Origin of the sequence: Streptomyces sp. NPDC085866, assembly GCF_044541035.1 — a bacterium.
Classification (GTDB): domain Bacteria; phylum Actinomycetota; class Actinomycetes; order Streptomycetales; family Streptomycetaceae; genus Streptomyces.
In genome coordinates, this window is sequence record NZ_JBITSQ010000028.1 from 1 (window position 1) to 55089 (window position 55089).

Below are 55089 nucleotides of genomic sequence, written 5' to 3' on the forward strand. Positions count from 1 at the left end.
GCGGTGAAGATTCGACACCTCCACCACACACGGGGGCCTTCGCCACGATCAAGACCGGCCAGCGTTAACAACGCTCGTGATCAATACACCTAGGGCCTGCCCGGCGGATCGGGTCGACCCCAGGCCGCGGATCGGGCCGGCTCCGGGCAACCGCGCCTCGACGACCTGCCCGACCCCGCGATTCCGGCATGATCCGGTCGGCAGGCTGCCCCGGGCTCAGCCGGCCGGCTCCGTCACCTTGATCGCGCCCACCGGGCAGGAGCGGGCCGCCTCGCGGACCATCGGGTCGCCCGCGCCGTCCTCGTGGCCGGGGATCAGCATGCTGAAGCCGTCGTCGTCCTGGGTGAACACGCGCGGCGCGGTCAGCGCGCACTGGCCCGCACCGATGCAGACGTCCTTGTCGATCTCAATGTGCATGGACTGAGCCTCTTACCAGGTCACGGGGAGTTCCAGCATCCCCTGGATCGTGTCGCCGGGTTTGAAGGGAATCTCCTCGGCGGGCGCGGCCAGCCGCAGGCCGGGCAGACGCCGGAGAAGGGCGCCGAGGGCGATCTCCAGCTCCGCACGGGCCAGGTTCTGACCCAGACACTGGTGGATGCCGAAGCCGAAGGCCACGTGGTGTCGGGCGGGGCGGTGGAAGTCCAGGGCGTCGGGGTCGTCGTACAGGGACGCGTCGCGGTTGATGACCGAGGTCGCGAAGAGCACGCCCTCGCCGGCCCGGATCGTGGTGCCGGCGACCTCGATGTCCTCCAGGGCCACCCGCAGCATGCCCTCCGCGATGGACAGCATCCGCATCAGCTCCTCGACGGCGGCGGGCAGCAGCGCCGGGTCGGCGCGCAGCTCGGCCAGCCGGTCGGGGTGCTGGAGCAGTGTGTAGGTGCCGAGGGAGATCATGTTGGCGGTCGTCTCATGGCCGGCGACCAGCAGGATGACGGCCAGCGAGAGCAGTTCGGTCCGGTCCAGCGTGCCCTCGCTCAGCTGCTGGTGGACGAGGTCGTCCAGGACCCCGTCACCGGGCTCGGCCTGCTGCGCCTTGCGATCGATCAGGTCGCCGAGATACGTCTCGAGCCGCTCGCGCGCGGCCTGGGTGTCGGCGGCCGACGGGCCGCGCAGCAGCCGGCGGGACTGCTCCTCGAAGAACTCGTGGTCGGCGTACGGCACCCCGAGCAGACCGCAGATCACCATGGACGGCACGGGCAGGGCGAAGGCGGAGACCAGTTCGGCCGGCGGGCCCTTCTCGATCATCGCGTCCAGGAGCCCGTCGACGATCCGCTGGATGGTGGGCCGCAGCTCGGTCGCGCGTTTGAGGGTGAACGACGGGATCATCATCCGCCGCTGCCGCTGGTGCACGGGGTCGTCGACACCGAGCAGCGCGACCCGGCGGTCGCGGACGGCCGCGAAGCGGGCCGTGGGCATCGGGAAGTCGGGGCGGCTGCGGTCGGTGGACAGGCGGCCGTCGGCGAGCAGCGCGCGGGCGGTGGCATGGCCGGTGACCAGCCAGACCTCGCGACCGTCGAAGAGGGTGGCTCGGGACAGGGCTCGCCCGTCGCGCAGCGGCCGGTATCCGGCGGGCGGGTGGTAGGGGCAGGTGCGGTCCTGGGGGAAGGCGACGGGTTCGGCCGGGGTCGCCGGGCCGGTGATGTCCGTCAGTTCCGTCATGGAAAGACCTCGCAGACGAAGGAAGTGCGTCGTGCCGATCTTCATTAGATGCCCCAGGCATCTATGGGACGACGACAAGTTCGGCCAGATCGGTGATCGGTGCGATCTGGCCGAAGAGTGTGGTCACCGGGGGCGGGAACGCGCCGAAATTCGCTTGCCGCCGCGGAGCCGGCGGCCCGAGGATCTGCCCATGTTGCTTATGGACACCATTCTGCCGCCGACCGCCGCCACCGTCCTTCCGGTGCGGGGCCAGCAGCAGCCCGGCCGCCGTCGGAGGCCCGAGCCCGCGCGCCCGTGACGGCCGCGCTCCTCGCCGGCCTGCTGGCCGGCTACGGCATCGCGATTCCCGTCGGCGCGGTCGGGACCTACCTGGTCTCCCTCACCGCCCGCACCTCGCTGCGCACCGGCGCCTGCGCCGCTCTCGGCGTCGCCACGGCCGACGGCCTGTACGCGCTGGTGGCCGCGGCGGGCGGCTCGGCCCTGGCGGCAGCGCTGCGTCCGGTGCTGATCCCGCTGCGCTGGACCTCGGCCCTGGTCCTCGTCGCCCTCGCGGCCTGGGGCGCGGCCCTGGCCCTGCGCCAGTACCGCGCCCATCGCCTGGCGACCCGTCCCGAGCGGCCGGTTCCCGGCGCCGGACGCGCGTATCTCGGCCTTCTCGGGATCACCCTCCTCAACCCCGTCACGGTGATCTACTTCGTCGCGCTGGTGCTCGGCAGCAGTACCACGGACGCCGTACGACCACTGGAGCGGGCCTTGTTCGTCGTGGCGGCCTTCGCCGCCTCAGCGAGCTGGCAGCTGCTGCTGGCGGGCGGCGGCGCCCTGCTCGGCCGCGTCCTCACCGGCCGCCGGGGACGGTTGCTCACGGCGCTGGTCTCCAGCGGGGTGATCCTGGTGCTGGCGGTGCGGATGACGGTGACACCCGGGTGACCGCCGTCGGTCAGGGCACGCGGGTGCGCGCCGGGTCGGGTGCGAAGGCGCGGGCGACGGCGAGGCTGTCCTCGTAGACGTGGTGCCGCACGACCAGGCCGTCCCGGACGGTGAGGTGCAGGGCGAACCGGGCGGTGTAGGAACGGCCGGTCCGTTCGGCCGTCTGCCGGATGGCGCCGAGCACGACCGCGTCGTCACCGTCGACCAGGATGCGTTCGATCCGGGTGTCCGCCTTCTCCGGGATGTGGTGGGCGGCCAGCTCGCGGTAGTGGGCGACGGCGTCGGCGCGGGTGGAACGGTGCCGGATCCACGGGGTGTCGGCGCGGCCGTGCTCGTCCTTTGGCCAGCTCAGCTTCCAGTCGCCGTCCTCCGCGTACAGCTCGCCGATCCGTTCGGGGTCGCCCTGGCCGATCCGGCGGAGCAGTTCCTCCACGACGGAGCGGGTCGGGGTGGTGCAGCCGGGAAGCATGAGCGCCGTGCCCCCTTTCTGTCTTCTCGTCTCCGGCTCGTCCTCTCGTCTCCGGGCCGGCCGACGCGGGTGCGTGGTGATCACCCGGGATCACTGTGCCCGAGGCGTCCGGAGCGGCGCGATGACCCGCGAGGTAATCACCCGCCCGGGCGAAGTGGCCTGCGGTACGGATGATTCGGACGGCCCCGGGTGTTGTACGTGGCCGCACGTCAGTCGTTGGACCGACCAAGGAGACGGTTGCCATGCCGCTTGAGGGCGAGTACGAACCCAGCCCGACGCAGTGGGTGCGCGAGCAGGTCGAGCTGTACGAGAGTTCGGGCGGGACGAAGGGGACGACACTGCTGGACACCGGGATGCCGGTCATCATCCTGACCACCCGGGGCGGCAGGAGCGGGAAGATCCGCAAGACGCCGCTGATGCGGGTGGAGCACGAGGGACGCTACGCAGCGGTCGCCTCCCTCGGCGGCGCGCCCAAGCACCCCGTCTGGTACTTCAACGTGAAGGCCGACCCCCATGTGGAACTGCAGGACGGTGCGGCCAAGCAGGACATGAGGGCCCGTGAGGTCACCGGCCCGGAGAAGGCGAAGTGGTGGGAGCGGGCCGTTGCCGCCTACCCGCCGTACGCCGACTACCAGAAGAAGACCTCGCGGGAGATCCCCGTGTTCGTCCTGGAGCGGTTCGACGGGAGCTGATTCGGACCGGGAACGGCTCGTTCTAGAAAAATCTGTTCCGGGAGGCATGAACGGGCTTTCGGGCGGGCAGTCGTGCGTCAGGGCCCCGCCGCGTTCCCCCGTCGCGGCGGGGCCCTTCTGTGCTCTGCCCGGCGGCCGTCCGGTGTGCCCGGGCGAACGGGTGGCGTCGCGCGGGCCTCCCGCTCGAGGGGCGCGGGGCGAGGAAGGAGTGACCCATGGCGAAGTACAAGAAGAAGAAACTCCCCCTCGTCTACGCACCGCTCGGCTTCGCGCTCAGCTGGGCGGGCGGGGCGCTCGCGGGGCTGGCCTTTCGCAGGGCCTGGCTGGCGCTCCGGCACGAGGAGGTCCCGCCCGACGCGCTGGATCCGGACCGCGGCTGGGGCGAGGTCCTGCTCGCCGCGGCGGTCCAGGGTGCCGTCTTCGCGGTGGTGCGCAGTGCCGTCGACCGTGCCGGCGCCAAGGCCATCGCGCGTTCGACGGGTTCGTGGCCGGTCGCCGAGAAGGCCGACCGGAACCACGACTGACCCGCGGGGCCTGCCCGCGGGTCGGTCACGGGTGTCAGTCGGCGACCAGCCACACCCCGTCGCGCATCAGCTCCCGCCCCTGCAGCTCGTTCTCCTCGCGCCAGGCCTGGACGCGCTGCGGGAGGACGTTGAAGTACAGGTACCGGGTGGTGAGTCGGCGCGGGTCGAAGCCGGTCTTGCCGGCGAAGATCTCGGCGTCCTCCTCGGGCAGGTCCTCCGGGGGCACGGCCCGGACGACGCCCTCGATCATGACGACGTCCCGGGTCGGTCCGATGCCGATGCGGGCCTTGCCGGTGGCCAGGAGGTTACGGCCGGTCGGGCTCGCGGCCGGGGTCGCGATCAGCAGGGTGGCGCCGTCCCAGACGAACGACAGGGGGACGAGATACGGCGCGCCGCCGTCCTCGCCCGCGGTGGCGACCCAGGCGTCCTCGTCGTGCTCCAGCCGGTGGAGGGTGTCCTTCTTGCGCTGTTCGGCAGTGCGGGCGGGGGGCGGGGTCATGTCGTACGGCCTCCTCGGGACGGGCTTGTACTCGTATGACGTGTGAACGCCGTCCAGTGTGACCGTCAGCCTTCCGTCTGTGCACGGATGTGATCAAGGCGTGTCTGGGCCGCCGTCAGCAGCAGATCGAGTGCGGCCGGGTAGGAGCTGGTCCGCATGGAGGCCACGAGATGGCGGGCGGTGGCAGCGATGTTCGGGTGGGTGTCGGCCGGCAGCCGGGCGTAGGTGTCCCGCCACACCTCGGCCTCGGCCTGCTGGGCGGCCCGGGGCAGGGCGGCGACGGCGGAGTCCAGGGCGCCGAAGGCTAGGGCCTGGTCGACGAAGGCGTGGTAGATCCGTACCGCCTCCGGATCCGGGAACCCGGCCCGGCGCAGCACGCCGATCATGCTCTCGACCGCCTGGATCTCGTGCACCCGGCCGGTGACCCGGTGGGCGCTGAGCATCGCGGCCCGGGGGTGGGCCAGGGCGCCCGCGTGCATGCGCAGGCCGAGGTCGCGCAGGTCGGCGCGCCAGTCTCCGGTGGGCCGCCAGACCCGCAGGGTACGGCCGATCAGCTCGTCCGCGATGGCGAGCATCAGGTCGTCGGTGTGCCGGAAGTACCGGTACAGGGAGCTGGGGTCGGCGCCCAGCGCGCGGCCCAGGCGGCGGACGGAGAGGGCGTCGGCGCCGTGCTCCTCGATCAGCCGGAGCGCGGTCTCGACGATCAGCTCCGCGGAGAGCACGACGCCCTGTTTGGTGGGGCGCCTGCGCTGACGGTCGGCGGCCGGGACGACACGGTCGGTCATGAGAGCCCTCCCTGGTGTGTGCCCGGCACCTTATGACAACACCGTTGACCTGTGAAGTGCACGGGCGGTTTCATCTGCGGTCACCGGGGCCGACCAGGCCCCCCGGTGCGAGCGGAGAGCCGGCGATGAGCGAGACCCCCTTCGGTGTGGATCGACCCGCGCAGCCCGAGCTGCGCAAGTCCCTGAGCGTGCTGGACGGCGTCGCCGTCGCCGCGTCCAGTACGGCCGCGACCACCAGCATCGGCATCGGCCTCGGTGTGACGGCCGGTGTGGTCGGCCTGCATCTGCCGGCCATCATGCTGCTGGCCTTCCTGCCGATCCTCGGCATCGCCGGTTCCTACTCCCGGCTGAACCGGGTGGAGCCCAACGCGGGCAACGGCTATGTGTGGGTGGGCCGTTCGCTCAACCCCTGGCTCGGTTTCATGGTGGGCTGGGTGAACTTCGTGGCGAGCGTGGCGTTCCTCGCGTACACCACGGCGGTCACCGGTTCCGCGATGCTGCAACTGGCCGGGGACGCGGGCCTGCACCGGATCGGCTCGCTCGCCCTGGATCCGAACTCGACCGCGCAGACCACGGCGGTGGGCATCCTGGTCCTCGTCGCGGTGACCCTCACCGCCGTGACCGGCGTCCGCACCGCGGCCCGGCTGCAGACCTGGCTGCTGGTCTTCGAGTACACCGTGCTGCTGGGCTTCTGCGGATACGGCATCGTGGCCGGCCCGCACCCCTTCCGGCTGTCCTGGTTCAACCCGTTCGAGATCCCCTCGGCGACCGGGCTGGCGCAGGGGCTGCTGCTGTCGGTGTTCTGCTACTGGGGCTTCGATGCCGCGTTCACCGTCAACGAGGAGGTGCGCGACCCTCGGGACGCCTCCAAGGCCGGGACGATCACCCTGGTGACCATGCTCGGGCTGTTCCTGCTCGGCTCGATCGCCTTCCAACGGGTGCTGTCCGAGGGCGAGCTGGCCGGACACGGGGCACAGGGGCTGGCGTACTTCGGTGACCGGCTGGCCTCTCAGCCGCTGGCCGCACTGCCTCTGGTGGCGCTGATGTTCTCGGCGGTGGCCTCGCTGCAGGCCGGGGTCATCCCAACGGCCCGCGGCATGTTCGCGATGAGCCGGGACCGTACCCTCGGACCGGTGTGGTCCAAGGTCAGCCCCCGGTACGGGACGCCGGCGGTCGGAACCCTGCTGATCGGGGCCCTGGCCACGACGGTGGCGGTGCTCGCGCTGGTGATACCGCGCCTCTCCGACATGATCAATGCGACGGTGAACGCCGTCGGGATCGTCGTCGCGCTGTCCTACGCGCTCACCGCGCTCGCCGCCGCCGTGCGCTTCCGGTCCCTGTTGCGCGAGGACTGGCGGCAGGGGGTACGAGCGGTGGTGCTGCCCACGCTGAGCGCCGTCGCCCTGCTGGGTCTCGGCGGCTACCTCGGCTGGTCCTTCTACAGCTCCGCCGACCACTTCGAGGTCAGCGCGGACAACGGCTGGTTCCTGCTGCTCATGCCGCTGGCGATGATCGTGTCCGGGTTCGTCGTGGCCGCGTGGGCGAAGTGGGCGCGCCGATCACCGTACTTCCGCACCGGCGTCGGCACCGACGCCGACTCCCAGCAGCTTCTGACCACGGCCAACTGACCTACCAGGAAAGGCATCATGCACGCTGATCTGCTCTTCACCGGCGGCCCCGTCCTCACTCCGGACGGCCGTACCGCGACCGCCGTCGCGGTCACCGGGGGCCGCATCACCGCCGTCGGGCACGACGAGGTGCGCGAGCTGGCCGGGCCGCGCACGGAGGTGGTCGACCTGGCCGGGCGGCTGCTGCTGCCGGGCTTCCAGGACGCGCACGTCCATCCGGTGCCGGCCGGCCTCGAGCTGACCCAGTGCGACCTGAGCCGCAGGACGACCGCCGAGGACACCGTGGCCGCCGTGCGCGCGTACGCCGAGGCCCACCCCGAGCGGGAGTGGATCCTCGGCGGCGGCTGGTCGATGGAGGCGTTCGAGGGCGGCACGCCGACGAAGGAGCTGCTGGACGCGATCGTCCCGGACCGGCCGGTGTACCTGCCCAACCGGGACCACCACGGCGCCTGGGTGAACAGCCGCGCGCTGGAGCTGGCCGGCATCGACCGGAACACGCCCGACCCGGCCGACGGACGGATCGAACGGGACGCCTCGGGCGAGCCGAGCGGCACGCTGCAGGAGGGTGCGATGCAGCTGGTCGGCCGGCTGACCCCGCCCGCCACCGCGGCGGACCGGCTGGCCGCGCTGCTGCACGCCCAGCGGCATCTGCACGCGCTCGGCATCACCGCCTGGCAGGACGCGTTGGTCGGGGATTTCCTCGGCATGGACGACCCGGCCGGGGCGTATCTGACGGCGGCCCGGGACGGCTCGCTGACGGCACGGGTGACCGGCGCGCTGTGGTGGGACCGGGAGCGCGGGGCCGAGCAGATCCCCGAACTCGTCGAGAAGCGGGCCGCGTCGAGCCACGGCCGGTTCCGCGCGGGCACCGTGAAGCTGATGCTGGACGGGGTCGCCGAGAACCACACGGCCGCGCTGCTCGACCCCTACCTCGACCGGTGCGGCTGCGCCACCGCCAACCGCGGCAAGAGCTTCATCGATCCGGCCCGACTGCCCGAGTACGTGACCGATCTGGACGCGCTCGGCTTCCAGTGCCACTTCCACGCGCTGGGCGACCGGGCCGTACGGGACGCGCTGGACGCCGTCGAGGCGGCGCGCGCCGCCAACGGGCCGAGCGACACCCGCCCGCACCTGGCGCATCTGCAGGTGGTGCACCCGGACGACGTGCCGCGCTTCGCCCGGCTCGGCGCCACCGCCAACATCCAGCCGCTGTGGGCCGCCCACGAACCGCAGATGGACGAGCTGACCATCCCGTTCCTCGGGCCCGAACGGGCCGCGTGGCAGTACCCGTTCGGAGCACTGCTGCGCTCCGGGGCGCGGTTGGCGGCGGGCAGCGACTGGCCGGTGAGCAGTCCCGATCCGCTGCAGGGCATCCATGTCGCGGTCAACCGCGTGGAACCGGGCGGCACCGGGCCGGTGTTCCTGCCGGACGAGCGGCTGAGCCTGACGGACGCGCTCACGGCGTACACGGCCGGGTCGGCGTACGTGAACCACCTGGACGACACCGGCCGGGTGGCCGTCGGGGCGCTCGCCGATCTGGTGGTGCTGGACCGGGATCCGCTCGCCGGGCCGCCGGAGGCGATCGCGGAGACGAGCGTGGCGCTCACCTACGTGGAGGGCGAGCGGGTGTACGTGGCCGCCGGGGCGTGAGGCGCTTCGTTTGTCACCGGTGCGCAATCAGCGCACGGACAACTGTCGCCGAGTGATGAGCCCGCGGGAGTTACCCGCGGGTATCGTCACCAGGGTGCCGAAGAGAGCCGCAGCGGTGGGCGTGGACACGGGCGGCCCGTTCAAGGCGTTGCCCCCGGGTCTGCCGGACCGCCTCAGACCGTATGTCCCCGAGATCACCGAGGAGGTCGTCCGCGCGATCGGGACCGGGATCCCCGAGTACGCGCGCCCCATGGACGACACGTACATGCAGGCCGTGAACCGGGGCGTGGACCACGCGCTGCGCGGGCTGCTGGAGCGGATGGCCCAGCCGGACACCGACTGGGAGCCGGTGCGGGAGACGTACGAGCGCATCGGCCGCGGGGAGGCCGAGGAGGGCCGCAGCCTCGACTCGTTCCAGTCGGCGCTGCGGCTCGGCGCCCGGGTGACCTGGCGCCGGGTCAACGCCCTGGTGGACGGCGGGCTGCTGCCCCGCCATGTGCTGGGCGCCTTCGGTGAGGCGCTGTTCCTGCACCTGGACGAGATGGCGGCCGCGGCGACCGCCGCCTACACCGAGGCCCGGCTGCACGCGGCCGGTGAACTCCAGCAGCGGCGGGCCCGGTTGGTGGACCTGCTGACCGCCGATCCCCCGGCCTCGGCCGGGGCGATCGCCGATCTCGCGCATGCCGCGCGCTGGACGGTGCCGCGGGCGGTGTCGGTGGTGGCCGTGGACCCCGGGCCCGGCGCGGGGCCGATCGTGCCGCCGGAGTTCCTCACCCGGTTCGACGTCCAGCCCGCGCTGCTGGTGGTGCCCGATCCGGAGGGGCCGGGCCGGGCGCGGGCGGTGGCCGGGGCGCTGCAGGGGCTGCGCGCCGCGATGGGGCCCACGGTGGCGCTGCACGAGGGTGCGCGCTCGCTGCGCTGGGCCACCGAGGCGCTGGACCTCGTACGGCACGGTGTGCTGTCCGGCACGGACCCGGCCGGCGGTGTGGTGCGCTGTCAGGACCACCTGTCGACGCTGCTGCTCCTGCGGGACGACGCGCTGCTCGACGCGATGGCCGAACGCCGGCTGCGCCCGCTGGAACAGGTGCGTCCGCCGCAGCGGGAGCGGCTCGCGGAGACCCTGCTGGGCTGGCTGCAGTCCGGCCGCGGAGTCGCGGAGGTGGCCGCGCGTCTGGCGGTGCACCCGCAGACGGTCCGCTACCGGATGCGCCAGCTGGACGAGCTGTTCGGTGAGCTGCTGCACGACCCGGTGGCCCGCTTCGAGATCCAGCTGGCGTTGAGGGCCCGGGAGCTGCGCAGGGGTGCCGCGGCCGGGGCGTGGACCCCCGGGTGACTTCTTGGACAGGTGTCCAGCTATTCTGGACACCTGTCCAAGTAGATGAGGGGGCCGCTGGTCGTGGAGATCGTGGCGAACGTTCTGGTCGGCCTGGTGGCCGCGCTGCACGCGTACATCCTGGTGCTGGAGATGTTCCTGTGGCAGAAGAAGCCGGGGCGGGGGCTGCACGGGTTCGATCCGGAGATGGCCCGGGCGACCGCGCCGATGGCCGCCAACCAGGGCCTCTACAACGGCTTTCTGGCCGCCGGCCTGGTGTGGGGGCTGATCGCGGCCGACCCGACCGGGTTCCGGGTGCAGGTCTTCTTCCTGTCGTGTGTCGTCGTGGCGGGCGTGTTCGGCGCCGCCACGGCCAACCGCCGCATCCTGTTCGCCCAGGCACTGCCCGGCGCGCTGGCCCTGGCGGCCGTCCTCGCCGCGCGATGACCCCGGCACCCCAGGAGGACCCGCGGGCCTCGCGCACCCGCGCCCGGCTGCGCGAGGCGCTGCTCGCCGAGTGCGCCGAGCGCCCGCTGGAGGAGGTCGGCGTGGCCGCGCTGGTGCGCCGGGCCGGGGTGGGCCGGGCCACGTTCTACGTCCACTACGACGGGCTGGAGGCGCTGGCGGTCGACACGTGCGCGGACGTCGTACGGCAGGCGGTGGACGCACTGCACGCCTGGCGGGGACGGCCCGACCCGGTCAACTCACCGCCCGCGCTGCGGGAGTTCTTCGCGGGCCTCGCCCCGCACGCGACCCTGTACCGGTCGCTGCTCGCGCCGGGCGGCGGCGGCCCGCTCGGCCGGGTGCTGCACCGGGATCTGCGGGCCCGCAGCCTCGCCGAGCGCGAACTGGCGGGTGCGGCGGACGCCCCGCTGGTCGCCTCGGCGGTCGCGGCGACCTTCGCGGGGGTCCTCGCGGACTGGCTGCACGGGCTGTTGGAGGCCGGGCCGGAGGAAGTCGCGGACCAGGTGTGGCAGTTGCTGGTCGCGCTGCACCGCAGCCGGTGACGGGTCACTTGCAGGCGGGACCGTTCTTCGTCTTCGGCCAGGCCTCCACCGCGCCGGAGGTGCGGACGTAGGCCGTGTTCTTGTCGTCGGTGAGCCACAGGCGCCAGGAGCGGTAGTGGTACCCGGTGTCACGAGCACCCGCAGGCATGCTCACGCGGTCGCGGTACGGCGTCGCGAGCAGGCCGTCGCGGCGAAGGACCCCCTCGGGATCGCGGGCATAGTGGCGGCCGTCCAGGTCGAGGAAGTGGGCCGACTGCCAGTCGCAGTGGTCCGGGCCGCCGGAACTGCTGAGCCGGCTCACCGGTACCCGCCGGCCGTTCCGGTCCGTCCAGACCTCCCAGCCCTGGGCGGCCGAGAACTTCGCGGGGAGTTCGGCGGGGTCGCAGGAGGCGTTCGTCTCCGAGCCCCAACCTGGCCGGCCCTTCTGGTCCTTGGCCACCACGACGGCCACCTTGGTACGGCCCTTCACGTCGAAGGAGTACAGCACCCGGCCGGGCTCCTGGCGCTCCACGCGGTAGCCGTGGTCGGGCTGCACCGGCTGGAACATGTCGAAGTAGAGCTTGAGCCCCTCCTCCGGTGTGCCACCTCCGTCCGACCTGTCCCATCCGTCGGGGCCGCCGCCCTCGAAGATCTCCCCGTCGCACTGAAGCGCCCGGCCCGCGGCTCCGGAGGCCAGCCGCAGGGACCGGGGACTGTCGTCGTCCACGGCCTTGGTCGGGACGTCGAGCGGACCGCTGTACGGGGTTGCCGGAGGCGTGCCGTTGACCACCACCCGCACTCCGGTGCCGTCGTCGCACCCCACCGCGGTCACGGCTGCCAGTACCGCCACGGCCACAAGTCCCCTGCGCATGCCCGCCCCTGTCCCTGGATGTCGTTACGCTCCTCCGACGCGGGGACGGGCCGGAACGTTCGGGAAGGCGTGACGCGCTGTCGTAGCCACCCCTGGAACCCTGCCGTCCACATCACGGAACGACACGCGACGCCAAACTCGAAGACATATGTCAATCGAACATGCTCAAATTCCTTCTATCGAGGGTAACTTGACGGTCGAGAGACGGTTTTCCAGGCGTGCGTGGGAGGTGATGCCGTCGTGCAGGAGGGGCCCACGCCGCTCACTCGGCTTCTGCGCATACGCGAGGACCGCGGACACACGGTGGTGGAGTTCCGCGGCGAGATCGACATCGCGGCGGCGACGGAGATCGCACCCGCCCTGGACCGGATCACCGACCGGCCCGGGGGCCGGATCGTGATCGACCTGCGGTCCGTGGAGTTCTTCGACTGCTCGGGGCTGCGCCTGCTCTACCGGGCCCGCAGCCGGGTACTGGAGCGGGGCGGGCGGCTGCACCTGGTGTGCACCCACCCGCTGACCCTGCGCGTCTTCCGGGTCACCGGACTGTCCCGGCTGCTGCCGCCGCAGGCGACCCTGGAGGCGGCACTGGAGCAGCCCGAGGCCGCCTCCGGCTCGCTGTGACGACGGTCGCTTCCCGGCTAGGCGCCTCTCGACTCCTCGAAGAGGGCGCTCACGGACTCACCGTTGTGAATGCGGCGTACGGCCTCGGCAAGGGCCGGACCGATGGACAGAATGCGCAGCTTGTCGGTGTGCTCGTCCAGGGGCACCGGGACGGTGTTGGTGCACACGATCTCCAGCACGTCGGGCTGCTCGCTCAGCCGCTTGAGCGCACCGGCCGCGAACAGCCCGTGCGTGCAGGCCACCCGGATCGAGCGCGGCCCCAGCTCCCGTAGCTTCTCGAGCAGTTCGATGACCGTGCTGCCCTTGGCGATCTCGTCGTCCAGGACGATCACGTCCCGGTCGGCCACGTCCCCGATCACGGAACTGATGCTCACCCGGTCGTCCGCGAACCGCTGCTTCGCCCCGGCCGCCACCTGTGCGCCGATCAGCCGGGCGAAGGCGGCGGCCTCCTTGGCGTTGCCGAGGTCCGGGGAGACGACCGTGGTGCGCGAGAGGTCGTACTGCCGAAAGTGCGCGGCCAGTTCGCGCAGCGCGTGCAAGTGGTCCACCGGCACCGAGAAGAAGCCGTGCACCTGCGGTGCGTGCAGGGTCATGGCGAGGACGCGGCCGGCGCCCGCCGCCACCAGCAGGTCGGCGACCAGCCGCCCGCCGAGGGAGATGCGGGGCGCGTCCTTCTTGTCGGAGCGGGCGTAGGAGTAGTGGGGCATGACGACGGTGATCCGGCCGGCCGAGGCACCCCGGGCCGCGTCGCACATCAGCAGCAGCTCCACCAGGTGCTCCTGGACGGGTCTGACCAGCGGCTGGATCAGGAAGACGTCCCGTTCCCGGCAGTTGGCCTGAAGCTGCACCTCCAGACAGTCGTTGGCGAACCGACTGACCTGGGTCGGGCTGAGCGGCACGCCCAGATGGGCGCAGACCTCCTGAGCCAGTTCGGGATGGGCACTGCCACTGAAGACGGCGATGTCTCGCACGATCCGCTCCTCGCATGATCAGCACGGGCTGCGTCGATCATGTTACTGGCGGCCGGGGAAGCGAGGCACCCGACGGTCAGCCGCCCAGTACCCCGGGCAGGGTCAGCGCGCCCAGCACGGTGGCGCCGACCAGGAGCCAGGCCACGTAGTCGCCGACGTGGCCCGACTGCAGGCGGCGCAGCGGCAGCGCCCAGTCCGGGGTGGCCGCCCAGCGCGGGCGGGTCACGGCGAGTGCGGCGAGACCCACGGCGAGCAGGGTGGAGACCAGACCCAGCACGACGCCGTGCGCTGTCCAGTGGACGGAGGCGTGGGCACCGCCCGACCCGGCCTCGTTGACCGAGCGGGCCACCGGCGCGGCGAGGCCCGGGGCCACGCCGACGGCGAAGGCGGCGGCGAGCAGCACGGCGGGCACCGCGGTCATGGAGTCCGGGATGCGGCCGAGTCTCCTGCCGGTCTCGGGTCGCTCACCGGACCCGCTGGTCTCGTACTCGGTGTCCTTCGGGCGCGGCCCCAGCCCCAGGAACACCCGGGCGGTGACCCGCAGCACCGCGCCCGCGGTCACCGCGGAGGCGAGCACGTACACCACGGTGAGCGGGCCACCGGCCGTCTCCTCGGTGATCGCCTTGCCAAGGGCCGTCCCGAACGGGGGAAGGCCCGCGAGGGCGAGCCCGCCGATCGCGAACATCACCGCGAACGCGCGCATCCCCCGCGCCCTGCCGTGCAGGGCATGCTCGTCGACACTGCCGAACCGGTTCAGGAGGGCTCCGGCGCAGGCGAACAGCGCGGCCTTCACCCCGGCGTGCCCGACGAGGTACAGGGCGACCCCGTCGTCCCCTTCGGGGGTGAGCACGCCGAGGCCGACGAGGAACAGGCCGGTGTGCGCGACTGTGGAGTAGGCGAGCAGCCGTTTGATGTGCCGCTGGTACCAGCACATGACGGCGCCGATCGCCGCGGTCAGGACACCCAGGGTCACCAGCGCCCGGGTCAGGTCGGCGGCGGGGATGCCACCGGGTCCGGCGAAGACGGTGCCGTACACACGCCAGACGCCGTAGGCGCCGAGTTCCACCATGACGCCGGACAGCATCATGCACACCGGAGTGGGGGCGACCGCGTGCGCGTCAGGGAGCCAGAAGTGGAACGGCACGGCGGCCGCCTTCACCAGCAGCCCGGTCATGACCAGCACGAACGCGGCGAGGACGAGGGCGTCCGGGCCGCCCTGCGTGGCCGTGCCGTCCACACCGCGTCCGATCTTCACCATGGCCAGTTCGCCCGTACGGGCGTACAACAGGCCGATGCCCGACAGCATCGCGTACGCGCCGAGGGAGTTGACGACTCCGAAGGTCAGCGCGCCCTGCACAGCCTTCGCCTCGTCGATCCGGTAGCCGGTCAGCGCGTAGGCGACGACGCTCATCAGCTCGAAGAACACGAACGCGTTGAACAGGTCCCCCGCGAGCGCGAAGCCGCACATCGCGCCCTGGAAGACCAGCATCAGCGCGGGGAACGAACCGGCGTGGCCGCGCGGCGGCTCGTCGAAGTAGCGCCAGGAGTACACGAGCGCCGACAGGGTGAGCAGCGAGGCCAGTGCGGCCATGCCCAGGGCCGGGCCGTCCCCGACCAGCACGATGCCGACGCTCTCCCCGTCGACGGGCCGCCAGCCGCCGACCCATTCCACCAGCGGCGGCGAGGAGTTGAGGAGCAGCACGAGCGCGAGGGCGGCCGTGGCGCCGGAGACGACGCACCCGGTGGTCTCGGCGACGGCCCGGGGCAGCCCGCGGCCCGTGGCCACCAGGAGGGCGGCCCCGAGCAGCGGCACCGCGAAGAGCAGCGGGAGCAGGTGGTGCATCAGCCGCGCAGCTCTCTCAGCTCGTCCGGGTCGAGGGTGCCGTGCCGCTTGGCGACCTGCAGGACGAGGGCGAGCAGCAGCGCGGTGACGGTGGCGCCGACGACGATGTCGGTGAGGGTGAGCGCCTGCACCACCGGGTCGACGACGGGCCGGGACCCCGGCTCGATGTCGGAGAAGACCGGCGCGGTCGCCCCGTCGCGGTAGCCGACGGCCAGCAGCAGGACGTACGTGGACGACTGGCACACGGCCAGGCAGCCCACGGTGTGGATCAGATTGCGGCTGGTGGCGAGGCCGTAGCAGCCGGCCAGGAAGACGTAGGCGGCGACCAGGTAGGGCAGGACGTGCATCACGGCGTTCTCAACTCCCGCGTTTCTCCTCGATCTCGACGGCCTGGTCCAGGAACTCCGCGAGCAGCAGGACGACCGCACTGGCCACCTCCATGCCGACGGCAGCGTTCAGCAGCGGGACGCTGCCGCCGGAGGACAGCGTGTTGAAGGTGCCGTACGGCAGCAGCGTGTTGGCCAGGAATGCGGTGCCCGCGAGGAGGCCGGCGAGGCCCAGGACGACGTAGGCGGAGACGGCGAGCGCGTCACAGACGTCGAACACGCCCAGGGGGCGGACGCGTTCCAGGGCGCGGTAGTCGGCGCCGAGGTACAGCAGGTGCAGGGCGGTCGCGGCCACGACCCCGCCCTGGAAGCCGCCGCCGGGGCTGAGCTGGCCGTGGGCGATGACGTAGAGGCCGGTGAGGAGAGCGACGGGCAGCACGACCAGTGCGTAGCGGCGGACGGGTCGGGCCACTTCGGCGGGCCGTGGCCGCGCCCGGTGCTCGTCGCGGGCCTCCCGCAGGAGCACCAGGCAGCCCAGGACGGCGGCGAACAGGATGCTCGTCTCGCCGAGGGTGTCGTAGGCGCGCTGATCGAAGTTGACCGAGGCGATCGTGTTCGCGGTCTGCCGGGCGAGGGCGGCTCGGACGGCCCGCTCACCGTACGGGTGCCATCGGCCACCGAAGGCGGGCAGGTCGAGGCCGGCGGCGACCAGCAGGGCGGCCACCCCCGCGCCGCCTACCGCGAGCAGCCACAGCCGCAGCCGCCGGGTCATCGCGCGCGGTCCTTCGTGCGGCCCCGCCGTCTGACCTTGCGCACCGACAGCATGATCAGCAGCGGGGTGAGCGCGGAGCCCACGGCGAGCTGCGACAGGGCGACGTCCGGGGCCTGGAGCACGGTGAACAGGACGGCCAGGACGACGCCGAGCACGGACAGCACCAGGGCCTGCCGGGCCGGTTCGCGCTGGGCCACGGCGGCGGTGGCGGAGGCGGCCACGAGCAGCAGGGCCGCGACGAGGACGGCATCAGCCATGCCGCTCCTCCTCGCTCCCACCCCGCACCGCGACCGCGTCAGGCACCCCGCACCGCCCGGAAGCCACCCGCCAGGGCCCGGGACGCAATGACGTTGCCACCGATCAGCAGGGCCCCGATCACCAGCAGTTTCAGCATCGCCCGGCTCGGGCCGGTGGCCACGCACACCGCCACCACGACCGTCGTGGCCAGGCCGACGGCGGCCCAGGTCAGGCCCCAGGCCCGCGGCGGCTCGTCCGCCAGGTCGTCGGCGAGCAGACGGGCGAAGACGAGGGTGCCGACCGGGCCCAGCAAGGCCATCAACAGGGCGAGGTCGACGTAGGAAGGTCGGCCGTAGCCCTGGGCGAGCAGCAGCAGGGCCGGGCAGACCGCGGAGGTGGCCAGGTTCTGGGCCATGACCCGGCGGGGCAGCGGGCCGGTGGCCGTCCCCCACAGGGCGGCCGCCCCGGCCCCCCCGAGTTCGACGGTCGCCGCGAGGAGCCAGCCGTTCACCGCCAGGTCACCGCCCGCCGTCCGGCCCGCGCCAGCAGCGCCCCCACGGCGGCGGCGCTCGCGCCGACGATCCGCTCCAGGGTGTCGACCGAGCTGATGAACACCAGCCACAGCAGGGCCAGTCCGGCCCACCAGGCCAGGAGTTCACCCACGACGAGGAGGGCCGTACGCCCGGTCATCCGCCACCTCCTCGGTCCGTTCTGCACTGGCATACAAAGCTTTGTCCCGATGCGCCGCTTGGGGCATCCAAGCACCACCGGGCCTGTCATCGGCGGCGGCACGCGGACCCGGGAGCGGGTGCCCCGGGAGCGCGAGCCGAAACGGCGGGCAGACGTCCGTCGTGGTCCGGGTGGCCTCATCCCGAGCAGCCTCCCTCCAGTGCCGCGAAGTTGACCGGACCCGATCGACCGAGCGATCGCCGGCATACAGGTCCGTACCAAGGTATTGACGCCTCCTTACTTCACTCCTTAAATCAAGAGTCATCTCACCCCCCACGTGAACGGAGAGTCATGGCCTCCCCACGCCTGCTCCGCAGATGCCTGTTCGCCGCTCTGTCCGCCGCGCTGGTCGGCTCGGCCGCCGTCGGTCCGGCCCGGGCGCAGACCGAGGCCCCGGCGGCCGCGGCCGTGACCACCTTCTCCGACAGCTTCGACGGGCCCGCGGGCGCCGCGGTCGACTCCTCGAAGTGGACGCTGGAGACCGGCGACAACGTCAACAACCACGAGCGGCAGTACTACACGTCCGGGACCAAGAACGCGGCCCTGGACGGCCAGGGGCATCTGGTGATCACGGCCCGCAAGGAGAACCCGGCGGGCTACCAGTGCTGGTACGGCAGCTGCCAGTACACCTCGGCGCGGATGAACACCGCCGGGAAGTTCAACGCGCAGTACGGCCATGTCGAGGCCCGGATGAAGATCCCGCGCGGGCAGGGCATGTGGCCCGCGTTCTGGATGCTCGGCACTCCGGTGAACTGGCCGGACTCGGGTGAGATCGACGTGATGGAGAACGTCGGGTTCGAGCCCTCGACCGTGCACGGCACCATCCACGGCCCGGGCTACTCCGGCTCGGGCGGCATCGGCGCCGGCTACACCCTGCGGAACGGGCAGGCCTTCGCGGACGCGTTCCACACCTTCGCCGTCGACTGGGCGCCCGACTCGATCACCTGGTCCGTGGACGGGAACGTCTACCAGCGGCGCACGCCCGCCGACCTCGGCGGGAAGACCTGGGTGTTCGACAAGCCGTTCTTCCTGATCCTGAACCTGGCGGTCGGCGGCTACTGGCCGGGCGACCCGGACGGCTCCACGCAGTTCCCGCAGCAGCTGGTGGTCGACTCGGTGTCGGTGACGACGAGCGACAGCGCGGCCGGTGTCCCGATCCGGGGTCTGGCGGGCAAGTGCGTGGACGTGGCCGGCGCGAACTCCGCCAACGGCACTCCGGTCCAGCTCTACGACTGCAACGGCACGGGCGCCCAGCAGTGGACGGTCGGCTCGGACGGCACCATCCGGGCGCTCGGGAAGTGCCTGGACGTCACCGGCAACGGTACGGCGGACGGCTCGACCGTCCAGCTGTGGGACTGCACGGGCGGCCCCAACCAGAAGTGGGCCGTCTCGACGGCGCACGACATCGTCAATCCGCAGGCGAACAAGTGCCTCGACGTGACCGGGAACAACTCGGCCAACGGCACCCGGCTGCAGATATGGACGTGCACCGGCGGCGGCAACCAGAAGTGGACGGTCGGCTGAGCCGCCTGCGGATCAGAGGGGTGTCCAGTGGTATTGGCCGCCGCCCACCCAGCGGACCGCGTCCGGGTCGTTCAGGTCGTGGATCGTGATGCCGTGGGTGGCGGCGACCTCCAGCACGTCGGTCGCGGTCCTGGCCCGGCCGACCACCTGACCGTCGATCTCCACCACCCGGAAGGGCGGCTCCCCCGGCTTGCCCGGGCACACACCGTGCACCAGGACCCGCGGATGGGAGATGTAGGGCACTGCTTGTTCGGTCATGCAATAGAGCGTAGAACGCAACCGGGGCCGACGACTCGTCCGCGGAGCCGTCCAGGCCCGGCGGCCCTCCGGGGCGCGTGCCGGCGGGCGTGCGGAGCGGGTCAGGCTGGGGAACCCTGGAGGGGCATCGCGCGCTGGAGGTGACCATGGATCCCGTCGCGGCCCTCGACCGGATCGCCTTCCTGCTGGAGCGGTCACTGGCGCCCACCTACCGGGTGCGGGCCTTCCGGACCGCCGCCCGGGTCCTGTCCGCGCTGCCCGAGGACGAGGTCGCCGCGCGGGCGGCGGCCGGGACGCTGGAGTCGCTGAAGGGGGTCGGGCCGAAGACCGCGCAGGTGGTGCGGGAGGCCCTGGCCGGGGAGGTGCCCGGCTATCTGCGCACGGTGGAGGAGGAGAGCGGCGGGCCGCTGACCGTTGAGGGCGGCACCGAGCTGCGGGCGCTGCTGCGCGGGGACTGCCACACCCACTCGGACTGGTCGGACGGCGGCAGCCCGATCGAGGAGATGGGGCGTGCGGCGGCCCGGCTGGGCCACGAGTGGACGGCCCTGACCGACCACTCCCCCCGGCTGACCGTGGCCCGGGGCCTCAGTGCGGAGCGGCTGCGCGAGCAGTTGGAGGTGGTGGCCGGGCTGAACGCGCAGTGGGCGCCGTTCCGGCTGCTCACCGGCATCGAGTGCGACATCCTGGAGGACGGCTCGCTGGACCAGGAGCCCGGGCTGCTGGAGCGGCTGGACGTCGTGGTGGTGTCCGTGCACTCCAAGCTGCGGATGGACGCCCGCTCGATGACCCGCCGCATGGTGACCGCCGTACGCGATCCGCACGCGGACATCCTCGGCCACTGCACGGGACGTCTGGTCACGGGCCGTGGCAGGCCGGAGTCGGAGTTCGACGCGGACGAGGTGTTCGCCGCCTGCGCCGAGTCGGGTACGGCCGTGGAGATCAACAGCCGTCCCGAGCGGCTGGACCCGCCGCGGCGGCTGCTGCGTCGGGCCGTGGCGGCCGGGGTGCTGTTCTCGATCGACACCGACGCGCACGCACCCGGCCAGCTGGACTGGCAGATCCTCGGCTGCGCCCGGGCCGAGGAGTGCGGGGTGCCCGCCGAACGGGTGGTGACGACCTGGCCGGCCGAGGAGCTGCTGGCCTGGACGCGGGAGGGCCTCACGCCCGCCCGGGCGTCATGAGAAAGCCCCGACCGTGACGGGGGAATCACGGCCGGGGCGGCCAGGTGGTGGGCACGGACGGCGGTCGCCGCTCGGCGAAGGGCACCACAGGGCTTCAGCCGAACGATCGTCCCTGTGGGCGGATGGTGAGGCCCGGGGACACTGTCCCGTCCGCACCCACGACTGGTTCAACGGACAACTATCTTGTGGTGTTCCAGCCGGGGTCCGTGAGGTGTGTCACGCCGGTCAGCGCGGGGTCCGTTCCTCCAGCGCGGCCCGCCAGGCGGGGTACCGGTCCTCGGTCGTCCGTTCGGCACGGTGGCCACCGCGCGCGAAGAAGTCGGCCAGGGGCAGGATCGCCGCGCCGACGGTGACCGCGTCGGGTCCGAGCCTGCCGAGGTCGATGCTGACCTTGTCGGCCGGGTACCGCAGGGCGTACGTCGACGCGTGGCGGCGTACGGCGGGCAGGAACCGCGTGCCGAGCTGGAGTCCGGCCCAGCCGCCGATGAGGATCCGCTCGGGCTGGAAGAGGTTGATCAGGTCGGACAGGCCGGCACCCAGGTACTCGGCGGTCTCCTCCAGGACCGCGAGCGCGACCGGGTCGGGGTCCCTGCCCTCCGTGGGGTAGGCGGCGGCGAGCATCGCGGTGAGCGCGGTCTCCTCGTCGGCGCCCTCGGGCGGCCGTCCGCCCTCCTCACGCCAGCGGGCGAGCAGCGACTCGGCACCGGCGTAGGCCTCCAGGCAGCCCGGCGCACCGCACCGGCAGCGGCGCCCCCGGACCCGTACGGTCAGATGGCCCCATTCGACGGCCCGCCCGTGCTCCACCTCGGGGGTGACCAGGCAGGCACCGACACCGGAGCCGAAGAGCACGACCACCGCGTTGCGGGCGCCGCGCCCGCCGCCGAACCACATCTCGGCCTGCCCCAGGGTCTTGGCGCCGTTGTCGATGAAGTACCGCACGGCGTCCGGCAGTCGGGAGGTCGAGCGGAGCAGCCGCTCCAGCGGGACCGCGTCCCAGCCGATGGTCTGTCCGTGCACGACGGCACCCTGGTCCGCCGTGTGCTCGACGATGCCCGGGACGCCGACGCCGACCCCGAGCAGCCGCTCGGGCGAGGCCCCCTCGGCCTCGAGGACCTCGGCGATGCCGTCACGGATGTGGCCGACGATCACGTCGACGTCGTAGCCCTGCTGGGTGAGCGGGCGTTCGGTGCGGGCGAGTTCGGTGAGGGCCAGGTCGAACAGCTCGACTCGGACACGAGTCTCGCCGACGTCGACGCCGATCATCTGGCCGCTGTGCGGGGAGACCCGCAGCAGGGTGCGCGGGCGGCCGCCGTCGGAGTCGACGCTGCCCGCCTCCTCGACCAGCCCGTCGGCGACCAGGTCCGCGACCACGTTGCTGACCGAGCCGGAGCTCAGTCCGGTGACCGGGCCCAGTTCGAAACGGCTGAGCGGGCCGTCGAAGTACAGCCGTTGCAGCACGGCCGTGCGGTTGCCCCGTCTGAGGTCGCGTACCGTTCGCCCGTTGCGCCCCGCCATGTGGCTCCCTTCGAACCATGTCCCGACCTGCAACATACCCCTCGGAACAGGCTGCACGCGACTTTCGGCCAACCCTTATTTCATGTGATGAGCTAAGCGTCGGCCGCCTTGATCCCACCCAGCGCGGCGACGAGCTCCGGGGCGACGGCCTCCTGGGCCCAGCGGGCGTGGCCCTCGTCGACCGCCCGCGGCACCGTCTCGACCAGCATGATCAGGTAGAGGTAGGCGCGGTAGAGGGCGAGCCGGACGCGGTCCGCGCGCCCGAGCGCGGCGCGGCCGCCGCCCTGTCGGTAGCCCGCGAGGAAGGCCTCGTCCTTCTCGATGTCGTCCAGCAGGGCGAGGGAGACGAAGTCGGCGAGGGGATCGCCCCAGAACATGCGCTCGCCGTCGATCAGGCCGCCGATGCGGGGGCCGTCGGGCGTGCGGTCGACGAGGATGTTGCCCGGCCACAGGTCGAAGTGGACCGGGCGCGCGACGGTGACCTCGTCCAGGGCGTCGTACGCGGCCCGGGCGGTACGGGCCACCTCGTCGGCGGGGCGGGGCAGCCGGGCCCGGTAGCGGCGGGCGTCGTCCAGGACCGCGTCGAACATCGTGGTGAACGCCGTCCGCCAGTCGGGGGCGAGCGGGCCGAGGGCACCGGACGGGTAGCCGAAGGCAGGCCCGGTCACCTGGTGCAGGCGAGCGACCTGACGTCCCAACTCACCGCGCAGTTCGGCCTGTTCGGTATCGGTGAGGGAGTCGTCCCAGGGGGTGCCGGGGCAGGCGGTCTGCAGCAGGTGCCGTACCTCGGGGCCGTCGTCGGCGTGGAGTGTGCGGGGTGCGGGGACGCCGGCCTCTTCGGCGGCGCGGCTTAACACCGCCTCGGAGTGCAGCAGCCGGGCCTCGTAACGCAGGCCCGGTGCCGTCGGCGCGGCCTTCAGGACGCAGCGGGTGCCGTCGGTGAGCCGCAGTTCCTCGACGGTGTTGTAGGTGCCGCCGCCCAGCGGGCGCACTCCGGCCAGGCGGCCGGGGCCGACGCCCGCCGCGGTCAGGACCCGCCGGGCCCGCTCCTCCGGCTCCCCCATCGTGCACCCCCTTCCCACGGCGGTCAGCCCGCCGCGTACACGTCCTCGACGTAACGCCCGTCCGCCATCAGCGAGTCCAGCCACCGCCCGGCGGCCGCCTCGTCGGCGCCGGGAGTCCGTTCCCGGTACAGGGTACGGAACACCTCGCGAACTCCGGGTGCCATGCGGGAGCCATCGCCGCAGACATGGACCCGGGCTCCCGCGGTGAGCAGTTCCCAGACCTCGTCGGCCTCGGCGGCGATGCGGTGCTGGACGAACAGGGCGCCGTTCTCCGGGGCGGCGCTGAAGGCCGGGCGCAGGCGGACGGCTCCGGCGGCCTCGGCGGCGCGGAGTTCACCGGCGTGCAGGAAGTCGGCGTCGGGCGCGTCGCAGCCGAAGTAGAGCAATGCCGGCGGGAGTTCGGTGCCGCCGGCACGGGCCGCGGTGCGGTCGGCGACGGCTCCGCGGAACGGGGCGAGGCCCGTGCCCGCGGCGATCATCACCACCGGTGCGCTGCCGTCGGTCCGGAAGACCTCCCGGCAGGGCTGGACGCGGGCGTACACGGTGTCGCCGGGCCGCAGGGCGGCGAGGTACCCGGAGCAGGTGCCCCGGTAGCGGCCCTTGCCCATGGGGGTCCCCCCGCTCGAGCGCAGCCGAGAGTGGGGGAGGGCGGGGGCGTCCAGTACGGAGACCATGAGGTCCGCGTGGCGCGGGTCGGCCGCCGGGGAGGAGGAGATGGAGTAGTGGCGCGGGCGCAGTGGGGTCAGCAGGTCGAGGAGGTGCGGCCAGTCCAGGGCGCCGCGCAGGGCGGGGTGGTCCTCGGCGATCTCCACCAGGGTGCGCGGGTCATCGCCGGTCAGGGCCGCGAGGGCGGCGCGCTCGGGCGGGCAGGGGTTGGCCTCGGCGAGCAGGGCCAGCTGACGTGCGGTCGGCCGCTCCTGCAACTCGACGTGGTGTGTGAACAGTTGGCGTGCGGTGAGCGGGCGGTCCACGGCGAGGCCGTCGCGGCGCTGGCGGGTGGCCCGGATGTCCAGGACGACGTCGAGGTCGACACCGAGCGCGGCTGCGGCGCGCTCCACGAGGCCGGGGGCGTTCGCGGGGAGCACGGTCAGGTGGTCGGCGGTGCGGTAGGCGACGCCGTCGGGCAGGGCGACGCGCAGGAACCGCTTGGTGCGCGGGTGTCCCGGCGCGGTGAGGTCGTACGCCTCGGTGACGGTCATGGGGACCAGCCCGTGCCGCTCGGCCACGGCGTCCAGCGGGCCGCCGGTGACGGTGCGGACCTCGTACGCCGTGGCGGGCTCCTCCTCGGTGCCGGTGACGGCGTCCGGGTCGCCGTACTCCTGGAGCAGGGCGGTGCGCAGCCGGGCGGTGAAGTCGCGGACGGTGCCGCTCAGGTCGCCGGAGGCGTCGGCGGCGGCGCGGCCGGTCAGCCGGGTGGCGCCGAGTTCGGCGAGGCGGGCGTCGATGCGGGTGGGGACGTGCTGGTAGGTGGCTGCCCAGTTGCGGTCGCCGACGCCGAGGACGGCGTAGGTCACGCCGGTGAGGTCGGGGGTGCCGTCGAGCCAGGCGGTGAAGGCGGTGGCGTCGTCGGTGGGGTGGCCGTTGTAGGAGGCGGCGGTGATGACGACGGGCCGGTCGGTGGGCAGGCCGTCCGCGTACCCGTCCAGGGCGGCGACCTCGGTGGCGCAGCCGACGGCGGCGGCCTCGTCGGCGAGCTGGGCGGCGAAGGCGCGGCAGGTGCCGTAGTTGCTGCCGTGCAGGAAGAGGGCGCCCGTGCCGGGGCGGACCCGGACCGGGAGGGTGTCCGGGGCCGGGGTCGGTGCGCCGGCAGCGGCCGCGGCACCGGGCAGCGGAGCGTGGACGCGGTCGGCGGCGGTGCGCGGGGTCAGGGTGAGGGTGAAGCCCTCGGGCTTGAGGGTCAGGGTCTCCTTCACCGTGAGCGCGTAGTCGGCGTGGTCGTGCAGCCGGTATCGGTGGACCAGCATGGCCAGCAGCATGGTCGCCTCGTGCAGCGCGAACTGCCGTCCGATGCAGGCGCGTTCACCAGTGCCGAAGGGCTTGAAGGCGTGCAACGGCCGGGCCGCCTCGGCCTCGGGGGCGAACCGCTCCGGGTCGAACAGCTCCGGGTTGTCGCCCCACACGGGCTGCCGGTGCAGCATCGGGGCGAGCACGGTGACGGCCTGCCCGGCCCGCATCGGGATCCGGCCGCCGAGCAGGGTGTCCTCGCGGGCGTGCCGGCTGAAGGCGGCGGCCGTCGGCCACAGCCGCAGCGCCTCGTTGAGGACCTGACGGGTGTAGGTGAGGCGGCCGATGTCGTCGTACGTCGGCTCGGGGTCCGGGGTGTCGCCCCACAGCGCGTCGGCCTCGCGCTGGACCAGCCGGAGCGCGGTCGGGTGCTTGGCCAGGTAGTACAGGGCGAAGGACATCGCGCCGGAGGTGGTCTCGTGCCCGGCGATCAGGAAGGTGATGACCTGGTTGCGGATGTTGGCCGGGTCGAGGGTGGTGCCGTCGGCCGGGTGCGGGGCGCTGAGCATCAGCCCGAGGAGGTCGTCGGCCGTGCTCTGATCGGTGCCGGTACGGGAGGCGATGACGTCGTCCACGACGTGGGCGAGGTGGTCGGCGTCGGCGCGGAAGGCCGCGTCGGCGGCCGTGTGGTCCTGGCCCGGGGAACGGGCGAGGCGGGTCATGGCCCACTCCAGGCAGCGCACCATCGACTCCACGAAGGGGTGCGGCTCGGCCCGCTCGAAGGAGCCGAAGTCGTAGCCGAATCCGGCCAGTCCGATGGTGTCGAGGGTCATGCGGGTCATGTCGTCGGGAACGTTCACCGGCTGCCCGCCGTGCGCGGCCCGGTCCCAGGAGTCGATGAGCCGGCGGGCCACCTTCAGCATCACCGGGTGGTAGGTCCGCATCGAGCCGAGCGCGAAGGCGGGCATGAGGATGTCGTGCGCCTTGGCCCAGTTGGGCTCGTCGTTGTAGGCGGTGAACAGGCCGTCGGCGGCGAAGGCGCGCACGTTCTCCAGAGCGGGCCCGACGTGCTTGGCGAACCGCTCCTCGTCGGCCAGGTCCGCGACCAGAGCGGCGTCGGCGACGAACAGCACGTCACGCCCGTGCAGCCGGCGCACCAGCGCCGGACCGTGGGCGCGCATCAGCTCCATGACCTGCTGGATGGGGGTACGGCCGGGCCCGGTGGCGGTGACGTCCACGACGGGGACGCCGGGCAGGGTACCGGCGGTCTCGGGGTGCAGTGCGGTGGGGCGCATGGCGCGACAACTGCCTTTCGCGGTACGGGGAGTACTGCGTTCCAGCGTGCGCGAGCCGACACAGTGGCCGGGACCGCGGGACTACACGATCGTGCAGTGGAAAGTGACGGCGGGGGCTTGCGCACGGGCCGCGGCCCTGGATGCCTCACCGCCCGCGCCGGCGGCACAGGGCCGCGAGGAGCTGGGTGAGCACCTTCAGCGCCGCATTGCGGCGGGCCGGCTTCCGGGACCACACGGCGGGCAGGACGACGCCCGCGTAGAGCGCGGCGAAGGCCAGGGCCGCGAGCAGGGCGGGTACGGCGGTCAGGGGGAACGGCTGGAGCGGCATGGTGGATCCTTCGTGGCGGGCGGTCGGCTGGGTGCCGTACGAGCTTGGCCGCGCGTGGCGTCGGCGTGGCCGGGCTCCGAGGCACGCCGAACTCCCGGCGAAAGGCGCAGGTCGGGCCGTACGCTTCGGGGAGTCCGCCGAACCACACCGAAGGAGTGGGGAGTTGACCGCACCACCGGCGGGTCCCGTCGCGGACTTCTGGGCAGAGCTGCACCGACTCGTGCGGGCGTGCCGGGTGCCGCAGACGGAGATCGCCTCCGTGCTCGACCTGAGCGGCGCCTCGGTCTCGGAGCTGCTCAACGGGCGACGGCGGAGGGTTCCGGAGTGGGAGGTGGTCCGGCGGATCCTCGCACTGTGCGCGAAGCGGCGGGGCCCCGGCGCGGCCGTACCGCCGGGCAGTACAGCCCGGCCGGGTCGGTCGACGTCTACGACACCTGCCTGGACCTGATCGGCAAGCTGTCGCGGAACGACGTGCCGGCTTTCCCTGAGGCGTTGAGCCGTCAACTGGTGCACGAAATACCCTCGTTGCCGGACGAGGCCGTGGCCTCCGTGATGAGGCGCCTGTGCCGTCATCTCGAGGAGCGGGGCCCGGTCGGCCCGGCGGCACGGCACATCCTCATGGACTGTGTGCACGAGACCGTCGGGCGGCACGACCCGGAACTGACCCCGCTGCTGGCCCGGATCACGGAGCTGCTCGCCCGGCAGCAGGACTCCCCGCTGACGGCCCTGCTGGGCCTCGCCCGGGCCGCGCGCTCCAGCAGCGCCTGGGTGTGGTGCGGCATGCCACAGGGCACGTCGGCCCGGGAGCATCTCGATGACCTCCTCGACGCCCTTGACGTCCCCCAGGCCGGCGCCCGCCACCCCGACGCCCTCGTCGCCCTCCTGCGTGCCGCTGCCGACCTCGGCCTGTGCGACTGGCTGGCCGCCCGCGCACCCGAGGTGCTCCGGGCGCTTCCCCCAAGCGCTTTCGACCTCCTGCGTCCCTGCGACCTGCCACCCCTGCGCGAGGCGCTGCCACCGGGCGCGTACGCCGACGAGTTCATGGAGGTGGAACGCGCCTGGCGCTGACTTCAGGTTGCCTCTGACCTGCGTCTTCCTCTTTGATGGCAGGCGGCGGTGCAGGTGACGGATCCGGGAGGTGCGGATGGACCTGGGCCGGATCGAGGCCGTGGTGTGGCGCAACCGTGCGCTGACCCTCTTCGACCGGGTCTCCGTACCGGTCGCGGTCTGCGACGTGCACGGCCGGGTCGGACTTGCCAACCCGGCGATGGCCGCCGAGTGCGGTACGACACCGGGGCGGCTGCGGGGCCGGGCCGTGCTGGAGCTTTTCCGGCCGCAGGAGGCCACGCAGGTCGACCGGATCGCCGAGGCGCTGCGACTGCGGCACCGGTCGCGCTATCAGGTGTCGGTGTGCTGGCGCTCCCCCGGCGGGGCCGAGCGGTACGGCGAGCTGACGGCGGACCCGGTGAGCGACAGCGTGGACGAGACGCCGGCCCTGCTCGTGATGCTGCGGGTCCGGGGCGAGCGCGAGGCGCACCGCGAGCCGGAGCCGCCGCCGGTCACCCCGGTGGAAGGCCAGGTACTGGCGCTCCTGGCCGGGGGTGCCACCACGACCCGGGCGGCGCGCGAGCTGGGCCTGAGCAAGGACGGCGTCACCTACCACCTGCGCCGTCTGTCGGCCCGTTGGGGCGCGTCCAACCGCACCGAACTGGTCGCCCGCGCCTACGCCTTGGGTGTGCTCCCGTCGGGGGTGTGGCCGCCGGAGGCGAGGGTCGCCGAGGCGGATTAGGGGGTGACACCGGCCGCCCGGAAAACCATTCGCCCACCCTCCCTCCGGCTGCCTAGGCTAGCCATGAACCTAGACCCTCTAGGTTCATGGCATCGAACCCGGAAGGCCTCCCATGAAGTCCCTCACCGAGCAGGACATCCGCAACTCGTTCATCAACTGCTCCAAGGGCGACGCCAAGCGCCTGGCGGTCCCACGCGACCTCGGTGAACAGCCCTGGGACGACCTGGACTTCCTCGGCTGGCGGGATCCCGGGGCGCCCGACCGCAGTTATCTGGTCACCGAGCGGGAGGGCAGGCCCGTGGGTGTCGCGCTGCGCTTCCCGGCCTCGCGGCGCGGGTTCCTGCACCGCAGCATGTGTTCGGTGTGCCTGACCACGCATCCCGGCGGCGGGGTGTCGCTGATGACCGCCCGGAAGGCGGGGGCGGCGGGACGCGAGGGCAACTCGGTCGGGGTGTACATGTGCACGGACCTGGCGTGCTCGCTGTACGTGCGCGGGAAGAAGGCGCCGGAGTCGGGGAGCCGGTTCGAGGAGAGCCTGACCCTGGAGGAGCAGATCGCCCGCACGACGGGCAACCTGTCCGCCTTCGTCGACAAGCTCTACGCCTGACGCCCCCAGGGCCCTCTACGCCTGACGTCGGCGAGCTCCGCGCCCGACGCCCCCGGGGCCCGGTCAGCCACCCGGGGTGAGCACGATCTTGCCCCGGTTGCCGCGGCTCTCCAGCCGCTCGTGCGCGGCGCGCGCCTCGGCCAGGGGCAGTACGGTCTCGACCGGCACCCGGTAGGTGCCCGCGGCCACCCGCTCGGCCAGCTCGCGCAGGTCGGGGCGCGGATCCCAGCCGTGGATCTGCAGGTTGGTGAGCTGGAAGCCCAGGATCGCGATGTTCTTCGGGTAGAAGTCGCGAGTGTCGACGGTGCTGGGCTCCAGGGCGACGTTGGCGAGGGAGACGACCCGGCCGCCGTGCGCCGTCTCGCGCAGGCTCCGCCCGAAGGCCCGGCCGCCCACGGTGTCGAGGACGACGTCGCCGCCGCGCCCGCCGGTGAGCCGCAGCACTTCCTCGACCTCGGCCTCGTCGGCGTGCCGGGAGGTGTCGACGACCTCGGCCGCCCCGAACTCCCCCGCCCACGCGGCCTTTTCGGCCGATCCGGCGAGGGCGACCACCCGGGCGCCGGCCTCGGCGGCGATCTGCACCGCCGCGGTACCGACGCCGCTCGCGGCGGCCTTGACCACGACCGTCTCCCCCTTGGCGACCCGGGCCAGACGGCGCAGGCAGTACCAGGCGGAGAGCCACGCGACGGGCAGGGCCGCCGCCTCGGTCGGGTCCACGCCGTCGGGCAGCACCGTGACCCGCGTGGCGGCCACGGCAGCCGACTCCGCGTAGAAGCCGGGTGAGTCGATGCCGTCGAGTGCCATCACCCGCTGTCCGACCTCGAACCCGCTCACCCCCTCGCCGACCGCCGCCACCGTCCCGGCCGCCTCCACGCCGGGGATCAGCGGGGGCCGCCCGGCCCGGTGGTAGGCACCGGCCCGGACCAGCGCGTCCGCGCGGTTCACCCCCGCGGCCTCGATCCGCACCAGCACCTGCCCGGGCCCGGCCACCGGGTCGGGAACCTCCACCGGCACCAGTACCTCGGGCCCGCCGAACTCCTCGATCCGCACCGCACGCATCCCGCACCGTCCTCATTCGCACAACATCTGCCTGACACCGCATGAACTGGTGTCACGATGCGACACCTGTTCATCCAGTGTCAAGTCACCTCCTGAAGCAGTGTCGCGAGGTAGGCTGCCCACATGACCCAGCCATCCGACCCGGCCCTCGCCTTCCCCTTCCTCGGCGGCCGCCCCTGCCTGGACTTCGTCGCGACGCTCGGCAGACGGCACGCGACGCCCCTGGAGCGGATCCCCGATCCCGGCGCCCTGAGCCGCTGGATCACGGAGGCGGGGCTGGCCACGGAGGACGGCCCGCTCCCGGTCGCGTCGCGCGACCTGACCGAGGCCCGCGCCCTGCGCGAGGCGGTGTACCGCGTCGTACGGTCGGCGATGGCCGGGCAGGAGCCGGACGCGGGCGATGTGCAGCTGGTCAACGAGGCGGCGGCCCGGCCGGATCTCGCGCCCCAGCTGGGCCCTCGGCCCTGGACGGCGCGCCACCCGGTGCGCGCCGCCCTGGCGACCGTGGCCCGGGACGCCGTCCTGCTGGTCGGCGGCCCACTGCTGGAGCGCGTCAAGGAGTGCGGGAACCCGGACTGCTCGCTGCTGTTCCTCGACGACTCCCAGGCCCGGCGGCGGCGCTGGTGCTCGATGGAACGGTGCGGCAACCTCGCGAAGGTCGCCGGCTACCGTTCGCGCAACCGGGCCGCCTCGACGCGGTGAGGGTGGATCAGCACGTCATGGCCGCGGGCCGGCGCGATGCCGTGGGGGCCTTCGTCCGGGTGGTCGGTGCCGATGCTGCGGGTCGGCCGGGCCCGCTCCAGCCAGGCGCGGGCAGGTGAGGCGAGCCGGCGTCGTGGGCGGACAGCGGCACCATGGTGCCGCTGCTCGCGGACGTGGTCTGCGGTACGGCGGGGAGGGAGACGAGCGGGGCCAGGGCCGATCCGATGGGGTTTTCCCGCACGTCTTCCCTTGGCCGGAGGGATCAATGTAGAAGTCGTTGCGGACAGATCCGGTCCTCTACCGATCACGTTCGACCCACCTCCGGAATGGGAACAGGCCAAGGGATGCACGACGTACGCAAGTGGAGCGAGCCACTCCTGCGCCTGGTGGGACGCCGCGGAGAACCGGTGGTCGTCCAGACGCTGCGGTCGGCCGCCGCGGCCACGATCGCCTACGTCATCGCGCTGCGCCTGAGCCCCGAGCCGGCCCCGCTGACCGCACCCCTGACCGCCCTGCTGGTCGTCCAGGTCACCTTCTACGCCACGCTCACCAACGGCATCCGCCGGGTGAACTCGGTGGTGGCCGGGGTGCTGGTCGCGATCGCGTTCAGCCTGCTGGTGGGGCTGACCTGGTGGAGCCTCGCGCTGCTGATCGTGGCCTCGCTGACCGTCGGGCACCTGGTGCGCGTCGACGAGTACGTGGCCGAGGTGGCGATCAGCGCCATGCTGGTGCTCGGGGTCACCACCGTCGGCTTCACCGCCTGGGCCCGGATCGTGGAGACGCTGATCGGCGCGGTCGTCGGCATGGCCTGCAACCTGCTGCTCCCGCCCCCGGTCTGGGTGGACGAGGCGGGCCAGTCGATCGAGGGTCTGGCGCGCCGGCTACGGCAGTTGATGCTCCGGATGGGCGAGGAGGCCGCGGGCCGCACCCCCTGGGAGCAGGCGGCCGAGCGGCTGCACGAAGCCCGCCGGCTGGACCACGACATCGTCCGGGTGGACGCGGCGCTGCGGCAGGCCGAGGACAGCCTGCGGCTCAATCCGCGCGTCAAGGAGGGCCTGCTGCACCGGGTGGTGCTGCGCACCGGACTGGACACGCTGGAGATCTCCACGGTCGTGCTGCGGGTACTGGCCCGTACCTTCACGGACCTGGCGAAGACCCGCGGCTCCGAGGAGCTGTTCCCGTCCCGGGTCGGGGCGACCGTGGAACAACTGCTGTCCGAGATCGCCGACGCCGTGGTCAGCTTCGCGGTGCTGGTGACCACCCACCTGAGCGAGAACGCCGAGTCGGCGGAGGCGCGCCTGGCGGCCGAGCTGACCACCGCGGCCGCCACCCGCGACCGGCTCGCCGAGCTGCTCCGGGAGGAGATCGGCGAGGACTCGACGAACTGGCACCTGATGGGCGCCGTACTGACCGAGGTGAACCGGATCATCGACGAACTCGACACCGAGCACCGCACCCGGCGTCTGCTGGAGGAGCTGGACCGGGTGTCCCGGGAGCACCGGGCCAAGCTGCCGAGGATGAACCGGCTGCGCGAGCGCCTCGGCGTCCAGGAGGAGCTGTGGCGGAACCGAACGGGAGTCAGCGGGCGTTCTCGGTGAGGGAACGCCGGGGCGGGGCCGGCACCGAAGGGCGAAGGAGCAGGCCTGTGGCCGACACCGGGGTACGGATCGACGGGAACACGCTTCGACTGCCCGGCGGGGTGGCTGTGCGGTTCATCCGCACGCTGCGACTGCCGGAGACGGGCACGCACCCACTGCCGCCGGGGCTCGGCGAGTTCCCGGTCAGGCGGGTGTCCGACTACGCCGACCGGGTCCCCGGGGAGTGGCGGGCGCGCGGCGGCGTGATGCTGCCGGTGTATCTGCGCGAGGCGATGTGGCTGAGTTTCGCCGGCACGAAGGAGCCGGCCGCCCTTCAGGTCGGCGTGGGCAAGGTGTGCGCCGTCTCCGGTAAACCGTGGCGCGACCGGCTCTCCCGTGACCCGCAGAACTACCTGGTGCTGCCCCGCCAGCCCTGGCTGGACGGCATCAACTCGGGCAAGGGGACGGTCCGCCAGTTCGTCGCCGTGCCGCTCGGTCTCGGCGCGACCGTGGAGGGGCAGGTCACCGGCGAGGAGGTGTGGGGTGGCGTCCAGCTGCAGTCGTTCGCGCTGACGGACGAGGCCCTGGGTGAGTGGCGACGACTGGAGCGGGAGCGGAAGGCGCGGGCGTCCGGGAAGATCCGCGGCTACGGCCCGCCGCTCCCCATGGCCGCCGCCGCACCCGGCGGCCCCCTGCCGCCGCCCTCCGCCCCGGCCGCGCCCGGCGGGCCGGCCGCCGCGCCCCCGCGGCGCGCGGCGGCCATGGGCCTGGGTGTCGGCGGCTCGATGCGCCAAGAGGTCTACGAGGACGACCGGCCGCTCACGGACTGGGCCGGGACTCCCTCCGGACGGGTGTTCGTCCACCTGGTCACGCCCCCGGAGTGGCGCCGCATCACGGGCGAGGCGCCGCCGCCGTCACCGGTGGACCGGGCGGCCTACACGAGCGCGGGGCTGCCCTGGTTCGACTACTACGACGAGGACGCCGAGGACCTCGCTCCCACGGAGGCCCTGGAGGGCGTCAAGCCGGTCGGCGACTGGCTCGGGGACGACCTGGACCCCTGGCAGGAGCCGCACCCGGGCCAGGTGACACCGCTGAAGGACGCGCCGGGCAAGCCGGTCGAGGACGGGGAGTGGTAGCCGGGGCAGGCATTGCATTCTGCGCAACACCTGTTGCCGTTCTTGCCTTCGACGATGGATCCACGCCAAGGTGACTGTCACGAGCGGGGCAACCGATGACCTGAGGTGCGGGATGGACAGGGACGCGCGGGCGACGCGACGGGGGTCCCCCCTGCTCGAGCGAAGCCGAGAGCTCGGGGGGAGCTGGACCAGGCGCCGGTTCGTCGGAGCGGTGGCGGGCACGGCCGCCGTGGTGGCGTTGCCCTCTCCGGCGGCCCCGCCGGCGGACGGCACACCGGCGGCAGCCGAGGTACCGGCGACGCGGCCGGCCGCTCGTCCGCCCCGGAAGGACCCCCGCCCCCACCCGCTCCACCTGGGCACCTACACCTCCGTCGCGGGCGGCGGCACCGGGATCGGACTGGCCACCTACGACCCGGTGTCGGGCCGGATCACCGGCTCGGGGACGATCACCGGAGTACCCGACCCGTCGTATCTGGCGCTGCATCCGGACGGCCGCACGCTGTACGCGGTCGACGAGCGCGAGGACGGCGCGGTCACCGCCGTACGCGTCGCCGACCGGCGGAATCTCGGCAGCCGGAGCACGGGCGGGGCGGGCCCCTGCCACCTGTCGGTCCACCCGGGCGGCCGCTGGCTGCTGAGCGCCAACTACGGGTCGGGCAGCGTCGCCGTGCACCCCATCGACGCCTCGGGCACTCTCGGCGAGCGCACCGACCTGGTCACGCACACCGCCCCGGCACCCGGCCCGGGCCAACAGGGCCCGCACGCACACCAGTTCATCACCAGCCCCGACGGCGGTCATGTCCTCGCCGTCGATCTCGGCACCGACACCGTCTACTCCTACCGCCTCGACCAGACCAAGGGCACGCTCACCGAGGCGGCCCGGGCGCGCACCCGGCCGGGCGCGGGCCCGCGCCATCTGACCTTCCATCCCGGCGGCCGGTACGCCTACCTGGCCAACGAGGTGGACGACACCGTCGCCGTCTGCGCCTACGACCCGGCCACCGGGCTCCTGACCATCGGCGACCCGCAGCCCACGGGCTCGGACTCCGGCACCAACTACCCGGCACAGATCCTGGTGACCGCGAACGGCTCGTACGCCTTCCTCGCCAACCGCGGCCACAACAGCATCGCGCGGTATGCCGTCGAGGCGGACGGCGCCCGGCTGCGGCTGCTCGGCACGGTGCCGGTGGCCGGGGACTTCCCCCGCCAGATCGCCTTCTCACCGGACGGCCGGTTGCTGTTCGCGGCGAACCAGCGCTCCGGCACGGTCAGCGTCTTCCATGTGGACGCGAAGAGCGGCGAACTACGCCTGACGGGCGAGCCGTTCGCGTCACCGGTCGCCGTCTGCGCGTTGCCGCTGTAGCGGCGCACCGAGGCGGGCCGTGGCTGCCCGAAGGCGTGAGCCGCGCCTGACGGACGAGCCGTTCGCGTCACCGGCCGGCGCCTTTCGCGTGGCCGCCGAACGGGGCGAACCGCCCCTCACGCGCCGATCGTTCGCCTCACCTGTCGCCCTCCGCACGCTGCCGCTGCAGCGCACGCGGGCAGGCCGCGGCGCCCGCCTGGGCCAGTAGTGCGTGCATGCGTTCGGTGAGCTGCGTGACGTCGTCGGCGGGTGTGTGGAACGTCAGGCGTACGTCGCCCTGGGCGCGGGTGCGTTCGATACGCAGAGTGAGGCCGTGCCGGTCGACGGCGAGGGGCGTCACCCGGGTCGCGGCGTGCAGGCTCTCGGGCCGCACGAGCCGGGTGAGCCGTTCGACGGCGTCCGGGTGGGCGTCGGCGAGGTGGGTCAGCAGCCGGGCCTCGGCGAGGGCCAGTGGGTCGGGCCGGGCGGCGGCGAACTCGTCGAGGTCGACGAGCACGGCACCGGACGGCTGCCGCAGCACCACCCGCGTGGGCCGGAAGAGCAGCGAGCCGTCGTCGGCAGGGGCGAACCAGCCGGCCAGCCACAGCCTGGAGCGGATGCGCTGCCGTACCGGGACGGGGGCCACGTCGGCGAACTCCAGCACGGCCGACGGCCCCCCGCGCGGGGCGCAGAGCGCGGCCGCGAGCAGGGAGCTGTCCTCGGGCACGTCGAGCAGCACCCCGCCGCCCTCGGTCACGGAGTGCGCGCCGACGTACTCCTCGCGGGCACCGTCCGCGGTCACCCCGCACGACCACGCGGCGGCGAGCACCGACCGCGCCCGCTCCGCCGCACCGGGTCCGGCCGCCCAGTCCTGCGTGTCACCCATCCCGAGACCTCCTTAGGTAAGCCTTGCCTAACTTATCGAAGATCCGGGCGCACGCCAACCACGTGCGGCACAGACGGGGAGTTACGCGAGGACACCCAGCAGGGCGCGCGCACACAGGTCGCGCACCTGGTCCCGGGTCAGCCCGCCGTCGCGCAGCCATTCCAGGCACACGGCCGTGGTGAAGGCGAGCCAGCCGCGTACGGCCAGACGCACGTGCGGGGCGCCGTCGAGGACGGGACCGAACTCGGGGTCCACCGCCAGCGCGGCGAGGATCTGCTGCTCCTGGGCGGCGAGGGCCCGCTGGTAGACGCGGCGCACGGCCTGGTCACCGGCCGCGTCGGCACGGTGGAAGGCACGGAAGCCGTGGGCGTGGGCCTCGACGTAGCCGAGATAGGCGTCGAGGCCGGCGCCCAGCTGCTCGCGCACCGGCACCCCTGGGACCGCCGCCGTCATGCGCAGCATCCGCTCGCTCTCGCGCTCCACGACCGCGGCGAAGAAGTCCCGCTTGGTCGGGAAGTAGTGGTACAGCAGCCCGCGGGAGACTCCGGCGATCTCGGCGACCTGCTCGATCCACACGTCGTCGTAGGGACTCTCCGAGAACAGCCTCGCCCCGACCGACAACAGCTGCTCACGGCGTTCCTCGGTGCTGAGTCTGCGCCGGGCTCGCTCCCCCTGGTTCGCGGCCATGGCGTCACTTTACTTGACGCGAGTTCAACAAGCGGACCACACTGAAAGCTGTTATTGAACTCACGTACAACACGCGCGCGTCACAGGTTCGACCATCCGCTGGATCAAGGGAGATCGCGTCATGGCGGGGACGAGGGAGACCGGGCTGCCCAAGGGGTTCCGGGGTGCCGAGCAGGGCTGGCCGGAGCTGCACCGCATCCCGCATCCGCCGCGCCGGGTGCCGCTGGCCGGCGATGTGCTGGGTGTCGACCGGCGCCGGCCCGTGCAGGACTCGATGCGCTTCGGGCGCGAACTGGGCCCGATCTTCCGGCGCCGGGCGTTCGGGAACGAGTTCGTGTTCCTGTGGGGCTCACGCCTGGTGGCCGATCTCGCCGACGAGTCCCGGTTCGCCAAGCATGTGGGCCTCGGGATCGCCAATCTGCGTCCGGTCGCCGGCGACGGCCTGTTCACGGCGTACAACCACGAGCCGAACTGGCAGCTGGCCCACGACGTCCTCGCGCCGGGCTTCACCCGGGAGGCCATGGAGGGCTACCACGGCATGATGCTGGCCGTCGCCGAGCGGCTGACCGGCCACTGGGACCGGGAGCTGGCGGCCGGGCGGGCGGTGGACGTGCCCGGCGACATGACCAAGCTGACCCTGGAGACGATCTCGCGCACCGGGTTCGGGCACGACTTCGGCTCCTTCGAACGGGACCGGCCGCACCCCTTCGTGTCGGCGATGGTGGGCACGCTCAGTTACGCCCAACGGCTCAACAGCGTGCCCGCGCCGCTGGCGCCGCTGCTGCTGCGCGGTGCCTCCCGGCGCAACGCGGCCGACATCGCCCACCTCGACCGCACGGTCGACGAACTGGTGGCGGCCCGGCGCCGCTCGGGCGGCGGGGACGGGGACCTGCTGGACCGCATGCTGGCGACGGCCCACCCCGAGACCGGGGAGCGGCTGTCGGCGGAGAACGTCCGCAAGCAGGTGATCACGTTCCTGGTGGCGGGCCACGAGACCACCTCGGGCGCACTCTCCTTCGCCCTGTACTACCTGGCCCGGCACCCGGAGGTCGCCGCCCGGGCCCGCGCCGAGGTGGACCGCGTCTGGGGCGACACCCCGGAGCCCGGCTACGACCAGGTCGCCAAGCTGCGCTACGTCCGCCGGGTGCTGGACGAGTCGCTGCGGCTGTGGCCGACCGCGCCCGGCTACGCCCGGGAGGCCCGGCAGGACACGGTGCTGGCCGGGGAGCATCCGATGCGGCGCGGCGCCTGGGCGCTGGTGCTGCTGCCGATGCTGCACCGCGACCCGGAGGTGTGGGGCGAGGACCCCGAGCGGTTCGACCCGGACCGGTTCGACGCCGCCGCCGTACGCGCCCGTCCCCCGCACACCTTCAAGCCGTTCGGGACCGGCGCCCGGGCCTGTATCGGCCGCCAGTTCGCCCTGCACGAGGCGACCCTCGTCCTCGGCCTGCTGCTGCGCCGCTACGAACTCCGGCCGGACCCGGACTACCGGCTCCGGGTCACCGAGCGTCTGACGCTGATGCCGGAGGGCCTGCGGATGCACCTGGAGCGCCGCACCGCCCCCGTGCCCGCCGCGGCCACAGCGGTCACGGTCCCGGACGACGGCTCGGGGTCAGCCGGCCGCTGCCCAGTGCACGGGGCGGGTGAGTGACTCCGGCAGCCTGGTGCCGGCGCTGCCCCGGGCCGCGTTCAGCTGCGGCTGGGTGAGGAAGAAGGCGCCGGTGAGGTCCGCGTCGGTCAGGTCGGCGTCGCGCAGGTCGGCGCCGATCATGTCGGCTCCGCGCAGGTCGGCGCCCGTGAGGTCGGCGGCGATGAGGTAGGCACCGCGCAGGCTGGCACCGCGCAGGTCCGCGCCGCTGAGCCGGGCCCCGATGAGGTCGGCGCCCCGCCGGTCCTTCCCCTTGCCCTTCTTGCCCTTGCTCCCCTTGTCGCCCTTGCCACCCTTGCCGTCGGTGACGCTCGCCCGGACCAGTTCGCTGGTGCGGAGCAGGAGCACGTTGACCTCCTGCCGGTGGGCGGCCACGTCCAGCGCGGCCAGCTCCTCGGGGGTATGCCGGGTGAGCCGCTCGGTCTCCGCCAGCGCCCGGCGCAGATCGGCGTCGACCGGCCGGGCGGCGTCGAGGCCCAGTGCCTCGGTCAGGTACCAGAGCAGTTCGTGCAGCTGGCGCACGACCGGGAACACGTCGAACATCCGGCGGGCGTGCTCCTTCGAGCCCGTACGCCAGTCCTGCCCGCCGAAGGTGATCTGCGAGACCTTCTGCCCCGCGCCGAAGCAGTCGTAGACCGTGCAGCCGGTGAAGCCCTTGTTCCGCAGGTCCGCGTGGATACCGCAGCGGTGGTCGCCCTGGAGGTTGGGGCAGGGCTTGCCCGCGGGCTTGTCGAGGGCGAAGTCCGCGGAGGCCGCGAAGGGCAGGGCGACGCAGCACAGCCCGAAGCACTGGGCGCAGTCGCCGCGCAGGGCGGAGCGGTCGTTGGTCTGATCCGGCATACCGTCCAGCCTACTGACCTGCGGAACTGTCCTGACCACGGCGGTGGGGTCACCCCTCCAGCGCGGGCAGGCCCAGCCCGGCGATGCGCTCGGGGTCGGCGAGAATGTACAGGCCGGTGATCCGTCCGTCGACGATCGTGAACGCCGTGACCGACACGGGCCGTCCCTCGGGCGCGGTGACCAGGCCCACCGCGCCGTTGACCAGCGCCGGGCGGGCGTACACCGCCAACCGGGAGAACATCGCGGCCTGTTCGGCGACCGTCCGCGCCCCGTGCACGGCCTTGGACGCGGCCGCTCCGCGCACCAGGGCGCCTGCGTCGGCGCGCAGCGTCGCGTCCGGGTGGAGCAGGGCGAGGAGCGCGTCGAAGTCGCCGCCGCGCGAGGCGGCCAGCCAGGCATCGACCACCTGCCGCTGGCGGCCGAGATCCGGGTCGACCGCGGGGGTCGCGCCCTGCACCCGGCGGCGGGCCCGGCTGGCCAGCTGCCGGGTGGCGGCCGGGGTGCGCTCCACGATCGCGGCGATGTCGTCGAAGGGCACGGCGAACATGTCGTGCAGGACGAACGCCAGCCGCTCGGCCGGGTCCAGGGTCTCCAGGACGACGAGCAGGGCGAGCCCGACCGAGTCCGCCTCCAGCACCTCCGCCTCCGGATCCACCTGGGACAGCGGGCGGACCACCGGGTCGGGGACGAACGTGTCGTCCATCGGCTCCTCGCGGCGGGCGGTGCGCGAGCGCAGCATGTCCAGGCAGACCCGGCCGACGACCGTGGTCAGCCAGCCGCCCAGGTTCCTGATCTCGTCCGCGTCGCTGCGGCCGAGCCGCAGCCACGCCTCCTGGACCGCGTCCTCCGCCTCGGCCAGCGAGCCGAGCATCCGGTAGGCCACCGCGCGCAGTTGCCCGCGGTGCTCCTCGAAGCGGTCGGCGAGGAGGTCGGTGCCGTTCATGGGGTCCCCGTTCGGTGGTGGTTCGTCGGCTCGGCTGTCGGTGGAACAGTTCGAAGGCCACCGCCCGCTTCCCGCCGAAGCGCTCCCGGGTGGCGGTGGTCACCTCGGTCAGGACGTCACGGACGTATCTCTCCGGGTCCTGCTCGGTCAACGACTCTGTGCAGGTGCGGTGTTCCAGCAGGGAGCCAACCGCGCGCCTCGGACCGACCGTCGCGTCCACGGCGTGCGCGGGGCTGCTGGAACCGGCGGCTCGATGACGCCGTCCCGGTGGCCGAGACCTCCACGGTGGTGACGCCGACGACGACCGCGCTCGCCCGCTGCCCGCGCTCGCGCAACGGACCGCAGACGGCGAGGTCGAGCGTGTCGAAGCCCGCCTCGCCGCGGCCGGCCAGGACATGGGCGACCTCGCGGCCGGCGTCGGTCCGGGCGGCGACCGCGGACGAGCATCCGTACTCCCGGTCGTCGGGGTGCGCGACCACCGCGAGGGCACGCTGCCGGTCGTCGGGCAGGGGCCGGAGCTGGGTGATCTTCGGCTCGCTCATGGCCGCAGACTATGCGGCCGGGCCGGTGTCGCAACTCCTTTTTCAGCGTGGGCTTCTCGCGGAGGGCACGGCGGCGGTGTGCGGGTTGGCGGACGCGCCCTCGGTGCACAGCAGGACGGCCACGGAGGCCGGGCCGAGGCCCAGTGCGGTACGGCGTCCTTCGGCGCCCTCCCCGGTGAGCGCCGCCCGGACACCGGCCAGGGCGGCGGCCCCGCAGGGGCCCGAGGAGACACCGAGTTCGGCGAGATCGGCCGCCGCGCGGGCACTGTCGGCGTCGGTGACGGCGACGGCGGCGTCCAGGCCGGCTTCCAGGAAGGGCCAGGCGATGCTGGACGGTGTGCCACAGTTCAGCCCTGCCATGGTGGTCTCACCGGTGGTGACGCCGACGGGTGCGCCCCGGGTGAGACTCTCCAGGACGCAGGACGCAGGCCGCGGCCTCCGGCTCGACGGACAGCAGGGCCGGAGCCGGCCGGGCCGGACGGCTGCGGTAGTGCGTGACGACGGCCTGGGCCAGGGAGCCCACGCCCACCGGGACGGCGACGAGCCCGGGCGTCGGCGCTCCGGCGGCGGCCAACTGCTCGTCGATCTCAAGGCAGAGGGTGGAGTAGCCCTCGACGATCCAGCCGGGTATCCGCTCGTAGCCCGGCCAGGCGGTGTCCTGGACCAGGACCGCGTCCGCGGCGACGGCCACCTCGGCCGCCCGGCGCACGGCCTCGTCGTAGGGGCCCTGCACCTGGGTGGTCTCCGCGCCCTCGGCGGCGATGGCCGCCACGGCGTCCGGATGGACACCCCGGGGGACGACGATGTGCGCACGCTGCTCGAGCAGCCGCGCCATCCGGGCCACGGCACGCCCGTGGTTGCCGTCCGTGGCGCTGACCAGCGTGACCGGCCCCGCGCCCGGATCCTCGGCCGCCCGCTGCGCCAGCACGCGGTGCACCGCCCAGGACGCGCCCAGCGCCTTGAAGGCGGGCAGGCCCAGGCGGCACGACTCGTCCTTCACGAAGACCCGCCCGACCCCCAACTCGGCAGCCAGGGAGGGGAGTTCGGTCAGCGGCGTGGGGGCGTAGGCGGGCAGCGAGGCATGGAAGTCGCGCACCCCAACGGGGGCCGGCGGGCAGGTCCAGGACCGGGCGGCCGGCCGCGCGGACCACGGCAGAGCCCTCGGGGAGGACGCGTTGTGCCGCACCCCGCCTCACACCTCGTCGCGGGTCAGTGCGAGCAGCCGGTCCAGGACCCGGGGTGCTCCGGCGCGCAGGCCGTCGTGCTCGAACTCGTCGGTGACCCAGGTGCGCAGGCCGCGGATGCCCCGGGCGGTCTGCAGGGAGTGGGCGGTGTCCACGTACATGTCGTCGTGGTAGATCGCCGCGGCGACCGGGACCTCGTTGGCGGCGAGGCGGGCGGGGTCGTACAGCGGCTGCCAGTCGGTGCGGGCGGCGAGCAGTTCGGCGGTCTCGCGCAGCGGGCGCAGGGCCGGGTCGGTGTCGAACATCCAGGGGTGGACCGTCTCGCCCGTGAACAGCACCGGGGCGTCGCCGGCGATCGCCTTGGCCGCGTCGAACTGCGGGAACTCCGCGCGGACCCGCTCGGCGGCCCAGGCGGTGGGTCGGCTGTCCTGGCCGTAGATCGCCTCGTGGACGAGGGCGTACAGCGGGTGCCCCGCATACGACAGCAGACCCTGGACTGCTTCCTGGAAGGCGTCGGACAGGTCGAAGCCGCCGGGAGTGCGGACGAAGGCGTCCTCCAGGAGGTAGTGCAGCCGGTGGCTGCCGTCGCTCGCGCCGAGCATCAGGCCCAGGGACTGGAACGCCTCCACGGTGAGGCGGTAGCCGCCCGGCAGCACGACGTCATGAGTGAGGAGGTGGTCGGCGATGCGGCGGGCCCGCTCCACGTCCTGGGGGTAACGGGCGTAGTGCGCGGCGACCTTGCGTTCGATGCGCGGGTAGGCGGCCCGGTAGACGTCGTCGGCGTGGGCGTCGAGGGACGGCAGTCCGCCGGTGACGACGGCGGTGCTGAGCCCCTCGGGGGCCAGCGAGAGGTACGACACCGTGCAGAAGCCGCCGAAGCTCTGGCCGAGCACGGTCCAGGGGGCGCCGCCCGCCACCTCGGCGCGAATGGCCTCGCAGTCGCGGACGATCGAGTCGGCGCGGAAGCGGGTGAGGTAGCCGGCCTGCTCGGCGGGGCCGCCGCGCAGCGGAAGCGTCTGCCGGGTGGCGGGTGTGGATCGGCCGGTGCCGCGCTGGTCGAGCAGGAGGACGCGGTGGTCCTTGAGCGCGCGGTCGAGCCAGGCCTGCCGTCCGATGAAACGGTTCGCCCCGAAGCCGGGCCCGCCCTGCAGATACAGCAGCCAGGGCAGGTCCTGGCCCGCCTTGTCACTGGCGACGGCCTCCCGGGCGTACAGCTCGATGGTCTCGCCGTCGGGGTCGCCGTGGTCGAGGGGCACGGTGAAGTGACGGTCGGTGAGGACGACGCCGGGCTGGCGGTAACTGATGCTCAACGGGTCTCCCGGGACGGATGGGTCGGACGCGTCCCAGTTCAGCACATGGACGGCGCTGAGCCGAGCCCCGGGATCATGGATCGTTACTGAACTTCCGGTCAGCGGGCGGCCAGGCTCGAGCGGCGCACCACCAGCTCCGGCTGGAGCACCACGCGCCGGTGTTCATGCGCGCCGGCTCCGCCCTCGGTCTCGGTCTCCTCCAGCAGCAGCTCGGCGGCGAGGGTGCCCATGGTGACGGCGGGCTGCCGTACGGAGGTCAGCGGTACGGCGGCCGCGGCGGCGAACTCGATGTCGTCGTAGCCGACGATCGCGAGGTCGTCCGGCACGGTGACGCCCGCCGCGTACATGGCCTGCAGGACACCGAGCGCGAGCAGGTCGTTGGCGCAGAAGACGGCCGTGGGCCGGTCGGCGAGGCCGAGCAGGCGGGCGCCCGCGTCCCGGCCCGCGGCCACGTCGAGCCGCTCGGTGGGCAGCTCGCGCAGTGCGTCCGGGCCGAGCCCGGCCTCGGCGAGGGCGTTCAGCGCGCCGGTGCGGCGGTCGCGGACCTGGTTGAGTCCGGGCGGCCCGCTGACGTAGGCGATGGAGCGGTGCCCGGCGTCGACCAGGTGGCGGACGGCGAGGGCGCCGCCCGCCACGTCGTCCACGGAGACCGAGCACTCGGTGGTGCCCTCGGCGACCCGGTCGACCAGCACGAACGGAATGCCGTGCCGGCGGAAGGCCTCGATGTTGCGGCCGGTGGCGTCGGCCGGGGTGAGCAGGACACCGCGCACCCGCTGCTCGGCGAAGAGGGAGAGGTACTCGGCCTCCTCGGCCGCGTTCTGCGCGCTGTTGCAGACCATCACGCCGACCCCGGCCTCACGTGCGGCCCGCTCGGCCCCACGTGCGACGTCCACGAAGAAGGGGTTGCCCATGTCGAGGACGAGCAGGCCCATGATCCGGCTGCGGCCCGCGCGCAGCTGGCGCGCGGACTCACTGCGGACGTAGCCGAGCCGGTCGATCGCGGACAGCACCCGGGCCCGGGTCTCGCTGGCGACGGTGTCCGGGCGGTTGATGACGTTCGACACCGTGCCCACCGACACTCCGGCGGCGCGGGCGACGTCCTTGATACCCACCGACTGGGCCATCGGGCAGGGACCTCCAGGGAAACGAGGGGCGGCGGGGAGGCCTTCACATTACCGTCATCGCCGCCCAGAACAGACCGGTCATGCGGGGAGTGCGAAGTCCACGACATGCAGGGGCGAGGGGGTGGTGCCGCTCGACTTCTCCTGGTACATGAAGGACAGCACGTTGTCCGCCCGCACGCGCATCTCGTCGATCACGACCTCCCCGAACGCTTTCAGGTCGCCGCCGTCGTACAGCAGCGCCCAGTCCGTGTGCCCGGAGGACTTGGAGGCACCGGCGATCCGGCCGTACGGGAAGATCGCGTAGGCGTTGTCGTACCTGTCCAGGACCAGCTTGGTGCGCTGGCTGGAGTTCAGCGCGACGGGGATCTCGGTCTTCTGCCAGCTGCCGGAGGAGTTCTTGCGGAGGTGGAAGGCACGGCCGTTCGCGGTGCGGTCGCCGACGTAGTTCGTGGCGCACTGGCCGAAGCGGCCGGGGACGTAGCTGATGATCGCGTGCGGCAGACCGGCCGAGTCGGTTGCCTGGCTCTCCTGGTTCATCAGGGAGTGGTCCGGGTCCAGGGAGTCGACGACGAGTCCGGGGTCGCCGACGGCGACCGTGTCCGAGGTTCCGGTGGTGCCCACGACCGTGCCCGCGTCGTTGCGCCAGGTGCGGCCGCGGTCGGTGGAGTGGACGTAGCCGGTGTCGTGGTTGGTGATGCCGCCGCTGTTGCACATCACGGCGGCGTTCTGCTCGCGCCAGGTGAAGAAGGCGTGCAGCCGGCCGCTCGTGTCGTAGTCGATGCCGTGCAGGTACATGTTGCGGGCGGTGCTGGAGCCGTGCGCGGTGGAGTAGGTACCGGTGGAGCTGGTCCACTCCCCCAGCGCGGTCCAGGCCGAACCGTCGTACTCGGCAAGGGCGTTACGACCGTTGCCGGAGACGCCGACCCGGTAGCTGAGCTGGAGCCTTCCCTCGGGCGTGGAGACGAACTGGGGGTAGGTGAACTGCGGGGTGAGCGCGAGCCCGTCGAGGGTCGTCCGTACGGCACCGAAAACGGCCGGGGTCCAGGACGTGGACGCGGGGTCGTCGAGGAGTCCGGCGACCGACTTGACGTAGAAGAAGCCGTCGCTGTGGGAGTCCATGGTGACGTGGAGACGGCCGTCGGTCTTCGAGACGCCCATGGAGATGACGTTGTGGGAGTCGTCGCTCTTGAGGGTGTGGGACAGGGTGACGGTCGACCAGGTGTCGCCGCCGAGGACCCGGCGGGCGACGACGGCGTTGCGGGTCGCGGTGTACCAGGCGGCGTACTGGTAGCCCTGGTAGGTCAGCAGGCCGTTCTTCTGGAAGGAGTTGTTGTTGACCAGGCCGTCGTAGGAGACGAAGTGGACGGCCCGGCCGTCGAGTCGAGTGGTGCCCTGCTTGGTGACGGACGGGCCGGGGTCGGCCGCGTTCGCGGTGCCGGGGGCCGCCACGGCGGCCAGGAGGGCGGTCGCCGGCACGGTGCGTCTTCTCATCAGCGGGACTCCAGGGGTCAGGCCAGGTGGAACACTTCGGTGAGTGGTTTCATGGCCTCGTCGGGCCGGGCGCCGTCCGACGACTCGAAGAACGGCGCCATCTCCGCCTGCCAACGGGCGTTGATGTCGGTGGCCGCCATGCCGGCCTGGGCGGCGGCGAAGTCCTCGGTCTCCAGGTAGCCGACGAGCAGGCCGTCCTCGCGCAGGAAGAGCGAGTAGTTGTGCCAGCCGGTCGCCCGCAGGGCGTCGAGCATCTTCGGCCAGACGGCGGCGTGCCGCTCGCGGTACTCGTCGAGCCGGTCCGCCCGGACCTTCAGCAGGAAGCAGACGCGCTGCATCAACAGCCCCTCGTTCACTAGAAGTTGAACTGATCGATGTTCTTGGCGTCGAACACGGTGGGCTTGCCCAGGTTGATCACGCCGTCCTTGCCGATGGTGTACGTGGTGCCGCCGGCCTTGAAGGTCTCGCCCTCCTTGCCGCTGATCTGCCCGGACACCAGGGCGACGGCGGTGCGGGCGGCGAGGTCTCCGAGCTTGGCCGGGTCCCACAGCTCGAAGGCGTCGACGGTGCCGTTCTTGACGTACTTGCGCATGTCGTTGGGCGTGCCGAGGCCGGTCAGCTCGACCTTGCCCTTGTACTTGGAGCCGGACAGGTACTGCGCGGCCGCCTTGATGCCGACGGTGGTCGGCGAGATGATCCCCTTCAGGTTCGGGTGCTCCTGCAGCAGGCCCTGGGTCTGCTGGAAGGACTGCTGGGCGTCGTCGTTGCCGTAGGCGATCTTGACCAGCTTGATGTTCTTGTACTTGGGGTCCTTCAGCTCGTCCTTCATGTAGCCGATCCAGGTGTTCTGGTTCGTCGCGGTCTGCGCGGCGGACAGGACCGCGATCTCGCCCTTGTACCCGATCTGCTCGGCCAGCAGCTGCACCTCGGTACGGCCCAGGTCCTCGGCGGACGCCTGCGAGACGAAGGCGTTGCGGCAGCCGGGGTTGGTGTCGGAGTCGTAGGTGACGACCTTGATGCCGTTGCTCATGGCCTGCTTGAGCGCGGTGCACAGCGCCCCCGGGTCCTGCGCGGACACGGCGATCGCGTTCACCTGCTGCTGCGTGAGTGTGTTGACGTAACTCACCTGTCCGGAGGTGTCGGTGGCGCTGCTCGGGCCCACCTCCTTGTACTTGGAGCCGAGTTCGGCGAGGGCCTTCTCGCCGCCCTTGTCGGAGGTGGTGAAGTACGGGTTGTTGACCTGCTTGGGCAGGAAGCCGACGGTCAGCCCCTTCTTGGTGGCCGCGTTCGGATCGGCCTTGCCGGCGGAGGCGGCGGAGGTGTTGTCGTCCTTGACGTCGTTCTTGGTGGTGCCGCCGCAGGCGGTGAGGGCGAGCGCGAAGGAGGTGGCCGCGGCGAGGACGGCGCCGGAGCGGCGAAGAGCTGACTTGCGCATGGCATGGGGTCCTTTGATACGAGGGTGAGGGAGACGCGCCCCCAAAGGGGCGCGGGACTGTGTTCATTTGCGGCTCCGCCGCGATGGGGGTCCCCCCTGTTCGAGCGAAGCCGAGAACTTGGGGGAGCGACCAGCCACAACGGGCCCGCAGCGTGCGAACGGGCTATCCAGCTGAACTGGCTGCCCTAGCGACAGAAATCTGCCGGGCGATCCGAGGCCCGAGCACGGACACGACAAGCAGCACACCGGTCACAACAATCTGCGACTGCGCGGAGACATTCAGCAGGCTCATCACGTTCTGCAGCGCACCGAGCAGAAACACCCCCGCGATCGCACCGCCCAACGTGCCCTTGCCCCCGTCGAAGTCGATACCGCCGAGCAGCACAGCCGCGACGACGGAAAGTTCGAGCCCCGTGGCGTTGTCGTACCGCGCGCTGGCGTAGTGAAGCGCCCAGAAGATGCCGGTGAGAGAGGCCATCAGCCCGGTCACCGTGAAGAGGATCAACTTGTGCCTCTTGACTCGGATGCCGGCGAACCGCGCCGCCTCCTCGCTCGCGCCGATCGCGAACAGCGACCGCCCGAACGGCGTGGCGTGCAGGACGACCACGGCGATCGCGAGCAGCACGAGGAAGGGCAGGAAGGCCTGCGGGAGGAAGGTGTCCCCCAGACGTCCGGCCGCGAAGTCCAGGTACTGCGTGGGAAAGTCGGTCACCGCGTCCGAGCCGAGCACGATCTGCGCGATGCCCCGGTAGGCGGCAAGGGTACCGATGGTGACGGCGAGGGAGGGCAGCCCGAGCCGGGTGACGAGGAGGCCGTTGACCAGCCCGCACACCACGCCGAGCAGGAGACAGATCGGGATGATCGTCTCGATGGCCATGCCCTCGTTCCACAGCCTGCCCATCACCGCGCCCGCCAGGCCGGCCGTCGAGGCCACGGACAGGTCGATCTCTCCGGCCACCACCAGAAGGGTCATCGGCAGTGCGATCAGGGCGATCGGCAGCGTGTTGCCGATCAGGAACGACAGGTTCAGGGCGTTCCCGAAGCCGTCGACCGTGCCGAACGACAGCAGCAACAGGACGATCAGGAGTGCGCCGACCACCGTGTCCCAGCGGACCGCGCGTGTCAGGGACTCAGGCATGGCGGGCCTTCCTCTTCTTCAGGGCGGCGGCGACCCGCAGGGCTACGATCCGGTCGACGGCGATGGCGAGCAGCAGCAGGACGCCGTTGATGGCGAGCACCCAGACGGAGCTGACGCCGAGGGCGGGAAGCACGCTGTTGATCGAGGTGAGCAGCAGTCCGCCGAGGGCGGCGCCGTAGACGCTGCCGGAGCCGCCGGTGAAGGCGACGCCGCCGACCACGACCGCGCTGACGACGGTGAGTTCGTAGCCGTTGCCGGTGCCGGAGTCGACGTTGCCGAACCGGGCCAGGTACAGGGCGCCGGCGAGTCCGGCGAGGGCGCCGCAGATGGTGTAGGCGGCCAGGATCCGTTTGCGGACGGGGATGCCGGCGAGGCGGGCGGCCTCCGGGTTGGAGCCGAGGGCGTACAGCTCACGCCCGCTGCCGAAGTGTCTGAGGTAGTAGGCGGTGGCGACGACCACGGCGAGGGCGATCAGGGACAGCCAGGGGATCGCCGAGAGTCCGCCGGAGCCGAAGTCCACGAATCCGCCGGGGAGATCTGCCGCGGTGATCTGCCGGGAGCCCACCCAGATCGAGTCGATGCCGCGGATGATGTAGAGGGTGCCGAGGGTGACGACGAGGGCGGGCACCTGGCCCAGGCTGACGAGCAGGCCGTTGAGGAGGCCGAAGCCGACGCCGAGCAGGACGGCGAGGGCGATCGCGACGACGGGGTTCCCGCCTCCGTGGAGGTAGGTTCCGGCCGCGAAGGCGCTGATGCCGAGGGTGGAGCCCACGGACAGGTCGACGTTCCTCGTGATCACCACCAGGGACTGGCCGGTGGCGACCAGCACCAGGATCGTGGCGTTGAGCAGCAGGTCCTTGATGCCCTGCTCGGACAGGAACTCGCTGTTGCCCGCCTGGGTGACGGCGATCATCACCAGGAAGACGACCAGGATGGCGAGTTCACGCATCCTGAAGACGCGGTCGACCAGACGGGTGCCGCTGGACTTGGGCACCTCGGCGGGCGGTGCGTGGTCGGGCGCGGTCACCGTCATGCGGCGGCCCTCCCGGTGGCTGCGGCCATCACGGTTTCCTCGGTGGCTTCGGAGCGGGGGATCTCGGCGGCGATCCGGCCCTCGTGCATCACGAGCACGCGGTCGGCCATGCCGAGGACCTCGGGCAGATCGGAGGAGATCATCAGGACGGCGACCCCGTCGGCGGCGAGCTGGGACAGCAGCCGGTGGACCTCGGCCTTGGTGCCGACGTCGATGCCGCGGGTGGGCTCGTCCACGATCAGTACCTTCGGGCCGGTGGCCAGCCACTTCGCGAGGACGACCTTCTGCTGGTTGCCGCCGGAGAGGGTGGAGACCGCGTCGGCGATCCGGGCGTACTTCACCTGGAGCTTCACCGCCCAGTCCAGGGAGCGGCTGCGTTCGGCGCCACGGTCCACCAGCCCGGCCTTCACCGTCGTACGGAGCCCGGTGAGGCCGATGTTGCGTTCGATGGACATGTCCATCACCAGGCCCTGCGCGCGCCGGTCCTCGGGGACCAGGGCGAGTCCGGCGGCCATCGCGGTGGAGGGCGCGCCGTTGGTGAGCCTGCGGCCGTCGACCTCGACCTCCCCCGCGTCCCAGCGGTCGACGCCGAAGACCGCGCGGGCGACCTCGGTGCGACCCGCACCGACGAGCCCGGCGAGGCCGACGATCTCGCCGCGCCGGACCTCGAAGGAGATATCGGTGAAGACTCCCTCGCGGGTCAGCCGGCGCACGCTCAGGGCGACTTGGCCGGGCGTGACGTCCTGCTTGGGGTACAGCTCGTCCAGGTCGCGGCCGACCATGCGGCGGACCAGGTCGTCCTCGGTCATGCCGTCCAGGGGCTCGCCGGCGATCCAGGCCCCGTCCCGCAGCGTGGTCACCCGCCGGCAGATCTGGAAGATCTCCTCCAGCCGGTGGGAGATGAACAGGACGGCCGCGCCCTGTTCGCGCAGGGTGCTCACGACACCGAAGAGGCGGGCGACCTCGCTGCCGGTCAGGGCGGCCGTGGGCTCGTCCATGATCAGGACGCGGGCGTCGAAGGAGAGGGCCTTGGCGATCTCCACGATCTGCTGGTCGGCGATCGACAGACCACGGGCCGGGCGGTCGGGGTCGAGGTCCACGCCGAGCCGCCGCATCAGCGCCGCGGTGGCCGCGTGCGTGGCCTTGTGGTCGATCCGGCCGAGGGCCCGACGGGGCTGGCGGCCCATGAAGATGTTCTCGGCGATCGACAGGTCGGGGAAGAGGGTCGGTTCCTGGTAGATCACGGCGATACCGGCGTCGCGGGCGTCACCGGGGCCGTGGAAGACGACGGGCTCGCCGTCGAGCAGCACCTGACCGGCGTCCGGTCGGTGCACGCCGGCGAGCGTCTTGATCAGGGTCGACTTGCCCGCGCCGTTCTCGCCGGCGAGGGCGTGCACCTCGCCGGGAAACAGCTCCAGGGAGACGTCGCGCAGGGCGCGTACGGCGCCGAAGGACTTGGACACGTCCCTCAGGGCCAGCACCGGGGCCGGTCCCGGGTCAGGCGGGTGGGTCATGGAGGCTCCTCGACGACGCCCGCGGCGGTCCCCACGACGTCGTGAAAGGTTTCAACTGGATTGCCGGGACGTTAGGCATCTCGGCCATGTCACGTCAATGGGTCCGTGTCGAAAAAATTTCGATAGTCGAAGGTCACATCCGGGTCACGGGAAACAGGGTTGACCGGAGCGCTTGACACCCCCGGGGAGGGCTCATAGCTTGCCGTTCTGAATCGTTTCACACGATCCGTCGTTCGACCGGACCCCACAGGAGCCCTCAAGTGACCGACCTCGCCGCGGTGAAGGCCGCGCTCAAGACCCAGGCCGTCGAGACACCGTCGTGGGCGTACGCGAACTCGGGGACGCGGTTCAAGGTGTTCGCCCAGCGAGGCGTTCCACGCACTCCGCAGGAGAAGGTGGAGGACGCGGCGCAGGTGCACGCGTTCACCGGTGTTGCGCCGACGGTCGCCCTGCACATCCCCTGGGACAAGGTGGACGACTACGCGGCGCTCGCGAAGTACGCCGAGGAGCGCGGCGTGAGGTTGGGGGCGATCAACTCCAACACGTTCCAGGACGACGACTACAGGCTGGGCAGCATCTGTCATCCGGATGCGGCGATCCGGCGCAAGGCCGTCGATCATCTGCTGGAGTGCGTCGACATCATGGACGCGACGGGCTCCGCCGATCTGAAGCTGTGGTTCGCGGACGGTACGAACTATCCCGGGCAGGACGATGTGCGGGCGCGGCAGGACCGGCTGGCCGAGGGACTGGCCGAGGTGTACGCGCGGCTCGGGGAGGGGCAGCGGATGCTGTTGGAGTACAAGTTCTTCGAGCCGGCGTTCTACACGACGGATGTGCCGGACTGGGGGACGGCGTACGCGCACTGCCTGAAGCTCGGCGAGAAGGCGCAGGTTGTCGTGGACACCGGGCACCATGCGCCCGGGACCAACATCGAGTTCATCGTGGCGACTCTGCTGCGGGAGGGGAAGCTCGGGGGGTTCGACTTCAACTCTCGGTTCTACGCCGACGACGATCTGATGGTGGGGGCCGCGGATCCGTTCCAGTTGTTCCGGATCATGTACGAGGTGGTGCGTGGAGGTGGGTTCACCTCCCAGGTGGCGTTCATGCTCGATCAGTGCCACAACATCGAGGCGAAGATTCCGGCGATCATCCGGTCCGTCATGAACGTGCAGGAAGCGACGGCCAAGGCGTTGTCGGTGGATCGGTCGGCGTTGGCTGCGGCGCAGGTCTCCGGTGATGTGCTCGGCGCCAATGCGGTGCTGATGGATGCATACAACACGGATGTCCGGCCGTTGCTTCGTGAGGTGCGGGAAGAGATGGGGATCGATCCGGATCCGATGGCCGCGTATGCCCGGTCCGGGTGGGATCGGAAGATCGTCGCCGAGCGGGTCGGCGGGCAGCAGGCCGGTTGGGGCGCGTGAGCGTCTGCCGGGCTCTGTTCGTCGTGGGGTGCGGGCTGTACGTGGCTGGTCGCTCCCCCGAGTTCTCGGCTTCGCTCGAACCGGGGGACCCCCGTCGCGGCGGAGCCGCTGATCGATACAACCCCGCGCCCCCAGGTAAATCCGCTCCCCCTCTTTCGGACAAGGACTGAAGTTCATGGCACCGCACCCCGAAGCCGCCGCCCTGCTCGCCCGCTCCCATCGGCTTGGAGCCGATCCGCGCAATACCAACTACGCCGGCGGCAACGCCTCCGCCCAAGGCACCGACACCGACCCCGTCACCGGCGGTGACGTCGAGCTGATGTGGGTGAAGGGGTCCGGTGGGGACCTCGGCACGCTCACCGAGGCCGGGCTCGCCGTGTTGCGGCTGGACCGGCTGCGGGCGCTCGTCGACGTCTACCCGGGTGTCGAGCGCGAGGACGAGATGGTCGCCGCCTTCGACTACTGCCTGCACGGCAAGGGCGGGGCGGCTCCCTCCATCGACACCGCCATGCACGGACTCGTGGACGCCCCGCACGTCGACCATCTGCACCCGGACTCCGGCATCGCGCTCGCCTGCGCCGCAGACGGGGAGAAGCTGACCGCCGAGTGCTTCGGGGACAGCGTGGTGTGGGTGCCGTGGCGGCGGCCCGGGTTCCAGCTGGGACTCGACATCGCGGCGATCAAGGAGGCCAACCCGCAGGCCGTCGGGTGCGTCCTCGGCGGGCACGGGATCACCGCCTGGGGATCGACGTCCGAGGAGTGCGAGCGGAACTCGCTGCACATCATCCGCACCGCCGAGGCCTTCCTGGAGGAGAGGGGGAAGGCGGAGCCGTTGGGGGCGGTGATCGAGGGGTACGAGGCGCTGCCCGGGAGCGAGCGGCGGGAGCGGGCCGCCGCCCTCGCGCCGTACGTGCGGGCCATCGCGTCCCAGGACAAGCCGCAAGTGGGGCACTTCAACGACTCCGAGGTCGTTCTCGACTTCGTGGCGCGGGCCGAGCATCCCCGGCTCGCCGCCCTGGGCACCTCGTGCCCCGACCACTTCCTGCGCACCAAGGTACGGCCGCTGGTGCTGGACCTGCCGCCGACCGCGCCCCTGGAGGAGGCCGTCGCCCGGCTGCAGGAGCTGCACGCCTCCTACCGTGAGGAGTACGCCGCCTACTACCGGCGGCACGCGCTGCCCGACTCCCCCGCCATGCGCGGCGCCGACCCGGCGATCGTGCTGATCCCCGGCGTGGGCATGTTCTCGTTCGGCAAGGACAAGCAGACCGCCCGTGTGGCCGGTGAGTTCTACGTCAACGCGATCAACGTGATGCGTGGGGCAGAGGCGGTGTCCACGTACGCGCCGATCGAGGAGTCGGAGAAGTTCCGGATCGAGTACTGGGCGCTCGAGGAGGCCAAGCTCCAGCGGATGCCCGAACCGAAGCCGCTGGCCACCCGGGTGGCCCTGGTGACCGGGGCGGGCAGCGGGATCGGGAGGGCGATCGCGCACCGGCTCGTGGCCGAGGGGGCGTGCGTGGTCGTCGCCGATCTCGACGGCGAGAACGCGTCCGCCGTGGCGGAAGAGCTGGGTGGGCCCGACCAGGCCGTCGCCGTCACCGTGGACGTGACGGACGAGGCACAGATCGCCGGCGCCTTCCGGGCCGCCGAGCTCGCCTTCGGCGGCGTCGACCTCGTGGTGAACAACGCCGGCATCTCCATCTCCAAGCCCCTCCTGGAGACTTCGGCCAGGGACTGGGACCTCCAGCACGACATCATGGCCCGTGGCTCCTTCCTCGTGTCGCGGGAAGCGGCTCGCGTGATGATCGCGCAGGGGCTGGGCGGGGACATCGTCTACATCGCCTCGAAGAACGCCGTCTTCGCGGGCCCGAACAACATCGCCTACTCCGCCACCAAGGCCGACCAGGCCCACCAGGTGCGGCTGCTGGCAGCCGAGTTGGGTGACCACGGGATCCGGGTGAACGGGGTCAACCCGGACGGTGTCGTGCGGGGGTCCGGGATCTTCGCGGGCGGCTGGGGTGCTCAGCGGGCCGCCGTGTACGGGGTGCCGGAGGAGAAGCTGGGCGAGTTCTACGCGCAGCGGACCATCCTGAAGCGGGAGGTGCTGCCGGAGCATGTGGCCAACGCGGTGTTCGCGCTCACCGGCGGGGACCTCACGCACACCACCGGGCTGCACATCCCGGTCGACGCGGGTGTGGCGGCCGCGTTCCTTCGATGAGCGCGGGCGTGAAGTCGTACGCCGCCGTCGATCTGGGCGCGTCCAGCGGGCGGGTGATGGTGGGGCGGGTCGGGTACGACGCGCTGGAGCTGAGCGAGGCGCACCGGTTCCCGAACCGGCCGGTGCGGGTGCCGGAGGGGCTGCGCTGGGACGTCCTCGCGCTGTACGCCGGTGTACTGGACGGGCTGCGGGCGGCCGGTGCCCACTGCGGTGGACGACTCGACTCCGTCGGCATCGACAGCTGGGCCGTGGACCACGGCCTGCTGGACGCCGACGGGGCCCTGCTGGGCAACCCGGTGCACTACCGCGACGCCCGCACCGAGGGCGTCGCGGAGAAGGTGTGGGCCGGCGTGCCGGCCGCCGAGCTGTACGCGGCGACCGGGGTGCAGTACGCCCCCTTCAACACGCTGTACCAGCTCATGGCGGCCCGCTCGACCGCCCAGTTCGACCACGCCAGACGGCTGTTGCTCATCCCGGACCTGCTGACGTACTGGCTGACCGGCGAGCAGGGCACCGAGCTGACCAACGCCTCCACGACCCAGCTGATCGATCCCCGGACGCGCGCGTGGTCGTACGACGTCGCCGAGCGGCTGGGCATCGACCTCGGGCTGTTCGCGCCGCTGCGGCTGCCGGGTGATCCGGCGGGCGTGCTGCGGGCGGAGGTGCTGGAGGAGACGGGGCTCACGGGTCCGGTGCCGGTCACGGCCGTCGGGTCGCACGACACCGCTTCGGCGGTGGCCGCGGTACCGGCCGCCGGTGAGCGCTTCGCCTACATCTGCACCGGCACCTGGTCCCTGGCCGGCCTGGAACTGGACGCGCCGGTGCTCACCGAGGAGAGCCGGGCCGCGAACTTCAC

55 protein-coding genes and 2 pseudogenes (1 of these 57 only partly in view) are annotated in these 55089 nt (G+C 72.4%); 24 read left to right on the forward strand and 33 right to left on the reverse strand.

The features are described 5' to 3' along the window. Window positions 1-216: 216 nt before the first annotated feature. Together ACIF83_RS43035 and ACIF83_RS43040 are read right to left on the reverse strand one after the other, a co-directional pair. A complete protein-coding gene (locus ACIF83_RS43035) occupies window positions 217-417 on the reverse strand; it encodes a ferredoxin (protein ID WP_393477748.1) in 201 nt (66 codons plus the stop codon). Between the two features lie 12 nt (window positions 418-429). Beyond that, a complete protein-coding gene (locus tag ACIF83_RS43040; protein ID WP_393477745.1) occupies window positions 430-1659 on the reverse strand; it encodes a cytochrome P450 in 1230 nt (409 codons plus the stop codon). Window positions 1660-1690: 31 nt separating this feature from the next. Here ACIF83_RS43040 and ACIF83_RS43045 point away from each other — a divergent pair, with 31 nt between their 5' ends. Next, window positions 1691-1957 carry a hypothetical protein gene (locus ACIF83_RS43045; RefSeq protein WP_393477743.1) on the forward strand — a complete coding sequence of 89 codons (267 nt, stop codon included), beginning with the start codon at window positions 1691-1693 and terminating at the stop codon, window positions 1955-1957. Further along, the gene (locus ACIF83_RS43050) at window positions 1954-2586 is read left to right on the forward strand and encodes a LysE family transporter (RefSeq protein ID WP_399735778.1); all 633 of its coding nucleotides are present in this window, start codon (window positions 1954-1956) and stop codon (window positions 2584-2586) included. The genes ACIF83_RS43045 and ACIF83_RS43050 overlap by 4 nt, the downstream gene beginning before the upstream one ends. Window positions 2587-2596: 10 nt before the next feature. On the opposite strand, the gene ACIF83_RS43055 is transcribed toward ACIF83_RS43050, so the two are convergent. Then, complete coding sequence (locus ACIF83_RS43055; RefSeq protein WP_399735781.1) at window positions 2597-3055, reverse strand: nuclear transport factor 2 family protein; 459 nt, start codon at window positions 3053-3055, stop codon at window positions 2597-2599. Window positions 3056-3297: 242 nt separating this feature from the next. Here ACIF83_RS43055 and ACIF83_RS43060 point away from each other — a divergent pair, with 242 nt between their 5' ends. Further along, window positions 3298-3747, forward strand: a complete 450-nt coding sequence (locus ACIF83_RS43060) for a nitroreductase family deazaflavin-dependent oxidoreductase (protein ID WP_393477735.1) — start codon at window positions 3298-3300, stop codon at window positions 3745-3747. A gap of 215 nt (window positions 3748-3962) precedes the next feature. Beyond that, window positions 3963-4271, forward strand: a complete 309-nt coding sequence (locus ACIF83_RS43065; protein ID WP_393477733.1) for a DUF4235 domain-containing protein — start codon at window positions 3963-3965, stop codon at window positions 4269-4271. Between the two features lie 34 nt (window positions 4272-4305). Here ACIF83_RS43065 and ACIF83_RS43070 read toward each other — a convergent pair whose 3' ends face one another. Next, window positions 4306-4770, reverse strand: a complete 465-nt coding sequence (locus ACIF83_RS43070) for a pyridoxamine 5'-phosphate oxidase family protein (RefSeq protein ID WP_393477730.1) — start codon at window positions 4768-4770, stop codon at window positions 4306-4308. A 65-nt stretch (window positions 4771-4835) separates the two neighbouring features. Continuing rightward, window positions 4836-5555: a helix-turn-helix domain-containing protein gene (locus ACIF83_RS43075; protein ID WP_399735786.1), complete on the reverse strand. Its 720-nt coding sequence runs from the start codon at window positions 5553-5555 to the stop codon at window positions 4836-4838. 125 nt (window positions 5556-5680) lie between these two features. Between ACIF83_RS43075 and ACIF83_RS43080 the strand changes: the two genes are divergently transcribed. From ACIF83_RS43080 to ACIF83_RS43100, 5 genes are all read left to right on the forward strand, one after another. Further along, the gene (locus ACIF83_RS43080; protein WP_393477727.1) at window positions 5681-7183 is read left to right on the forward strand and encodes an APC family permease; all 1503 of its coding nucleotides are present in this window, start codon (window positions 5681-5683) and stop codon (window positions 7181-7183) included. Window positions 7184-7201: 18 nt separating this feature from the next. After that, the gene (locus ACIF83_RS43085; protein WP_399735789.1) at window positions 7202-8833 is read left to right on the forward strand and encodes an amidohydrolase; all 1632 of its coding nucleotides are present in this window, start codon (window positions 7202-7204) and stop codon (window positions 8831-8833) included. A gap of 94 nt (window positions 8834-8927) precedes the next feature. Next, window positions 8928-10166, forward strand: coding sequence for a helix-turn-helix domain-containing protein (locus tag ACIF83_RS43090; protein ID WP_393477721.1), 1239 nt, complete (start codon window positions 8928-8930; stop codon window positions 10164-10166). Window positions 10167-10229: 63 nt separating this feature from the next. Further along, window positions 10230-10592: a DUF1304 domain-containing protein gene (locus tag ACIF83_RS43095; protein WP_393477719.1), complete on the forward strand. Its 363-nt coding sequence runs from the start codon at window positions 10230-10232 to the stop codon at window positions 10590-10592. After that, entirely contained in the window at window positions 10589-11152 is a 564-nt protein-coding gene (locus ACIF83_RS43100; protein WP_393477716.1) for a TetR/AcrR family transcriptional regulator, read from the forward strand. Before ACIF83_RS43095 ends, ACIF83_RS43100 begins: the two co-directional genes overlap by 4 nt. Before the next feature lie 4 nt (window positions 11153-11156). Here the strand turns inward: ACIF83_RS43100 and ACIF83_RS43105 are convergent, their stop codons facing one another. Further along, window positions 11157-12002 (reverse strand): hypothetical protein, encoded by an 846-nt coding sequence (locus ACIF83_RS43105; RefSeq protein ID WP_399735794.1) that lies wholly within the window; start codon window positions 12000-12002, stop codon window positions 11157-11159. Window positions 12003-12242: 240 nt separating this feature from the next. Between ACIF83_RS43105 and ACIF83_RS43110 the strand changes: the two genes are divergently transcribed. Then, window positions 12243-12623, forward strand: a complete 381-nt coding sequence (locus ACIF83_RS43110) for an anti-sigma factor antagonist (RefSeq protein ID WP_398140161.1) — start codon at window positions 12243-12245, stop codon at window positions 12621-12623. Window positions 12624-12640: 17 nt separating this feature from the next. Here ACIF83_RS43110 and ACIF83_RS43115 read toward each other — a convergent pair whose 3' ends face one another. The 7 genes from ACIF83_RS43115 to ACIF83_RS43145 form a co-directional block, all read right to left on the reverse strand. Then, window positions 12641-13594 (reverse strand): ribose-phosphate diphosphokinase, encoded by a 954-nt coding sequence (locus tag ACIF83_RS43115; RefSeq protein ID WP_393477708.1) that lies wholly within the window; start codon window positions 13592-13594, stop codon window positions 12641-12643. Window positions 13595-13670: 76 nt separating this feature from the next. Next, window positions 13671-15437 (reverse strand): complex I subunit 5 family protein, encoded by a 1767-nt coding sequence (locus tag ACIF83_RS43120; RefSeq protein WP_399735798.1) that lies wholly within the window; start codon window positions 15435-15437, stop codon window positions 13671-13673. Further along, on the reverse strand, window positions 15437-15784 hold the full coding sequence (locus ACIF83_RS43125) for a sodium:proton antiporter (protein WP_393477703.1): 348 nt from the start codon (window positions 15782-15784) through the stop codon (window positions 15437-15439). Before ACIF83_RS43125 ends, ACIF83_RS43120 begins: the two co-directional genes overlap by 1 nt. 10 nt (window positions 15785-15794) lie before the next feature. Next, a complete protein-coding gene (locus tag ACIF83_RS43130) occupies window positions 15795-16535 on the reverse strand; it encodes an MnhB domain-containing protein (RefSeq protein WP_393477701.1) in 741 nt (246 codons plus the stop codon). Next, window positions 16532-16792: a Na(+)/H(+) antiporter subunit B gene (locus ACIF83_RS43135; RefSeq protein ID WP_393477699.1), complete on the reverse strand. Its 261-nt coding sequence runs from the start codon at window positions 16790-16792 to the stop codon at window positions 16532-16534. Before ACIF83_RS43135 ends, ACIF83_RS43130 begins: the two co-directional genes overlap by 4 nt. A 38-nt stretch (window positions 16793-16830) precedes the next feature. Then, on the reverse strand, window positions 16831-17283 hold the full coding sequence (locus ACIF83_RS43140; RefSeq protein ID WP_393477696.1) for an MrpF/PhaF family protein: 453 nt from the start codon (window positions 17281-17283) through the stop codon (window positions 16831-16833). Next, window positions 17280-17462 (reverse strand): hypothetical protein, encoded by a 183-nt coding sequence (locus ACIF83_RS43145; RefSeq protein WP_393477694.1) that lies wholly within the window; start codon window positions 17460-17462, stop codon window positions 17280-17282. The genes ACIF83_RS43140 and ACIF83_RS43145 overlap by 4 nt, the downstream gene beginning before the upstream one ends. Window positions 17463-17792: 330 nt before the next feature. Between ACIF83_RS43145 and ACIF83_RS43150 the strand changes: the two genes are divergently transcribed. Beyond that, window positions 17793-19025, forward strand: a complete 1233-nt coding sequence (locus ACIF83_RS43150; protein WP_399735803.1) for a ricin-type beta-trefoil lectin domain protein — start codon at window positions 17793-17795, stop codon at window positions 19023-19025. Window positions 19026-19037: 12 nt separating this feature from the next. Here ACIF83_RS43150 and ACIF83_RS43155 read toward each other — a convergent pair whose 3' ends face one another. Further along, the gene (locus ACIF83_RS43155; protein ID WP_393477690.1) at window positions 19038-19283 is read right to left on the reverse strand and encodes a hypothetical protein; all 246 of its coding nucleotides are present in this window, start codon (window positions 19281-19283) and stop codon (window positions 19038-19040) included. Window positions 19284-19429: 146 nt separating this feature from the next. On the opposite strand from ACIF83_RS43155, the gene ACIF83_RS43160 reads away from it, so the two are divergent. Continuing rightward, window positions 19430-20464, forward strand: a complete 1035-nt coding sequence (locus ACIF83_RS43160; RefSeq protein ID WP_398140165.1) for a PHP domain-containing protein — start codon at window positions 19430-19432, stop codon at window positions 20462-20464. A gap of 225 nt (window positions 20465-20689) precedes the next feature. Here the strand turns inward: ACIF83_RS43160 and ACIF83_RS43165 are convergent, their stop codons facing one another. The 4 genes from ACIF83_RS43165 to ACIF83_RS43180 form a co-directional block, all read right to left on the reverse strand. Next, window positions 20690-21979 carry an ROK family protein gene (locus tag ACIF83_RS43165; protein WP_393477685.1) on the reverse strand — a complete coding sequence of 430 codons (1290 nt, stop codon included), beginning with the start codon at window positions 21977-21979 and terminating at the stop codon, window positions 20690-20692. A gap of 92 nt (window positions 21980-22071) precedes the next feature. Then, window positions 22072-23043 carry a phosphotransferase family protein gene (locus ACIF83_RS43170; RefSeq protein WP_399735808.1) on the reverse strand — a complete coding sequence of 324 codons (972 nt, stop codon included), beginning with the start codon at window positions 23041-23043 and terminating at the stop codon, window positions 22072-22074. 23 nt (window positions 23044-23066) lie between these two features. Next, the gene (locus ACIF83_RS43175; RefSeq protein ID WP_399735811.1) at window positions 23067-26282 is read right to left on the reverse strand and encodes a cytochrome P450; all 3216 of its coding nucleotides are present in this window, start codon (window positions 26280-26282) and stop codon (window positions 23067-23069) included. Between the two features lie 145 nt (window positions 26283-26427). Further along, window positions 26428-26610, reverse strand: coding sequence for a hypothetical protein (locus ACIF83_RS43180; RefSeq protein ID WP_398140167.1), 183 nt, complete (start codon window positions 26608-26610; stop codon window positions 26428-26430). Here ACIF83_RS43180 and ACIF83_RS43185 point away from each other — a divergent pair. The 4 genes from ACIF83_RS43185 to ACIF83_RS43200 all read left to right on the forward strand — a co-directional run bounded on the left by ACIF83_RS43185 (window position 26609) and on the right by ACIF83_RS43200 (window position 29006). Continuing rightward, window positions 26609-27058: a helix-turn-helix domain-containing protein gene (locus ACIF83_RS43185; RefSeq protein ID WP_399735814.1), complete on the forward strand. Its 450-nt coding sequence runs from the start codon at window positions 26609-26611 to the stop codon at window positions 27056-27058. The genes ACIF83_RS43180 and ACIF83_RS43185 overlap by 2 nt on opposite strands. Then, window positions 26965-27678: a hypothetical protein gene (locus tag ACIF83_RS43190; protein ID WP_399735817.1), complete on the forward strand. Its 714-nt coding sequence runs from the start codon at window positions 26965-26967 to the stop codon at window positions 27676-27678. The genes ACIF83_RS43185 and ACIF83_RS43190 overlap by 94 nt, the downstream gene beginning before the upstream one ends. 76 nt (window positions 27679-27754) lie before the next feature. Then, window positions 27755-28399, forward strand: a complete 645-nt coding sequence (locus tag ACIF83_RS43195; RefSeq protein ID WP_393477673.1) for a PAS domain-containing protein — start codon at window positions 27755-27757, stop codon at window positions 28397-28399. A gap of 112 nt (window positions 28400-28511) precedes the next feature. Next, a complete protein-coding gene (locus tag ACIF83_RS43200) occupies window positions 28512-29006 on the forward strand; it encodes an FBP domain-containing protein (RefSeq protein ID WP_393477670.1) in 495 nt (164 codons plus the stop codon). A gap of 63 nt (window positions 29007-29069) precedes the next feature. On the opposite strand, the gene ACIF83_RS43205 is transcribed toward ACIF83_RS43200, so the two are convergent. Then, window positions 29070-30065, reverse strand: a complete 996-nt coding sequence (locus ACIF83_RS43205; RefSeq protein WP_393477668.1) for a zinc-binding alcohol dehydrogenase family protein — start codon at window positions 30063-30065, stop codon at window positions 29070-29072. Window positions 30066-30188: 123 nt separating this feature from the next. On the opposite strand from ACIF83_RS43205, the gene ACIF83_RS43210 reads away from it, so the two are divergent. The 4 genes from ACIF83_RS43210 (at window position 30189) to ACIF83_RS43225 (ending at window position 34843) form a co-directional block, all read left to right on the forward strand. Continuing rightward, window positions 30189-30767 carry a CGNR zinc finger domain-containing protein gene (locus ACIF83_RS43210; protein ID WP_393477665.1) on the forward strand — a complete coding sequence of 193 codons (579 nt, stop codon included), beginning with the start codon at window positions 30189-30191 and terminating at the stop codon, window positions 30765-30767. Window positions 30768-31111: 344 nt separating this feature from the next. Then, window positions 31112-32365: an aromatic acid exporter family protein gene (locus ACIF83_RS43215; RefSeq protein WP_398140172.1), complete on the forward strand. Its 1254-nt coding sequence runs from the start codon at window positions 31112-31114 to the stop codon at window positions 32363-32365. 47 nt (window positions 32366-32412) lie between these two features. Then, entirely contained in the window at window positions 32413-33480 is a 1068-nt protein-coding gene (locus ACIF83_RS43220; protein ID WP_398140173.1) for a hypothetical protein, read from the forward strand. Window positions 33481-33691: 211 nt separating this feature from the next. Beyond that, on the forward strand, window positions 33692-34843 hold the full coding sequence (locus ACIF83_RS43225; RefSeq protein ID WP_399735824.1) for a lactonase family protein: 1152 nt from the start codon (window positions 33692-33694) through the stop codon (window positions 34841-34843). A 136-nt stretch (window positions 34844-34979) separates the two neighbouring features. Here the strand turns inward: ACIF83_RS43225 and ACIF83_RS43230 are convergent, their stop codons facing one another. Both ACIF83_RS43230 and ACIF83_RS43235 read right to left on the reverse strand, forming a co-directional pair. Next, entirely contained in the window at window positions 34980-35708 is a 729-nt protein-coding gene (locus ACIF83_RS43230) for a DUF2470 domain-containing protein (RefSeq protein WP_398140175.1), read from the reverse strand. A gap of 81 nt (window positions 35709-35789) precedes the next feature. Next, window positions 35790-36395, reverse strand: coding sequence for a TetR/AcrR family transcriptional regulator (locus ACIF83_RS43235; protein ID WP_393477651.1), 606 nt, complete (start codon window positions 36393-36395; stop codon window positions 35790-35792). Between the two features lie 121 nt (window positions 36396-36516). Here ACIF83_RS43235 and ACIF83_RS43240 point away from each other — a divergent pair, with 121 nt between their 5' ends. Next, window positions 36517-38046, forward strand: a complete 1530-nt coding sequence (locus ACIF83_RS43240) for a cytochrome P450 (RefSeq protein WP_398140176.1) — start codon at window positions 36517-36519, stop codon at window positions 38044-38046. On the opposite strand, the gene ACIF83_RS43245 is transcribed toward ACIF83_RS43240, so the two are convergent. The 12 genes and pseudogenes from ACIF83_RS43245 to ACIF83_RS43300 all read right to left on the reverse strand — a co-directional run bounded on the left by ACIF83_RS43245 (window position 38008) and on the right by ACIF83_RS43300 (window position 50597). Next, complete coding sequence (locus ACIF83_RS43245) at window positions 38008-38883, reverse strand: pentapeptide repeat-containing protein (RefSeq protein ID WP_399735829.1); 876 nt, start codon at window positions 38881-38883, stop codon at window positions 38008-38010. The genes ACIF83_RS43240 and ACIF83_RS43245 overlap by 39 nt on opposite strands. Window positions 38884-38932: 49 nt before the next feature. After that, complete coding sequence (gene sigJ / locus ACIF83_RS43250; RefSeq protein ID WP_393477643.1) at window positions 38933-39826, reverse strand: RNA polymerase sigma factor SigJ; 894 nt, start codon at window positions 39824-39826, stop codon at window positions 38933-38935. A gap of 37 nt (window positions 39827-39863) precedes the next feature. Further along, window positions 39864-40368: pseudogene (locus ACIF83_RS43255) on the reverse strand (PIG-L deacetylase family protein); the annotation flags it as partial. Window positions 40369-40410: 42 nt separating this feature from the next. Beyond that, window positions 40411-41554 (reverse strand): annotated as a pseudogene (locus ACIF83_RS43260) (diaminopropionate ammonia-lyase). Between the two features lie 6 nt (window positions 41555-41560). Next, on the reverse strand, window positions 41561-42862 hold the full coding sequence (locus ACIF83_RS43265; protein WP_393477639.1) for an alpha/beta fold hydrolase: 1302 nt from the start codon (window positions 42860-42862) through the stop codon (window positions 41561-41563). Between the two features lie 98 nt (window positions 42863-42960). Then, window positions 42961-43986, reverse strand: coding sequence for a LacI family DNA-binding transcriptional regulator (locus tag ACIF83_RS43270; RefSeq protein ID WP_393477637.1), 1026 nt, complete (start codon window positions 43984-43986; stop codon window positions 42961-42963). Between the two features lie 78 nt (window positions 43987-44064). Next, window positions 44065-45477, reverse strand: coding sequence for a BNR repeat-containing protein (locus ACIF83_RS43275; RefSeq protein ID WP_399735834.1), 1413 nt, complete (start codon window positions 45475-45477; stop codon window positions 44065-44067). Window positions 45478-45494: 17 nt separating this feature from the next. Next, on the reverse strand, window positions 45495-45815 hold the full coding sequence (locus tag ACIF83_RS43280) for an L-rhamnose mutarotase (RefSeq protein WP_398140181.1): 321 nt from the start codon (window positions 45813-45815) through the stop codon (window positions 45495-45497). 17 nt (window positions 45816-45832) lie between these two features. Next, window positions 45833-46912 carry a rhamnose ABC transporter substrate-binding protein gene (gene rhaS, locus ACIF83_RS43285; protein WP_393477631.1) on the reverse strand — a complete coding sequence of 360 codons (1080 nt, stop codon included), beginning with the start codon at window positions 46910-46912 and terminating at the stop codon, window positions 45833-45835. Between the two features lie 163 nt (window positions 46913-47075). Next, entirely contained in the window at window positions 47076-48050 is a 975-nt protein-coding gene (locus ACIF83_RS43290; protein ID WP_393477629.1) for an ABC transporter permease, read from the reverse strand. After that, on the reverse strand, window positions 48043-49083 hold the full coding sequence (locus tag ACIF83_RS43295; RefSeq protein ID WP_399735839.1) for an ABC transporter permease: 1041 nt from the start codon (window positions 49081-49083) through the stop codon (window positions 48043-48045). Before ACIF83_RS43295 ends, ACIF83_RS43290 begins: the two co-directional genes overlap by 8 nt. Continuing rightward, the gene (locus ACIF83_RS43300; RefSeq protein ID WP_399735842.1) at window positions 49080-50597 is read right to left on the reverse strand and encodes a sugar ABC transporter ATP-binding protein; all 1518 of its coding nucleotides are present in this window, start codon (window positions 50595-50597) and stop codon (window positions 49080-49082) included. Before ACIF83_RS43300 ends, ACIF83_RS43295 begins: the two co-directional genes overlap by 4 nt. A 260-nt stretch (window positions 50598-50857) precedes the next feature. Between ACIF83_RS43300 and rhaI the strand changes: the two genes are divergently transcribed. The 3 genes from rhaI to ACIF83_RS43315 form a co-directional block, all read left to right on the forward strand. Then, a complete protein-coding gene (rhaI, locus tag ACIF83_RS43305) occupies window positions 50858-52018 on the forward strand; it encodes an L-rhamnose isomerase (protein WP_393477621.1) in 1161 nt (386 codons plus the stop codon). A 175-nt stretch (window positions 52019-52193) separates the two neighbouring features. Then, a complete protein-coding gene (locus ACIF83_RS43310) occupies window positions 52194-54233 on the forward strand; it encodes a bifunctional aldolase/short-chain dehydrogenase (protein WP_399735846.1) in 2040 nt (679 codons plus the stop codon). After that, window positions 54230-55089: the 5' portion of a rhamnulokinase family protein gene (locus tag ACIF83_RS43315; RefSeq protein WP_399735849.1), read on the forward strand. The gene runs 604 nt beyond the window's last position; only the first 860 of its 1464 coding nucleotides appear in the window; the start codon lies at window positions 54230-54232; its stop codon lies off the right edge, out of view. Before ACIF83_RS43310 ends, ACIF83_RS43315 begins: the two co-directional genes overlap by 4 nt.

Coding starts and splice junctions, on each gene's coding strand:
- ACIF83_RS43070 (WP_393477730.1), bottom strand. CDS start 4,770: ATGACCCCGCCCCCCGCCCGCACTGCCGAACAGCGCAAGAAGGACACC.
- ACIF83_RS43125 (WP_393477703.1), bottom strand. CDS start 15,784: ATGCACGTCCTGCCCTACCTGGTCGCCGCCTACGTCTTCCTGGCCGGC.
- ACIF83_RS43170 (WP_399735808.1), bottom strand. CDS start 23,043: ATGGGGGAGCCGGAGGAGCGGGCCCGGCGGGTCCTGACCGCGGCGGGC.
- ACIF83_RS43135 (WP_393477699.1), bottom strand. CDS start 16,792: ATGGCTGATGCCGTCCTCGTCGCGGCCCTGCTGCTCGTGGCCGCCTCC.
- sigJ (WP_393477643.1), bottom strand. CDS start 39,826: ATGAACGGCACCGACCTCCTCGCCGACCGCTTCGAGGAGCACCGCGGG.
- ACIF83_RS43230 (WP_398140175.1), bottom strand. CDS start 35,708: ATGGGTGACACGCAGGACTGGGCGGCCGGACCCGGTGCGGCGGAGCGG.
- ACIF83_RS43150 (WP_399735803.1), top strand. CDS start 17,793: ATGGCCTCCCCACGCCTGCTCCGCAGATGCCTGTTCGCCGCTCTGTCC.
- ACIF83_RS43175 (WP_399735811.1), bottom strand. CDS start 26,282: ATGCGCCCCACCGCACTGCACCCCGAGACCGCCGGTACCCTGCCCGGC.
- ACIF83_RS43130 (WP_393477701.1), bottom strand. CDS start 16,535: ATGACCCGGCGGCTGCGGCTGTGGCTGCTCGCGGTAGGCGGCGCGGGG.
- ACIF83_RS43295 (WP_399735839.1), bottom strand. CDS start 49,083: ATGACGGTGACCGCGCCCGACCACGCACCGCCCGCCGAGGTGCCCAAG.
- ACIF83_RS43060 (WP_393477735.1), top strand. CDS start 3,298: ATGCCGCTTGAGGGCGAGTACGAACCCAGCCCGACGCAGTGGGTGCGC.
- ACIF83_RS43065 (WP_393477733.1), top strand. CDS start 3,963: ATGGCGAAGTACAAGAAGAAGAAACTCCCCCTCGTCTACGCACCGCTC.
- ACIF83_RS43310 (WP_399735846.1), top strand. CDS start 52,194: ATGGCACCGCACCCCGAAGCCGCCGCCCTGCTCGCCCGCTCCCATCGG.
- ACIF83_RS43145 (WP_393477694.1), bottom strand. CDS start 17,462: ATGACCGGGCGTACGGCCCTCCTCGTCGTGGGTGAACTCCTGGCCTGG.
- ACIF83_RS43300 (WP_399735842.1), bottom strand. CDS start 50,597: ATGACCCACCCGCCTGACCCGGGACCGGCCCCGGTGCTGGCCCTGAGG.
- ACIF83_RS43075 (WP_399735786.1), bottom strand. CDS start 5,555: ATGACCGACCGTGTCGTCCCGGCCGCCGACCGTCAGCGCAGGCGCCCC.
- ACIF83_RS43160 (WP_398140165.1), top strand. CDS start 19,430: ATGGATCCCGTCGCGGCCCTCGACCGGATCGCCTTCCTGCTGGAGCGG.
- ACIF83_RS43100 (WP_393477716.1), top strand. CDS start 10,589: ATGACCCCGGCACCCCAGGAGGACCCGCGGGCCTCGCGCACCCGCGCC.
- ACIF83_RS43035 (WP_393477748.1), bottom strand. CDS start 417: ATGCACATTGAGATCGACAAGGACGTCTGCATCGGTGCGGGCCAGTGC.
- rhaS (WP_393477631.1), bottom strand. CDS start 46,912: ATGCGCAAGTCAGCTCTTCGCCGCTCCGGCGCCGTCCTCGCCGCGGCC.
- ACIF83_RS43280 (WP_398140181.1), bottom strand. CDS start 45,815: ATGCAGCGCGTCTGCTTCCTGCTGAAGGTCCGGGCGGACCGGCTCGAC.
- ACIF83_RS43275 (WP_399735834.1), bottom strand. CDS start 45,477: ATGAGAAGACGCACCGTGCCGGCGACCGCCCTCCTGGCCGCCGTGGCG.
- ACIF83_RS43055 (WP_399735781.1), bottom strand. CDS start 3,055: ATGCTTCCCGGCTGCACCACCCCGACCCGCTCCGTCGTGGAGGAACTG.
- ACIF83_RS43240 (WP_398140176.1), top strand. CDS start 36,517: ATGGCGGGGACGAGGGAGACCGGGCTGCCCAAGGGGTTCCGGGGTGCC.
- ACIF83_RS43210 (WP_393477665.1), top strand. CDS start 30,189: ATGACCCAGCCATCCGACCCGGCCCTCGCCTTCCCCTTCCTCGGCGGC.
- ACIF83_RS43215 (WP_398140172.1), top strand. CDS start 31,112: ATGCACGACGTACGCAAGTGGAGCGAGCCACTCCTGCGCCTGGTGGGA.
- ACIF83_RS43155 (WP_393477690.1), bottom strand. CDS start 19,283: ATGACCGAACAAGCAGTGCCCTACATCTCCCATCCGCGGGTCCTGGTG.
- ACIF83_RS43245 (WP_399735829.1), bottom strand. CDS start 38,883: ATGCCGGATCAGACCAACGACCGCTCCGCCCTGCGCGGCGACTGCGCC.
- ACIF83_RS43195 (WP_393477673.1), top strand. CDS start 27,755: ATGGACCTGGGCCGGATCGAGGCCGTGGTGTGGCGCAACCGTGCGCTG.
- ACIF83_RS43205 (WP_393477668.1), bottom strand. CDS start 30,065: ATGCGTGCGGTGCGGATCGAGGAGTTCGGCGGGCCCGAGGTACTGGTG.
- ACIF83_RS43105 (WP_399735794.1), bottom strand. CDS start 12,002: ATGCGCAGGGGACTTGTGGCCGTGGCGGTACTGGCAGCCGTGACCGCG.
- ACIF83_RS43235 (WP_393477651.1), bottom strand. CDS start 36,395: ATGGCCGCGAACCAGGGGGAGCGAGCCCGGCGCAGACTCAGCACCGAG.
- ACIF83_RS43080 (WP_393477727.1), top strand. CDS start 5,681: ATGAGCGAGACCCCCTTCGGTGTGGATCGACCCGCGCAGCCCGAGCTG.
- ACIF83_RS43270 (WP_393477637.1), bottom strand. CDS start 43,986: ATGGCCCAGTCGGTGGGTATCAAGGACGTCGCCCGCGCCGCCGGAGTG.
- ACIF83_RS43290 (WP_393477629.1), bottom strand. CDS start 48,050: ATGCCTGAGTCCCTGACACGCGCGGTCCGCTGGGACACGGTGGTCGGC.
- ACIF83_RS43085 (WP_399735789.1), top strand. CDS start 7,202: ATGCACGCTGATCTGCTCTTCACCGGCGGCCCCGTCCTCACTCCGGAC.
- ACIF83_RS43120 (WP_399735798.1), bottom strand. CDS start 15,437: ATGCACCACCTGCTCCCGCTGCTCTTCGCGGTGCCGCTGCTCGGGGCC.
- ACIF83_RS43040 (WP_393477745.1), bottom strand. CDS start 1,659: ATGACGGAACTGACGGACATCACCGGCCCGGCGACCCCGGCCGAACCC.
- ACIF83_RS43185 (WP_399735814.1), top strand. CDS start 26,609: ATGGTGGATCCTTCGTGGCGGGCGGTCGGCTGGGTGCCGTACGAGCTT.
- ACIF83_RS43180 (WP_398140167.1), bottom strand. CDS start 26,610: ATGCCGCTCCAGCCGTTCCCCCTGACCGCCGTACCCGCCCTGCTCGCG.
- ACIF83_RS43200 (WP_393477670.1), top strand. CDS start 28,512: ATGAAGTCCCTCACCGAGCAGGACATCCGCAACTCGTTCATCAACTGC.
- ACIF83_RS43165 (WP_393477685.1), bottom strand. CDS start 21,979: ATGGCGGGGCGCAACGGGCGAACGGTACGCGACCTCAGACGGGGCAAC.